Here is a 55,574-nt window from a genome sequence, read left to right as displayed (position 1 = left end):
CCCCGCTTTGCGTTCGACGGTCACCCCCGGATAATTGGCGATCTTCTGCCGTGCGCCGGTCAGGGCGTTGAACAGGCTCGATTTGCCGGCGTTCGGGTTGCCGACCAGTGCGATCGAGGGAATGGCGGCGGTCATGCGGCCGGCTCGATCTCGATCGCCGCCGCCTGCTTGCCGCGAATGATCACCTGCATGCGCCCGATGGTCAGTGCCAGCGGCTCGTGGGAGAAGAGGCTGCCGCGATGACGGGGCGTCACTTCGCACCCTTCCATCAGCCCGAATTCGCGCAGCCGCCGGCCTTCATCGTCCGACATCGCATCCCAGTCGATCCGCGCGATCCGCACCGTGACGCCGAGCGGCGCCCGATCCAACACATTCCCGAGCAAAGCAGTCATTTGCGAGCGATTATCAATATCGCTCGCGCGGCGCCAGTTCTTTATCGAATCCGGTCACCGTCCCGGATAGCGCAGCCGCCCGACAAAGCGCGCGAGGCTGGGGCGTTCGATGCTGCGCGCGGCGCGTCGGTGCTTCCAGCTTTCGAAGTGCATCACCTGTTCGATCCGCCGCGCCAGAAAGGCGCGCGTTTCGGTGAAATCTTCGCTTTCGTCGTTCAGGAACACCGCCATCGTCGATCCATAGACCGCGGCAAGAATCGTGCGCTTGCTATAGTGGTTGAAGTCGGTCGCGGTGTCGCCCGCAAGGCGCCACATCAGGTCGGCGGCGCGCCAGCCCAGTTTGGCGGCGTGGGGCGCGTTGGTCGGCAGCGCCAGCAGGGCGAGCGCGCGGCGAAGCGATTCGCGGTTCGGCGCAAGCAGGTCGATGCGTGCTTCGACCAGCGTGGTGATCCGTTCGCGAATCTTCAGCGTCGCAAGCGCTTCGGCGGGCCAGCGGTCGGCCATCGCCGCATCGATGGCCGCGAACCAGGCGTCGATCATGTCGCGCCCGCCGCCCGGAAAGGCGAGACGAGCGACGTCGGCGTCGACGCCGAGCCGCTGCGCGGCATCGGTAAGCGCCGCTTGGCTGAAGCCGTCGAAGGCGGCGGTGTCCGCGATCAGCGGCGCGAGCGCAGCGCGAATCTCGTCAAGGGTCGGGTCGGCGGGCAGGGGCTGAACCATGGCCATCAGATAGGCCGCGCCGCGCGGCTCGGCAACCGGATCAATACAAGCGCGGCCGCCACAAGCGAGCCGCCAAAGATTTCGGTTGCGCTCAGCGTCTCGCCGAAGATCAGCCAGCCAGCGATCGCGGCGACGACCGGCTGGACGAGCAAGGTCAATCCGATGACGAGGGGCGAGAAACGCGGCAGCGCCCAGATCAGCAGGCCCTGCCCGACGAGCTGGCTCATCAGCGCGAGGACGATAAGAGGGGTCCAGTCGTTCGGCAGGATCGTCTCGCCCAGCGCTACCGCCGCGCCGAGCAGGATCGGAATGCCCGCGGCCGACGAGATGGCAAGCGCCGACCATGGTCCGATCTCGCCGCGCACACGCTGCATCATCAGCACATAGCCGGTGTATAACGCGCCCGCGAGCAGGCTCAGCAGGTCGCCGACCAGATAGGCCGACGATGCCTCATAGCTTTGCCCCATCAGCAGCGCGGACCCCGCGAAAGAGAGAAGGATCGCGAGGGCCTGCCAGCCGCGCGGAAGGGTGCGCGACAGAAGGATGCCCCAGATCACGAGCAACAGGCTGGCACTGTTGCCGAACAGCGTCGCATTGGCGACCTTGGTCTGGAGGATGCCGATATGCCAGGCGGCGAGGTCGAGTCCGAAGAATATCCCCGCACCGGCGGCGATCGACAGCGCCCGTCCGGACGGCTGCCGGCCGCCGGTCTCGCGCCACATCAACAGCAACAGTATCGGCAATGCCAGCGTCAGCCGCCACACCCCCACGGCCATCGGCCCGGTGTCGGCAAAGCGCACGACCATGGCGGTGAGGGACAGCGCCAGATTGCCGCCGACAAGGGCGGAAAATGCCCAGCGGCCCGCGGGTGCGCCGGCTTCGGACGTTGGGTCGACGCTTTCGATCTTCGCTGTCATTTAGATTTTCTTTTGCTACGCACCATTGTCTTGGCAGCGCGACGTCCATAGCTTCGCGGGCCATAGCGGCGACCGATGGGGCCGTCGCCAGGAAAGTGAGACGTGGAGGAAACATGACCGTATCGCTATTCGATCCGATCAAGCTGGGCGCCATCGAGGCGCCGAACCGCATCGTCATGGCGCCGCTGACGCGCGGCCGGGCGGGACCGGGGTTTGTGCCGAACGAGCTCGCGCTCGAATATTATCGCCAGCGCGCCTCGGCGGGGCTGATCATTTCCGAAGCGACGGGAATTTCGCAGGAAGGGCTTGGCTGGCCCAGCGCGCCGGGGCTCTGGACCGACGCGCAGGTCGAAGGCTGGAAGCCGGTGACCGAGGCGGTCCATGCTGCGGGCGGACGCATCGTGGCGCAGCTCTGGCACATGGGGCGGCTTGTCCACTCGGTCTTCAACGACGGCAAGCAGCCGGTGTCGGCATCGGCGACGCAGGGTGCTGGACGTGCGCATACCCCCGTCGGCCGCCGCGACCTGGAAGTCGCGCGTCCGCTTCGCCTCGATGAAATTCCGCGCTTGATCGCCGATTATGTGGCCGCGGCCGAAAATGCGAAGAAGGCCGGCTTCGACGGCGTCCAGCTGCACGGCGCGAACGGCTATCTGATCGACCAGTTCCTGCGCGACAACAGCAACTTGCGCGACGACGATTATGGCGGGCCGGTTGAAAACCGCATTCGCCTGCTCCGCGAAGTGACCGACGCGCTGGTCGGAGTCTGGGGCGCGGGCCGCGTCTCGGTGCGCCTGTCGCCCAACGGCGATTCGCAGGGTGTCGATGACAGCAACCCCGAACCGCTGTTCACCGCGGCCGCCGCTGCGCTCGATACGCTCGGCATTGGCTTCCTCGAACTGCGTGAGCCCGGTCCCGACGGGACGTTCGGCAATACCGACGTGCCGAAACAGTCGCCCGCGATCCGGCGCGCCTTCAAGGGACCGCTGATCCTCAACAGCGATTACAACGTCGCGCTTGCCGAAGACGCACTGGCCAGCGGCCTTGCTGACGCGATCGCTTTCGGCCGGCCGTTCATCGGCAATCCCGACCTCGTCGAACGGATCCGCACCGGCGCTGAATGGGCGGCCGACAATCCGCAGACCTGGTACGCTCCGGGTCCCGAAGGCTATATCGACTATCCGGCGCTGGTTCCGGCCTGAGCGTCGAACCCGATTCGGCCCGGCGGCCGTCCTTGCCTGAGTGTGGGGGCGGCCGCCGGGCCTAATTTCGTTCGGCGAGCGCCTTGTCGACGATTCCGGCTCCGATCGGCCCCAATATGTGACTGCCAAAGCGGAACAGCAGGAAGCCGCCCACGAACAGCAGGATCGGCTCGACGAAGAGCGCGATGATCGCGGCGGCGAGAAGCGCGAAGACCAGCGTGACGAACCCGCCGCTCAGCGTCTGCTGGCCTTTCGGACCGAGTTCGATCGTGCGCGGTCCTTTTGAATCCCACCATTTTCCGGTGACGATCGTCTTGCGCTGTCCACCGGGTTGCGCGGCCGGCCGGCTTTCGGTGCGGGCGGGTTTCGACGTCGATTTCAGCGCGGGCCGATCGGACGGCTTTTGGGTCCACGGCCGCTTGTTGCGTTCGGCAATGGCGGCCGCGATGCGGGCTTTTCCATCCTTTCCGGCCGAAGCGGGCGGTGCATGATGTTGGTCAGGTGCGGGCTGCGCGTTCGGTGTCGGCAGCTTTTCGGTGAGGGTGGCCGTGGGGGCTTCGCGGGGAACAGTCGTCCTGGCCGGCCGGATCGGTTCGATACCCCGGTTTCGATCGTAAAGATCCATGCGTTCGGCGGCGCTCAGCGGCGTCTGGCCGGTTTCCTTGTCGATCACCACCAGCCGTCCGCCGCGTTCGACGACGGAAAAGCGGCTGGGAGGCGGACGATCAACCAATGCCGAATTGTTCCTTCAAAGCCAGCATCGCGAGGGCGGCCTTTGCCGCTTCGCCGCCCTTATCCTTGCGCGTCTTGTCGGCGCGTGCAAGCGCTTGCTCCTCGTTTTCGACCGTAAGGATGCCGTTGCCGATCGCCAGCCCGTCGAGCGTCAGCGCCATGATGCCACGCGCGCTCTCGTTCGAGACGACTTCGAAGTGATAGGTTTCGCCGCGAATGACGACACCCAGCGCGACATAGGCGTCGTAGCGCCCGCTATCCGCCGCCAGCGACACCGCCGCCGGCACTTCGAGCGCGCCGGGCACGGTCACCGTCTCGTGGCTGTGCCCGTCGGCATCAAGCGCGCTGCGCACGCCGTCGAGCAGCATGTCGTTGAGGTGTGAATAGAAGCGGGCTTCGACGATCAAAACATGGGCCATGACGGACTCCTTAGGGGGACGGGGAAAGATGTGAAAGCAGCAAAAGCAGTACACCGGCCGCAATCAGAACGGCGGCGGTCAGGCTGTGGCGTGTCACCCGTTCTTTCATCCACAGCCAGGCGATGAGGATACTGACGAGGATACAGGTTTCGCGCAGCGCGCTGACGACGGCGACCGGAGCGTAGCGCAGCGCGACGAGGGTCGATCCGAAACTGACGATGGCAAGCAGCCCCGCCGCGATGCCTGGGCGCAGGTCGCGGCGCATGCGGGCTGCGGCGGCAGGACCGGCTGCGATCCGGAACTGGACCAGCAGCGCGATTCCCGTGGCGAAGAAGAACCAGCATAAAAAGGGCAGAACCCCGTCGCTCGCCCGCATCCCTCCTGCATCGACGACGGTATAGGCAGCGGTGAGTACTCCGGCGGTCAGCGCTGCGAGCATCCCCGCCCGCCCGATACGGCCGCCGGCCGACAACGAAAGGATGCCGGCGCTGATCGCGACGACGCCGGCCAGCTCTCCGGTGCTCGGGATTTCGGCGAACAGCAGGGCGCTGCCGCCAACGGCAACCAGCGGCGCGGTGCCCCGTGCGATCGGGAAAGCGACCGAAAAATCGTTGAGGGTGTAGGAACGGGTCAGCGCCATCGAATAGATGCTGTGCAGGACGACCGCCGCGACGAGCCACGGCTGCGTCGCCGGCGTCGGCCAGCCCAGGACGATCAGCGGACCGGCCGCCGCAGCGGCCCAGGTAAAGCCGCACAGCGCCCGCACCGCTTCCTGATCCTCACCCGCCTTGAGCAACGCATGTGAGGAAGCGGTGGTCAGCGCGGCAATGATCGCGAATCCGATGCCCAGCGACTGACTCACCGGTGGATCAGGCTTCTCCGGGGATTGATCGTTCGCCGACGACCGACAGGCCATAGCCTTCGAGGCCGACGAGATTGTTGTGCGAGGGGGTGAGCAGTTCCATCGCGTGCACGCCAAGATCGGCAAGGATCTGGGCCCCGATGCCATAGGTGCGCAGGTCCATGCCCCCGGCAGGCGGGGTCGCATCGGCGTCGGCCGATCCGGGAAGCGGGCGCATCAGCATGACGATCACCCCCGCGCCGGCTTCGCCGACGGCGTCCATCGAACGCTGCAGACGGCGTTTCTTCGGGCCGGGGCGGCCCATGATGTCGTCGAAGATCGACACCGGATGCATGCGGACGAGCGTGACGCCGCCGGGATCGACGGCGCCTTTCTGCAGGACCAGATTGACCGTTCCATCGACCTTGTTGCGATAGGATTTGAGCCGCCAGTCGCCGCCATAATCCGATTCGAACGGCTCGTCGGCCACGCATTCGACCAGCCGGTCGGTGCGGTTGCGATAGGCGATCAGGTCGGCGATCGTCCCGATCTTGAGTCCGTGGCGCCGCGCGAAAGGGATCAGATCGTCGAGCCGCGCCATCGAACCGTCGTCGTTCATGATTTCGCAGATCACGCCCGACGGATTCAATCCCGCGAGGCGCGCGATATCGACCGACGCTTCGGTGTGGCCGGCACGCACGAGCACGCCGCCGTCGCGGGCGATCAGCGGAAAGACGTGACCAGGGGTGACGATGTCGTCGCGACCCTTCGAGGCGTCGATCGCGACCGAGACGGTCCGCGCGCGATCGGCGGCCGATATGCCGGTGGTCACCCCTTCGCGCGCCTCGACCGAGGTTGTGAAGGCCGTTTCGTGGCGCGTGCCGTTGTTGCGGCTCATCAGTTCGAGGCCAAGCTGGTCGACGCGCGCCTTGGTCAGCGTCAGGCAGATCAGCCCCCGGCCGTGCGTCGCCATGAAGTTGACGGCATCAGGGGTCGCCATCTGTGCCGGAATGACGAGGTCGCCCTCATTCTCGCGATCCTCGTCGTCGACAAGGATGAACATGCGACCGTTGCGTGCTTCGGCAATGATCTCCTCGGGTGTCGCCATCGGTGACAGGTCGCTGCCATGGGCAAGCCAGTTTTCGAGCTTGCGCAGCGTGTCGGCGGTGGGGTTCCAGCCGTCCGAATCAAGATCGCGGAGGCTGTTGGCGTGGAGACCCGCGGCGCGCGCCAGTCCCGACCGGGACATGGCTCCGTCTTCGACGATGGCGCGGATACGATCGATGAGTTGCGTGGACATGCCGCGCATTTTTCACATCACAATGTGATTGTCAATCCAAGTGTCACATCGAACGTCACTTGGGGCCGAAAGCTGCTCCCGGATCGCGCGCCGGGGTGTCGGCCTTGGCATCGAGCATCGCGAGAATCGTCCCGCTGCGGTCGTCGCGCTTCGCATAATCGCGCGCCGACATGCCCGCGATATGATCGGCCTTGTCGGGGTTGGCGCCGTTGCGCACGAGCAGGCGAATCATCGCGCTGTTCTTGGCCTGCACGGCCAGGATCAGCGCGGTTTCGCCGCGTCGGTTGGTCTGGTCGACAGGTGCCTTGTCGCCGAGCAGCGCTTCGCCCGCTTCGGCAAAATTGAGCAGCGCGGCGTGCATCAGTGGTGTGACGCCCTGACGATCGCCGATCGACGGATCGGCGTCCTTGCTCAGCAGGAAGCGTACCCACTGGATATCGCGCCTTTTGGTCGAGATGGTCAGCGCGGTTTCGCCGGTGTCGGGATGTTTGGTGTTGATCAGCGACGGGTCGTCTTTCAACGCGCTGGTCGCCTTGGCGCCGTCGCGGCTGTCGACCGCCTGCAGAAAGGCATATCCGCCGCGGAACTGCGCAAGGGCAGGGCTTGCGACAAGGGCGCCGAGCGTTGCGGCGGCGAGCAGGGCGAAGGAGGCGAGGCGGAATTCCGCGCGTCGAAACATGGCTGGGGGACCCCTGATACTATCGGACTGTGCGTCGCGCGGGCGACGACAAAGGTTGATTTTCATGGTCTAGCCGATCAAGGCTGGCCGCATGATGAACATCGATATTATGGGGCAAAAGCCTGTCCGTTCAAGCCTGCTCCTGATTATGGCGGCGATGCTCGCCGGGTGCAACGCGCCGGCGGGTGCGCCAAGTGCCGAACCGCCGCTCGCCGGCGCGAAGATCGGCGGGCCGTTCACGCTGACCGACCAGGATGGCAAGACCGTGACCGATGCCGCCTTCGCGGGCCGGTATCGCCTTGTCTATTTCGGCTACAGCTTTTGCCCCGACATCTGCCCTGTCGACGTCCAGAAGCTGATGCGCGGCCTGTCGCAGTTCGAAAAGACGGACGCCGCGCGCGGCGCAAAGGTCGTGCCGATGTTCATTACCGTCGACCCCGAACGCGACACGCCCGCCGCGCTCAAATCCTTCGTCGGCCGCTATCACCCGCGTCTGATCGGCCTTACCGGAACGCCCGAACAGATCGCGGCCGTCGCGAAAGCCTATGTCGTCACCTACAACAAGGTGCCCGGCTCCGCGCCCGATCGCTATCTGATGGCGCACAGCCAGCTCGCCTTCCTGATGGATCCGCAAGGCAAGCCGCTCGCGCTGTTGCCGCTCGACGATCCGTCGACCGACCCTGACGAAGGCGCGCCCGACAAGGTCGCGGCCGAGCTGGCGAAGTGGGTCAGGTAGCGATGGCCGGGGCGACATCCGAACGCCCCTTCTGGGAAGCGCCGCTTGCCAGCCTCGACGCGGGGCAGTGGGAGGCGTTGTGTGACGGTTGCGGCAAATGCTGCCTCCACAAGCTGGAGGATGAAGACAGCGGTCGGATCTATCCGACCAATGTTGCGTGCCGCCTGCTCGACCTCGCGACGGCGCGCTGCGGCGACTACAAGCATCGCCGCCGCCATGTCCCCGACTGCCTGACCCTGACCAAGGCAAAGGTTGCCGACATCGAATGGCTGCCGCAAACCTGTGCCTATCGACTGCGCGCCGAAGGCGAGGCCCTGCCCGACTGGCATTATCTGGTTTGCGGCGACCGCGGCGCCGTTCATCGTGCAGGCGAATCGATCGTCGGCTGGACGGTCGGCGAGGCTGTGGCTGGACCGCTGGAGAATCATCTTGTCGAACGTGTCGTTTAACCCCGACGCCGACGGGCCGCATATTCGGGTCGGGGAAACCGTCTGGCCGGTCCGGCTCGTCCATCATGCCCAGTCGCGCCGCTACAAGCTCGTCTTCGACGGTGCGCGCGGCGAGCTTCGTCTCACGCTGCCGCGCCGCGCGAGCCCGACGCGCGCGCTCAAATGGGCAAGCGAGCAGCAGGACTGGCTGAGCGAGCAGGTCGGCAAGGCGGCCGCGCCGGTCCATGTCGCACCGGGCGCCTCGGTGCCCGTCTTCGGGATCGAGCGGCAGGTCGACTGGTCGCCCGCCGCGCCGCGCGCCGTCCGGCTGGAGGTGGCGGCGCTGAGTGTCGGCGGCCCTGCCGACACCGTCGGGCGCCGCATCGAACGGTGGTTGAAGGCGACCGCGCTCGAGGTCATGACGCACGAGAGCCGCGAGATCGCAGGCCGTGCGGGGCTCGGCATCGGCCGTATCGGAGTCGGCGATCCGCGCAGCCGCTGGGGTAGCTGCACCCACGATGGCGACCTTCGTTACAGCTGGCGGTTGGTGATGGCGCCCGATCATGTTCGCCGCGCCACGGTCGCGCACGAGGTCGCGCACCTTCGCCATATGGACCATGGCCCGGCGTTCCACGCGCTGGTCGATGAACTGCACGATGGCGACGTCGGCGCCGCGCGGGCCTGGCTGCGCCGCGAAGGGCGCGGGCTGCACCGCTATCGTTTCGACTGACGCCCTCCTGCCGCCTGCCGGCATGAGGAATTCAGCGCCCTAATTCCCCTCGCCGGCCGGCGCGCGCTGCGGCTGGCCCTTGATCAGCGGGATCGGCGTCTGCTTCGGCGGCGGGGCGTTTTTCGGGGTGCCGTTGTCGGCCGGGCGGCGGCCCGTTTGTTCCTCGATCCATTGCTGGTTGAGCACCGGACCATCGCCTTCCTGTGACGGCGCGGCATCGCCGTCGGGCGGAGGTGCGGCCGAGGGCAGCTCGATGGGCATGCCATTCTCGTCCACCAGTCCTTCGGAACCCGGTTCGCCCATATAGGCGTCGCCTTCGTCTTCCAGTTGCCAGTCGGGCAGCTTCACCTCGGTGTCGAAGGCCTCGACCGGGCGCCGCGCGACCGCGACACGCATGTAATCGGCAAAGGCCTTGGCCGGCGCCCGGCCGCCTTGCAGACCGCCGACCGGCTTTGCATCGTCGCGGCCCATCCAGACGCCCGTGGTCAACCCGCTCGAAAAGCCGAGGAACCAGCCGTCCTTGTTGCTCGACGTCGTGCCGGTCTTGCCGGCCACGGGGCGGCCGATCTGCGCCGCCTTGCCGGTGCCGGTATTGACCGCGGTCTGGAGCAGGTCGGTAATGCCCGCCGCGACCCAATTGTCGACCAGCACCTGGCCGCGCTCGGCCGGGCGTTGATAGAGCAACCGGCCGTCGGCGGTCGTCACCTTGGTGATGCCATAGGGTTCCACCGACACGCCCTTGCGCGAGACCGCGGCGAAGGCGGCGGTCATGTCGATGACACGCACTTCCGCGCTGCCGAGGACCATCGAGGGATGGGTGTTGATCGGCGTCGTGATGCCGAACCGGCGCGCCATGTTGGCGACCGCCGAAAAGCCGACCTCGTCGCCCAGCTTCGCCGCGACGGTGTTGACCGAATAAGCGAAGGCGGTGCGCAGATCCATGGTGCCCGCGAAGCGTCCCGAAGAGTTGCGGGGCGACCAGCCGTTGATCGTCACCGGTTCGTCGACGACCTGATCGCTGACCTTATAGCCCGATTCGAGCGCGGCCATATAGACGAACAGCTTCCACGCCGATCCCGGCTGGCGCATCGCCTGCGTCGCGCGATTGTAGTTCGAGCTGACATAGTCGGTTCCCCCGACCATGGCGCGCACCGCGCCGTCGCGATCGAGCGAGACGAGCGCGCCCTGCACGCCCTTCGGGGTATCGGCCTGGATCGCGGCGGTTGCCGCGCGCTGCATGTCGAGGTCGATCGTCGTATAGACGTCGAGCGCCTCGGCGCCTTCGTCGATCAGCATGTCGAGCTGCGGCAGCGCCCAGTCGGAGAAATAGCGCGCGCTGTTCTGGCCCGTCTCCTGTGCCAGTTGGACGTTCGCAGGCTTGGCGCTGTCGGCCTGCGACTGCGTGATCACGCCGGCATCGACCATCACCGCCAGGACGACGTCGGCGCGGCCGAGCGCGGCCTGTGCATCGGCGGTCGGCGAGTAACGCGACGGCGCCTTGACCAGCCCCGCGACGACCGCGGCTTCGGACAGCGACATTTCGGTGGCGCTGTGCCCGAAGAAACGGCGCGACGCGGCGTCGATGCCATAGCTGCCGCCGCCGAAATAGACCTTGTTCAGATAGAGTTCGAGCAGTTCGTCCTTCGAGAATTTCCATTCGAGCGCCATCGCCAGCACCATCTCGCGCGCCTTGCGCGTCCAGGTATAGCTGTTCGACAGGAAGATGTTGCGCGCGAGCTGCTGGGTGATCGTCGAGGCGCCCTGCATCCGGCGGCCGGTGCCATAGTGGCGCGCGGCGAACACGGCGGCGCGCGACATGCCGACCGGGTCGATGCCCGGATGGTAACGGAAGCGCCGGTCCTCGACCGCGACCATCGCGTCCTGCATGACCTGTGGCGTTTCGCGCAACGTTAGCCAGCGCCCGTAATTGGGCCCGAGCGACAGGAAGACGGTGCCGTCGGCGGCATGGACGCGGATCGTCTGGCCGGCCGGCGACTTCTTGAGTTCCTCGAAACTCGGGATGCGCTGCACCGCGATGCCGACGGCGACCGCAATCGCGACCGCGCCGACAAAGGCAAGGCCAAGGCCCCACCGGAAAAGCCGCCGCAGCCAGATACGAAAGCGCGACCCGGAAGCGGGCGCGCCGCCCCCCTTGCCTGCCGATGATGATTTAGCCGGAGATGCCTGCTCTCGTTCGCGGCGCAAAGCTGAAAATTCCTTCCCTTGCGGAGCCCCGCTGCGTCACCCGGTAGATTGGTTAACCTTTGCCGGTGTCAGCCTCATCCTGCCCGCGCTCCGCGAAGTCAAGCGCCGCGCTGTTGATGCAGTACCGCAGGCCTGTCGGCCCGGGACCGTCGGGGAACACATGACCCAGATGCCCTTCGCATTTCGCGCAGCGCACTTCGGTGCGGACCATGCCGTGACCGACGTCGCGATGTTCGCTGACCGCACTGTCGGCCGCAGGCGCAGTATAGCTTGGCCAGCCCGACCCGCTGTCATATTTGGTGCGGCTGTCGAACAGCGGCTCGCCGCAGCCGGCGCAGCGATAGACGCCGTCGCCCTTGTGATTGGTATATTTGCCCGTGAAGGCGCGTTCGGTGCCGCCTTCGCGCAGCACATGATGCGCCATCGGGTCGAGCGCCTTGTCGGTTTGGGGATCGGTCATGGCAGGTCTCCTTTCGGATCGGACGGCCGCTCGGAACGGCTGCGGCGATGTTGCTGCCCATATCGGTCCGATACGGCGCCGCCGCAAGAGCGCTAGGCGCGGTCGGCGTCGATACGGGTCGCTTGCGAGATCATTCGAACCAGTCCCGGAATAAGTGAGGCGAGCGCCGTCATGGACGCGGCGACATGGGGGTTTTCGCCGACGCGCCAGACAAGATTGGCGAGTGCGAAGGGCCGCGTCATGCGGGCCGACAGCGCTTTCTGGAAGACCGGCGCCGCGCCGGTGCCGCCGTGACGCCACGCCGCGACCGCTCCTCCCGCGCTCGCGAGCGCGAGCCCCATGCCTTCGCCGGCCAGCGAAGGGATGACGCCGGCCTGATCGCCCAGCCGGAACAGGCCGGGCGCGGTTTCGGCGGTGCGCCACCCGTAAGGGACGTGGCCGATCGCATCGACCGTCCCGCGCTCGTCTGCCGACGCGAGGCGCTCGCCGAGATGGGGAAGGCTGTCGCCAAGCGTGCGGAGCAGAGCCGAAGGGTCGCCGGCCGCCTCGTCAAGCCGCGACTTGTGGACCGCAAGGCAAAGATTGCCGCTGCCGTCCTCCTGCCGGACGAGCCCGGCATAGCCGCGATCGAAGAGGTGCAGTTCGACCGCATCCGCCACCAGCCGGTCGAGCGTCGGATGTGCGGGCAGCCTCAGCCGTAGTCCCATGACGGGGTCGGCACGCTGCCAGGCGGCGGGTTCGCGGGGAAAACCGCGAAAGCCGTGCTTGCCCGCCGCAAGGAAGACCGACGGCGCGGCCAGCGCAGCGCCGTCGCGTGTCTGGACCACGCCGTCTGCCAGCGTTGTGGCATGAACGCCGGGTTCGAATCCTGCTCCGGCAGCGATCGCGGCGGCTTGCAGCGCGCTGTCGAGTCGACGGCGCGACACACCCATGGCGGCGCCCGGCAGCCCGGTTTCGCTCGATCGCTTGCCTGCAAACAGCCGCACGCGGCGTACGCTTTGCCCGCCGAGGGCGTCCGGGTCGATACCGAGCGCAGCCAGGCGTTCGAGCGTCTGCCAACTCAGGAACCCGCCGCACAGCGCATCGCCGGTTTCACGCGCGCGTTCCAGCAGCAATATTCGTGCGCCCGCGTGCGCCAGCCCGATCGCCGCCGCCGACCCGGCGGGTCCGGCGCCGACGACGATTGCGTCGGTCACCGGACGCGCTCGACGCAGAGTCGATAGGGAAAGCTGCGAAAGACGCGGCACGCGGCGGCGGTGTCCGGCAGGGCCTCGGCCAGCATCGTCTGCCATTCGGCGCGGCGAAAGCTGCGTCCGACCGACAATTGCCCGTCGCGCCGCACGATCGGGTCGGCAAGCGCCAGCAGCGCGAGCAACGGGAAACCCGCGAAGGGCAGGCGCTGGCGGTGCAGGTCGTTGACCAGCCAGCCCCGCGCGGCCTCGCGGTCCATGAAGCGCAGGAAAGCGACCCGCTGGTCGGGGGTCATATGGTGCGTGACGAGGCTGGAGAGAATGATGTCCCATTCCTCCCCCGCCAGGTCGCGGTAGTCGCCGGTGATCAGCGTGGCACGCCGATCGAGCCGCGCTTTCGCCACTGGCGCGCTCTTGGGGTTGAGGTCGACGCCGACGAGGTCCAGCGGCACGCCGCGCGCCTTGCCCCAACGCGCGATCGCCACCAGCATGTCGCCCGCGCCAAAGCCGACGTCGAGGATGCGCCACGGCTTTGTTCCGGTGCCGCGCGCGCGAACGCGATCGAGAAAGCCGACCGTGGGCCGCCGCGCGAGCGTCAGCGTGTTGACGCGCGACAGGTCGGCCAGGACCTTGGCATAGCGGGCAGGCGCCAACTCGGCGGCGTCCATTTCCTCCTCGCGCGCGATCGGCTCGGCGAGGCTGGCGAAGGGGTTCATGCCGCGAACCGGATCGCCTCGGCCGCGAGGCCGGGGCCAAAAGCGATCGCAATCCCCTGCCCTTTCTCGCCGCGCGCCATCATCTCGGCTATCACGAACAGGATCGTCGCCGAAGACATATTGCCAAAGCGGGCGAGGATCGAGCGGCTGTCGGCAAGCGCGTCCGGCGGAACCGCGAGCGCGTGTTCGACCGCGTCGAGCACGGACCGCCCGCCGGCATGAACCGCAAGCAGCGCCGGCGGATGGCCGCCGTCGAACAACTGCTCGCGCACGACGGGCGCGGCCAGCGCTTCGCGCAATCGCCCGGGAACTTCGCCCGACAGATGCATGGCAAACCCGGTATCGCCGATGTCCCAGCGAATGAGATCGGCGCTGTCGTCGAGCGCGAGGCTGATCCCGTCGCCGAGCTGGAACCCGCCGGGTCGGGCCGACACGATCCCGGCGGCGGCCCCGTCACTGAACTGGAGCATCGCGAGCATGGGTTCGGGCTGATCTTCGATCTGCAGGTGCAGCGTCGACAATTCGACGCTGACGACCAGTACCACCGCATCGCTCTGCGACCGGACGATATGGCGCGCGGTCCGCAGCGCGGTAATCCCGGCATAGCAGCCCATGAACCCGATCAGGACGCGCTCGACCGACGGCGACAGGCCCAGCTGCCGCGCGAGGATCTGGTCGATCCCCGGCGCAACGAAGCCCGTGCAGCTCGCGACGACGATATGCGTCACGAGCGATGCATCGAAGGCATCGACCAGGTTTGTGATCGCCTGCATCGCCAGCGCGGGGGCGTGCGCCGCGTAAGCGGCCATGCGTGCCGACGTCGGCGGCAGGCCGGGAACATCGTAGAATCCACCCGGGGCGACGGGCGATCCTCCGTCGCGGGTCGGCGGCAGCACCGACCAGCGGTGCGCGATTCCCGAACGGGCCGCCATTCGGCCGAAGAGAGCGCGGACACGATCGCCGGTCAGGCGCGGGGTCGCCCAGTCGATGAAGGCCTGGTGGATGTCATGATCCGGAACGGCGGTGGCAAGGGCATTGAGCCAGGGGAGCGGGGGGGTGCTCATTGGGCGCTGGTTAGACCTAAACAGGGACTGCCGCCAGCGGATAAGCGCCCGTTTCGCTTTACTGTGGATTAACCATGATGGCGCTATGGCGACAGATGTGAAACTGCGCCCGACCCTCGGCCTCTTCCTGGCCCTTGCCGCGCCCCTTGGGGCCTCGGCGCCGGCTTTGGCCCAGTGCTTGCTCTGCGGCAAGGATGATGCGGGTCCGGCAACGGCCGGCCGCAAGGCCGAAACCCCCTTGCGCGTCGAGGTGGAAACCCAGCTCGACATGGGCCGTATTGCGGTCGGCGCGGCGGGCGGAGAAGTCGAAATCGACCCGCTGACCGGTGCACGGCGCCTGCGCGGAAGCGTCGTCGACCTGGGCGGCTTCGCGCTCTCCGGGGTCGTGACCGTCAGTGGCGAGCCCGGCGCCGAAGTGCGCGTCTTTATGCCCGCGACGGTCGATCTTGAAAGCGGCGATGGCCGCACCGCGCGCGTCGTCGGTCTTGCCACCGACCTCAGCCCCGCGCCACGCCTTGGCTCCGACGGCAGGCTGCAGTTCCGTTTCGGCGGACGGTTGCAGGTCGCGGGCGCGTCGGGCGGGGACTATCGCGGCCGGATTCCGGTGACGGTGGAATATCAGTGACGGTGTAGTCGGGCGTTCGAACATGGGGCTGGAAACTCGATGGCGCCCGTGACAAGCAGGCGCAATGAGCGAAATTCCGCTATGGCCCGACAAGCTGACGCGCGAGCAGCAACGCGCGTCGAGGCAGCGCGGCAAGGATTTCACGGCCGCGCTCAGGCGTCAGGCGCGCGCCGCGAATTGGCGCTATGCGGGTGGCTGGATATTTCGCCAGGCAGGCGACTGGTTCGTCGATGGGTTTCCGTGCCTCTTGTGGGGGCGCGGGGCGGCGCTTCGGCTTCTGGTCAAGCCGATGGCGCTCGACCCGCTCTTTTGGGATATTGTCGGGGTCGGCGAGAATCGATCGCTCCCGCTTTCGTTTCGGGCAAACGGCGCGTGGGTACTGCGGCCCGCCACGATCGACAGCCATGTCGGGCTCGACCTGACCGATGTGGAGTCGCTCGCCGCCGAGGTTTTGCGCTCGGCGGGCCGGCAAGCCGCGGAGCTTCTCGAAAGCATTTCCATCGAATCGATGCTTGCGGCGTTGCCAGCGAAAGCCGATCTTTTCGGTCAACAGCGCGTGCTGGCGATCTGCCTCCACATCCTTGCCGGGCAAACCGAAACGGCCTTAAACCTCTGCCGGATTAGCAAGAGCGAGGAGCACCCCATAGCCAGGGGCAGTGGCTTCCTGACCCGCAACCTCGATGGGTCGGTATCGACCTTTCTGGATCAGGCGCGCGACTGGATCGTCCGCGAACGGCGCGGGGCGTTGAGGATCGTTTGATCGCGCCGGCCGGAGTGCGCCGTGGGTTTTTTCAGGAGCGCGTCCCGAACAGCGCCGTGCCGACCCGAACGTGCGTTGCGCCCAGCATGACCGCGGTTTCATAGTCGCCGCTCATCCCCATCGAACGCAGCGGCAGACCGTGGCGCTCGGCGAGCTCGTCGAGAAGCGCGAAATAGGGCGCGGGTTCGACGTCGGCCGGCGGAATAGCCATCAGACCCTCGATCTTGAGGTGCGCGGCATCCGCGGCGGCGAGCAGCGCGGGAAGGTCGGCGACCGCGCAGCCGCCCTTCTGTTCCTCGTCGCCGACATTGACCTGTACGAACAGGAGCGGTTGTTTGCCCGCCTTTTCGCAGGCTTTCGCCAGCGCTTGCACCAGCGACGGACGATCGACCGAATGGATCGCATCGAACAGCGCAACCGCCTCGTCGGCCTTGTTCGACTGAAGCTGCCCGATCAGGTGGAGCGTGATGCCATCGGCTTCCGTACGAAGGTCAGGCCATTTGGCGGCGGCTTCCTGCACGCGATTTTCACCGAAATGGCGCTGGCCCGCGGCGATCAGCGGGCGGATCGCGTCGGCGCCGTGGGTTTTCGATACGGCGATCAGGTCGATGTCTCCCGCGTGCCGGTGCGCGCGCTTCGCCGCTTGCGCGATCGTCGCCGCCACTCCAGCCAGCCTGTCTGCCGCATCTACCATATGCTTGTCCCCAGAAGAGCGCGCGTTGCGTGCGCCCGCGACGCGCCTATAGAAAGGGCGATGGTCCGACGCCACCCCCTGCCCCGAAAACCGACGAGGAACCTGCCGCGCATTTGGCTGTTCAGCGACGAGCGGCTGGCGGCGAGCATGACCGAACTAGCGGCGATCCTGCCGCCGGGCAGCGGGATCGTCGTGCGGCACGATCGCCTGAAGCGCGGGGCGCGTTGGCGGTTGCTACGCCGCCTCGCCCGCATCGCGCGCACGCGCAAACTGCTCTTGCTGCTCGCAGGGTCGCCGGCACTGGCAAGCCGGTGGGGCGCTGGCGGCGTCCACCTGCGCCAATCGGCTGCGCGACAGGCGGCGCAGGCACATCGTCTCGGCCTCGCGGTCGGCATGCCGGTTCACGACGCGCGCGAAGCGCGGGCGGCGCGGCGGGCTGGGGCGCAGACCGCCTTCGTTTCGCCGCTTCACGCGACGCGCTCGCATCGTGGCGCCCCGACGCTCGGCCGCGCCTCCTGGCTGCGGGTTGCGCGGCTGGCCGGGGGTCAGGCGGTCGCGCTCGGCGGGATGACACAGGCCCGGGCGCGTCAGCTGGCACGTGCGAGCGGAATCGGACCCGGCTGGGCGGCGATCGATGCGTGGGATGAAAAAGCGGCGAAACGCCGGATGCGTCAGAAGCGGAACGCTGTCCCGACATAGACGGCCTGGCTGTCGCGACGCGAATCGGTCAGCGGCTGGACACGGTCGTCGGTGCGATAGCGTACGCCGGCGGTGACATCGAGATTCTTGGTCAGGCGATAGCTGCTGACCACGTCGACATTCTGGTCGTCGCCGGGTGCGGTAACGCGGTCGGTCGCGCCGGCGGGATCGCTCGGGCGGTTGATCACGCGGGTCGCGAAGCGCGACTTGCGTTCGGCCTGTTCGGGTGCCTTGGCGACCGGCAGGTTGCGGATGTCAACGCTACGCGGGAGCGCCGGAGTCACGAACCGCTGGAAACCAAGCGAGGCGCCAAGATCATAAGCGACCGGCGCGATGGCGACCGGCGCGTTGCCACGTCCGGCGGCGAGTCCGGCGGTGCGTGCCGCGCTCGACGCTTCGTCGCGGGCGCGGATCACGACGGTGATCGCGCGATTCTTGCGGTTGCTGTCGAGCGTGGCCGGTGTGAAGCTGAAGTTGCCGCGCGCCTCCGCCGACATCTTGTTATAGCGGGCGATGAGCCGCTCGTCGCCCGAGGCGGGCGTGAACTGGCCAAGCAGCGTTTCCGAAAGCTGGGTGTCGCGGATACGGTCGTCGCGGTTGATCGCTGCGAGCGCAGGCGGCAAGGCAACCGTAATCGCCGCGGCGGCGAACAGCCCTGCTTTCCAAAGATGTCGCGGCATCCGCGCCATAACCCTGCGACTCCAACCCCAACCGAATCATCAGATAGGACCTCGGGCCGGATAATTCCAGTGATTCCCGACCCTGTGATCGCGCCCTTCCGGCTTTTCGCGAAAGTTGTTGCGCGAAGACAACAGTGCCCGGCCAAGCTGACCCCGCGATGAACGGCGGAGACGAGCGAATTGCCGCGCTTGCCGGACGGCGGCAAGGGCGATAGAGACGCTCACAAATTCCAGCATGCGCCGCGGTCGCGGTGCCCAAAGATAAGGTGTTTCGGCATGTCCAAGCTTTCCGTTCCTGCCTCGCTCGGTCGCCGTCCGGCCGCGCTGGCGCTGCTGGGGTTCGCGGCGCTCGGCCTGTCGGCGTGCGCGGGCAAGGACCGGCCGAAAGCCGACCTCGCCGCCAGCCAGGTGACGACGATCGGCGTGAACAGCTATTTGTGGCGCGCCTCGCTCGACGCGCTGTCGTTCATGCCGTTGCTTCAGGCCGACAGTTCGGGCGGCGTCATCATCACCGACTGGTACGCCAATCCGGCGAATCCGGGCGAGCGGATGAAGGTCACCGTATCGATCCTCGACCGCGATCTGCGCGCCGACGCGCTGCGTGTGGCGGCGTCGCGGCAGGTGGCGCAGGGCGGCACCTGGGTCGATGCGCCGGTGCAGGCGGCGACGGTGCAGAAACTTGAGGAAATCATCCTTACCCGCGCCCGCGACCTGCGCCGCAGCGCGATCGAGGGCTGATCCATTCATTCCGTCATCCCGGCGAAGCCGGGATCTCGCCGGTGCGTCTTGATACCGAAGTTGAGATCCCGGCCTTCGCCGGGATGACGGCTTACGTACGACAGACTAACGGGGTAGCAGATCAATGACCCGCGAAACGCGCTTTGGCGCCTTGGCTGCCGACGCTCGCTGGCAAGCGGCGTGGGACGCCGCGAACAGCTTTGTCACGACCGAAACCGACGGTCGGCCGAAAGCCTATATCCTCGAAATGTTCCCCTATCCCTCGGGGCGCATCCACATGGGCCATGTCCGCAACTACGCGATGGGCGACGTGCTGGCGCGCTTCAAGCGGATGACCGGACACGACGTCCTTCACCCGATGGGGTGGGACGCCTTCGGCATGCCGGCGGAAAATGCCGCGATGGAAAAAGGTGTCCATCCCGGCGGCTGGACGCGCGACAATATCGCCGCGATGCGTGCGCAACTGAAACGCCTCGGTCTCGCGATCGACTGGAGCCGCGAACTCGCGACGTGCGAGCCCGATTATTATGGTCAGGAACAGGCGCTGTTCCTTGACCTGTTCGCCGCGGGGCTCGTCACGCGCAAGGAAAGCTACGTCAACTGGGACCCGGTCGACATGACCGTGCTCGCCAACGAACAGGTGATCGACGGCCGCGGCTGGCGATCGGGCGCGCTGGTTGAGAAGAAGAAATTGTCGCAGTGGTTCCTGAAGATCACTGACTTCGCCGAAGAACTGCTGGAAGGGCTGGGCAGCCTCGATAGCTGGCCCGACAAGGTCCGGCTGATGCAGGAAAACTGGATCGGCAAGTCGCAGGGGCTGGAGTTCAGTTTCAGGCTGGCGGGCGGCGCTCCCGGTTTCGATGTCTTCACCACCCGCCCCGACACGCTGTTCGGCGCGAGTTTCGCGGCCATCTCTCCCGATCATCCGCTTGCCGAGCGGCTGGCCAAGGATTCGCCCGAACTGACCGCCTTCATCGCCGAATGCCGGCGTCAGGGAACGTCGGCCGAACAGCTCGAAACCGGCGAGAAGCTGGGTTTCGACACCGGAATTTCGGTCGAGCATCCGCTCGACCCAAGCTGGCATCTGCCGGTCTGGGTCGTGAATTATGTGCTGATGGACTATGGCACAGGCGCCATCTTCGGCTGTCCGGCGCACGATCAGCGCGACCTCGATTTTTCGCGCAAATATGGCCTGCCTGTATACCGCGTCATTGCCGATGGCGACGAGACCGCCCAGCATTTTGCGGGCGATGAGGCCTATGTCGGCCCCGGCAAGCTGGTGAACAGCCACTTCCTCGACGGCATGGGTATCGACGAAGCGAAAGCCGCGGTCATCGCGCGGTCGGAGCATGAGGGGTGGGGCAAGGGCACGACCGTGTGGCGTCTGCGCGACTGGGGCGTTTCGCGCCAGCGTTACTGGGGTACGCCGATCCCGTTCATCCACTGCGACGCGTGCGGCCTGCTGCCGGTGCCGAAGGGCCAGCTTCCCGTCGTGCTGCCCGAGGACGCCGATTTCTCGGTCCCCGGCAATCCGCTCGACCGCCATCCGACGTGGAAGCACGTCGCCTGCCCGAGCTGCGGCGGCGAAGCCGTGCGCGAGACCGATACGCTCGATACCTTCGTCGATTCGTCATGGTATTTCCTGCGCTTCGCCTCCGCTCCGTCGGACAAACCGTTCGATCCCGACGTCATTCGCCACTGGCTGCCCGTCGACCAGTATATCGGCGGTATCGAGCATGCGATCCTCCACCTGCTCTACGCACGCTTCTGGACGCGCGCGCTCAAGCATATGGGCATGATCGACATTGCCGAGCCGTTCGCGAGCCTGTTCACGCAGGGCATGGTGACGCACGAGACATACAGCCGCGATCAGGGCGAAGGCCACGCGCCGCTCTTTTTCACGCCGACCGAAATCGTCCGCACCGCGGACGGGGCGACGCTCGAAGCCGATGGCGCGCCGATTGATGTCGGCCGCGTGATCAAGATGTCGAAGTCGAAGAAGAATGTCGTCGATCCCGACGCCATCCTCGACCAGTACGGGGCCGACGCGGTCCGCTGGTTCATGCTCTCCGACAGCCCGCCAGAGCGCGACCTGCCGTGGAGTGAGGCCGGCATCGAAGGCGCCTGGCGCTTCGTCCAGCGCTTGTGGCGTCTGTTCGGCGACACCGAAAATGTCGGCGACGGGGGCGAGGACAAGGGCCTCGCGCGCAGGCTGCATCAGGCGATCGCCGGGGTCGCCGCCGATGTCGAGGCCCTTGGCTTCAACAAGGCGGTCGCCAAGATCCACGCGCTGGCGAATGAGATCGAGAAAGCGAAGCCGTCGGCCACTCGTGCCGAGGCGTGCCGGACGCTGATCCTGCTGGTCGCACCGATGATGCCGCACCTTGCCGAAGAGGCTTGGGCGGCACTGCCGGCGGCGCAGCGGACCACGACGATGGTCGCCGATGCGGCATGGCCCGCCGCCGATCCGGCGCTGCTCGTCGAAGACGAGGTGACGATCGCGATCCAGATGGCGGGCAAACTGCGCGATACGATGACGCTCGCCAAGGGCCTCGACAAGGACGCGGTGGAAGCCGCCGCGCTGGCGCGCCCGCGTATCGTCGAGTTGCTGGCCGGTGCGGCGCCGAAGAAGGTGATTGTGGTGCCCGACCGTTTGGTGAATATCGTTCCGTAAAGAATGGCATCCCCATTTCTGTTCGCATCGAGCGAAGTCGGGATGTCCATCGTCCGTGCTTGCCGTCAGGGTGTCTCGACTTCGCTCGACACGAACGGAATAAGGGTTACTGGTGCTTAAGATGCGCAGCCTTCTCGTTTCCGCCCTTGTTGCAGCCTCGCTCACCGTTGGCGGCTGCGGCCTGCGTCCGCTCTACGCGAACGGCAGCAAGGGCGCAGTGGCGCAAGTGCTGGCCGACGTCGATGTTGCGCCGATCGAGGGCCATTCGGGTTTTCTCGTCCGCAACGCGCTGCGCGACCGCTTGCAGGCGACGCAGGGCGGAGAGGGCGCGGGCAAGCGCCTTCGTCTCGATGTCCGGCTGGAGGATGCGATCACCGGCTTTGGCGTCCGCGCCGACGATGCGGTGACGCGCGAACGCCGTACGCTCCGCGCGCGTTACCAGCTCGTCGATGCGGCGAGCGGCGAGGTGATCCTCGATGCCACGGCCTTCTCCGACGCGGGAATCGATGTCGTGGGCAGCGAATATGCGACGATCGCCGCCGAATCGTCGGCGCTCGAACGCCTCGCCTCGGCGGTCGCCGACCAGATCGTCGCGCGCCTTGCCGTCTTTGCCGACCGCGGCGGTGGGCAAGCCGCCGACGTGCCCGCGGCGCCCGGCGGGCAATGAAAGCGGTAAAACCGGGCGAACTTGAACGCCAGACGCGCCTGAACCCCGCGGTTCGCTTCACCCTCCTCACCGGCCCCGACGAAGCGACGATGGAAGCCGTCGCGACCCATTTGATCGGCCTCGCCGGCAAGGATGCCGAACGGCTCGATCTCACCGGGTCGCAATTGTCGCAGGATCCGTCGCTGCTTGCCGCCGAAGCGGCGTCGATGTCGCTCTTTTCGCCAAGCCGTGTGATCCGGCTCGAACTTTCGGGCAGCGGTGACGACAGCCTCGCTGCGGTCGAGGCGCTCCTCGCGGCCGACACCGTCATCAATCCGGTGGTCGCGACCGGCGCGTCGATCACCGCCAAGTCGAAGCTCGTCAAGCTTGTCGAAGGATCGAACCACGCGGTCGCCGCGATCTGTTACCAGCCCGACCGCCGCGCGCTTGTCGGCATCGCGATGGCTGCGGCGCAGGAGCAGGGTCTGCGGCTGGGCAATGCGGAGGCGCAGTTGCTCGTCGATCTCGTCTCGGGCGATCAGGCGCTGATGCGCCGCGAGATCGAAAAGATCGCGCTCTATCTCGACGCCGGGTTGGATCGGCAACGGCAGGTGACCGCCGCCGACATCGCCGCGCTCGGCGCTGCGACCCACGAGGAAGATGTCAGCGAATGCATCAATGTCGCGCTGGGCGGCAAGGTGCGCGAGCTGCCGGAGATGCTGTCGCAGGCGGCTGCGGTCGGGGTGGCGGAGATCCGCATCATCCGTGCGCTGGGCATCCGCGCGATGCAACTCGCAAGGTTGCGTGCCGAGGTCGATGCCGGCGCACACCCGGCAACGGTGGTCGCGGCAAAAAGCAGCGGCGTGTTCTGGAAAGAGCGCGATGCGGTGACGGCGCAGCTTCATATCTGGGATTCGGTACGGGTCGCGCGCCTGATGACCCGGCTGCTCGACTGCGAACGGGCGCTCAAATCGTCGGGCACCGCAGGCGCCGTGCTGTTCCGCAAGCTGATGACCGACATCACGCATCAGGCGGCCCGGGCACGCTGACATTTCCGCGCGAGGCAAAAAGAAACCGCCCGCTCACCGAAGCGAGCAGGCGGTTCCCATAACCTGATTTACGCGATCAGAATTTGCCGCGCAGGGTCACGCCATAGGTCCTGGGTTCGGCCAGGAACTGCGAGAAGATCTGGCGGCCGCCCGGATATTGCGGGTCGGAGAAGGCCGCGCTCGTACCACCTTCCTGGAACGGCGAGTTGAAGGCGACCTGGGCATATTGCTTGTTGAAGATATTCTGCCCCCAGAATTCGATCCCCCACTTCTCATCCGGTCCGCGGACGCCGATACGCGCGTTGAAGATCGCGTAGCCATTCTGTTCCTTCTGCGGGAACAGGTCCGACCCGGTGTTGTAATCGCTGGTCATGCGACCATCGATATAGACGAGGCCGGACAGACCGCTGCTGCCGATGTCGGGCGTCCAGGCGACGCTGCCGGTCGCGACCAGTTCGGGCGCGTTCGACAGGTTGTTGCCGGGCAGCTTGCGCAGCGCGGGGTCGAGCGGGATGCCCGACGAGTTGCCGACCAGATTCTGGCGATACTTGGTCCGCGCATAGGTCAGGCCGGCCGACATGCGGAAGTTGCGCGCCGGAACCAGCGAGGCTTCGAGTTCGAAGCCCTGTGTCCGGACGCCCCAGCTCACATTGTCGGCGGCGCAGGCACCGGTGGTCGATGCCGACGACGTCGGGGTCACCGGCGTCGTGTTGGCCGGCGCGCCGGGCAGCGGCAGGCCGGTGGCGGTGTCGGTGAACTTGCTCTGATCGCGATCGGCACCGGCCAGATCGGTGGTGCAGCCATTGACGTTCTGCACCAGGAACACCGTTCCGTTGAACGTGTTGAGCTGGAAGTTCTTGAAGTCCGACCGGAACAGGGTCAGCCCCGCGCTGAACGGCCCCGTCGCATATTTCGCACCCGTTTCGTAGCTTGTGACAAGCTCCGGGTCGAACTGGAGGTTGCCGACCAGCGCCTGCGCGCCGCCAACCGAAGCGAACGACCGCGTCGGCGACTTCAGCGCCGAACGGTCGAGGTTGAAGCCGCCCGCCTTGTACCCGCGGGCATAGCTGGCATAGATCATCAGATCGTCAACCGGCTTGTACGACAGGATCGCGGTGCCGGTCCAACGATGTTCGCTCCGCTGATCGTTGATCGACACGCCGTTCAGTTCGGCGGTCGAATTGCCCTGGCACGCCAGGCCGATCAGGCCGCCCGAAACCGCCGCCAGCGCCGGCGTGGTCAGGAAGCCGCTGACCAGGTTCTGGACATTGACGCACGCCTGGTTGTCGTTGGTGAAATCCGCTTCGAACTTCTTCTTGTCGTGCGTGTAGCGAACGCCCAGCGTCAGATCGAGCCGGTCGGTAATGTGAAAGATGTTGTGCGTGAACAGCGCCCAGTTGGTGCCGTTCTGGTAATAGCGATCGTCGATGCTGCCCTTGTCCTTGATGCTCTCAAGCTGATCGAGCGCGGCATAGATCGCCGGCGATGCGGCGCCGAAGGCGGCCGGACGCGCCGCGACGCAGCCGGGCGACGTCGGCGAATACAGGGCCGCAAGACCCCCGCCCGACACCAGGCGGCAAGAGGCGAAGCGGCCATAGTCGTTCCCGAAGCGCAGGTTGTCCCGCACCGTCAGCTTTTCGTTGGCGAAGAAGCCGCCGACCAGCCAGTCCAGCTTGCCGTCGAAAGCTTCGCCCTGCAGGCGCAGTTCCTGGGTAAAGGTGTGGAACTGGCGATAGGCGTCGTCGCTCGGCGCGCGATAGAGGATATCGACCGAGCCATAGTCGAGGTCGCCCGCCTGACCCGAACGATATTCGCGATATCCGGTGATCGAGGTCAGCTTCGCGCCGCCGAAATCATAATCGATCTGGCCCGAGAAGCCGTAATCCTTGGTCTGGCCGGCAAAGCTGCGACCCGGGGTGACCGAGATGTTGCGGTCATACCCCTGGTTGAACGCGGCCAGCGGCTGACCGAGGTCGCGCAGGACGTTGATGATGTTGTTGCCGTTCGGCTGCGGAACATTGGGTTGCGGCGTTCCGGCGGCCCCCACCGACAGCGGCGTCGAGAGGTTGTTGAGGTTGCCGATATAAGGATTGACCGCCTGGCTGACATAGGTCGCGCCGCAGCATTCCTCGTCACGGTAGGTATAATCGGCGATCAGGCGAATCGACAGCGCGTCGGTCGGCTCGAACAGCAACTGACCGCGCAGGAAATAGCGGTCGCGATTGTTGACGTCGCGGTTGTTGGCCGTGTCGCGCAGGAAGCCGTCGCGCTTCACCCATACGCCATCGAGGCGCGCGGCAAGCGTGTCGGTGATCGGCCCGGTGACACTGCCGCCGAGGCGCCAATAGTCATAATTGCCATAGGTGATCTCGCCCGTGGCGCCGAAGTTGAAATCGGGCTTTTTCGAATAGATGCTGATGAGACCCGCCGACGAGTTGCGTCCGCCGAGCGTGCCCTGCGGGCCGCGCTGGACTTCGATGCGGTCGAGTTCGCCGAGTTCGTTGAGGCCGATGCCCGAACGCGAACGATAGACGCCGTCGATGAACACGGGGACGGAGCTTTCGAGGCCGGGGTTGTCACCGACGGTGCCGATGCCGCGGATACGCGCCGAGCCGTTCGCTTCCGAGCCGGTCGAGGAGACGAGCAGCGACGGGGCGACCTGGTTGAGCTGGCGAATATCGTTCGCGCCGCTGTTCTGGAGCGTTTCGGCGCTGACGGCGGAGATCGCGACGGGGACGTCGGCGAGCCGCTGCGCACGGCCCTGCGCGGTCACGACGATCTCGCTGCTGTTGCCGTCGTCGGTGGCGGTGTCGGTCGCATCCTGTGCGAACGCCGGGATCGCGCTCGTCGCAATGGCGAGCGATACGCCAAGTGCGCTGGTGCGCAGAAGGCGCGCAGCCAGAAGGGAAGATGGTTTCATGATGGGCACTCCTCTCAACATTTCATTATTTTTGTTGCCGCCCGAACATATCGAAATTACCCCGTCAATCCAGCCGAGGCCCCACTTTTGCGTCGTTTTTCAAGCGGTGAGGCTTTTTGGTCACAGATGGGATCGGGGCCGGAACGATGGGGCGGAGGTCAGCGTCCGGCGACGATCCGGCTTGCCGTAGCGTCATCGCGAGGCACATCGTTGCCGCAAGGGACCGCGAGCAGACGCCCACGCGCGACAAGCATGGCGCGATACGGTCCCGCGAAATTTTCCCTGATCGCAGGGTCTTCGGCGGCCAGTCCCCCGGTCAGGCTACCAAAGGCAGGCAGGATCAGGCGCCGCGCGTCGCCTGCGAAACAGGGGCGCGCGACCGGCCGGCCACGCAGATTGAGCCGCAGCTTCGGGTGGAAATGCCCCGAAATCTCCGGGCGCGCTTCGTGCGCGACGCTCCGGTGGCGAAAGACGATGCCATCGACGACCAGTTCGTCGGCAACTTCGCCGCCCCAGGCACCGCCTGTCAGGCCGTCGTGGTTGCCTGCGATCCAGAGGAATTTCGCGGTCGCCGCCTGACCGTGCAGCCGTTCGGCGACGGCGGGGGCGATCCGGGCCGCGGCGTCGCGGTCGTGGAAGCTGTCGCCAAGGCACCAGATGGCGCGCGCGCCGGTCGCGGCGGCGAGCGTTGCCAGCCGGTCGAGCGTGTCGTGGCTGTCGTAAGGTGGCAGCGGCTGTCCGTGTGCGGCGTACCAGCTTGCCTTTTCGAGATGCAGGTCGGCAACGATCAGGGCGCCGTGTCGCGGCCAGAACAGCGCGCGATCGGCCAACATCCGGAATTGCTGGCCCGCGAAATCGAAAGGCGCGGCGGTGGTCACCGATCCGCTATGGCGGTGCGGCTCTCGCGCCGCAAGGGCATGGGGATACGACTCCCGGGTCCGATCCTAGCCGCCGGGCGTGGCGGAATTTGCGGCGAGGCGCTGTCCCGTCTCGCGATTGGCGCCATCGGGCAGGTCGAAAACGACGCGCTTGTTGGGGAAATCGATCTCGACCCGGTCGAACAGCGCAAGGCTGTCCATGCCGAGGAGCAGCGCCGGCCGTTCGTTAAGCCCCAGCGCGCGAAACGCCTGGCTGTCGGTAAAGCTGACGCTCAGATCGTTGACGTCCATTCCGTTGATCACGATGCGCTTGATCGCGGTTCGCATTGCCGGCACCGACTCGCCGGTCACCGCCGCCAGTTCGGTCGCGACGAAGGGAAAGCGGTTTGCGCGCCGGTCGGCGACCAGCTTTTGCAGCGCGAGGTTGCCGACGCTCGTCTGCGCGCCGGTGTCCACGATCACGTCGATGCGTTTGCCGTTGAGACGCGCGTCGGACAGGATCAGCCGCCCCGCCGAATTGCGGGCGGTGACCACGATCGCGTCGTCATCGCGGATGATCGGCGCGGCGCGGCGCCGCGTTTCGAGAACCTGCATGCTCTGTTTGCGGAAATCGATCAGCACGCGCCGCTGTTCAAGCATGTCGACCCCGATCAGTCCGGCGGCGCCGATATGGCGCCCGAACAGCGCGGGCGCCTCAAAACCGGACAGGCGAAGGTCGGACATCTGCAAGGCCGCGACGCGATAGCTCGGCACGGTGGTCGAGCTGCCGATCGTCGCCATGCGCAACTTGTTGCCCTCGACCAGATCCAGTCGCTCGGCCAACTCGCGTGCGATCACCGTTCGCTCGGCGCCGGTATCGACGAGAAAGGAATAGGGGCCCTTGTCGCCGATCATGACCTTCACCGACATGCGCCGGGTCGCGTCGAGATCGAAGGGCTGGATGAAGGGCGTCACGAGCACCGGCGGCGTCAGCGTCTCGGGCGCGGGGGCCGACGCGGGGACGACGACGGACGGGCTGGGATCCGGGGCGGGGGAGGCGCCGACGAGCAGCGGCGCGGCGAACAGCAGGGCCCAGGGGACCGGCCGCTTCAAGGCATGGGTCATCGCAGGCATCCCTCCATCATGTTTTGCGGCAATCTACGCCTCATCGCGATCGGCAGCAAGCGGCGACGGGCGGATCGCGCTACTCGGCCCGCATTGCCGCCTCGGCCAGCGTATCGGCCAGTTCGCCGAGCAGCGCGTCGTCGAGATCGGAGGCCGCGACATTTTCCCGCCCGATCAGGACGAGCACGGGAATCGCAAGCGGGCTGATCCGGTCGAGCCTTCGGTGCAGCATCGTCCCTGCCGCGCGGTCGAGCAGGTCGCCAAGCCGCGCGACATCGGTCAGCCGCTCGCGCGCGTCGGCCCAGGCGGCTTCGAGCAAAAGATGGTCGGGCTCATATTTGCGCAGGACGTCGAAGATGAGGTCGGTCGAAAAGGTGACCTGCTTGCCGGTCTTGCGCTTGCCCGGATGCTGACGCTCGATCAGACCGCCGATCACCGCGACTTCGCGGAACGCGCGCTTGAGCAGATGCGAGGTTTCGACCCATTCGACGAATTCGTCCGACAGGATCTCCGCGTCGAACAGGGCTTCGGGGCGGCTCACCGGTTGCAGCGACCAGATTGCCAGCGCATAGTCCGACGCGACAAAGCCCAGCGGCTGCATCCCCGCGCGCTCCATCCGCTTGGTGATCAGCATGCCCAGCGACTGGTGTGCGTTCCACCCCTCGAACGGATAACAGACGAGATAGTGATTTCCCTCGTGCGGGAAGGTTTCGACGAGCAATTCGCCGGGTCGGGGCAGCACCGAACGCAGCGCCTGCATCTCCAGCCAGAAACGGACATCCTCGGGAAACCGCTGCCAGCTCGCGGGATCGGCCAGAAAGCTCCGCACCCGGTCGGCCAGCCGCGTCGTCAACGCCATCCGCGCGCCGGCGTAGGAGGGAATGCGCGCCGGGCGCGTCGTCGCGCGGACCAGCAGGTCCATATCGCGGATCGCCTCAACCTCCAGGCTAAGCCCGGCAAAGGCAAATGTGTCGCCCGGCGTCAGCGTGCTGGCGAAATATTCCTCGACACTGCCCAGCCGCCGCCCGTTCCTGAATCGCACGTCGAGCGTCGGCGCATCGACGATGATTCCGGCATTCAGCCGGTGCTGTGCGGCCAGCTTCGGATGCGCGATCCGCCAGCCGCCCTGCCCGTCGGGCGCGAGGCGGCGGAAGCGATCATAGCTTTTGAGCGCATAGCCCCCATCGCGCACGAAGCCGAGCAGCCGCGCGAAGGTCGCCGCGTCGATCCACCGATAGGGGGCGGCGCTCCGGATTTCGGCAAGCAGGTCCGCTTCCTTGAACGCTGCGGCGCAGGCGAGCGCCATCACATGCTGTGCGAGCACGTCGAGCGCTCCGGGGCGGAAGCGGTCGGCATCGCGCTCGCCTGCATCCACCGCGTCCAATGCAGCCTGCGCCTCCAGATATTCGAAGCGGTTGCCCGGCACGATCAGCGCGCGGCTCGGCTCGTCGAGCCGATGGTTGGCGCGGCCGATGCGCTGCAGCAGGCGGGAGGATCCTTTCGGCGCCCCCATCTGGATCACGCAATCGACATCGCCCCAGTCGAGTCCGAGGTCGAGGCTCGACGTCGCGACGAGCGCGCGCAGCCGACCTTCGGCCATTGCTGTTTCGGCGCGCTGCCGGGCTTCACGGTCGAGGCTGCCATGATGGATCGCGATCGGCAGTGACAGGTCGTTGACCTTCCAAAGCTCCTGGAAAATCAGTTCGGCCAGCCCGCGCGTGTTGCAGAAGATGATCGTCGTGCGGTTCTTCGCAACCTCCGCCATCACCTGATGCACGGCATAGCGCCCCGAATGCCCTGCCCAGGGCACCGCGCCCTCGGGCAGCAGAATCCGGATATCGGGGTCCGCTCCGGGCTCGCCTTCGACCAGCGTCACAGTGTCGCCATCGGCGTCGGGGGCCAGCCAGGCGCGATACTGGCCGGGGTCGGCAATCGTGGCCGACAGTCCGACGCGGCGAAGGCCCGGCGCGATCCGCTGGAGCCGCGCGAGCGCAAGGCCCAGCAGGTCGCCGCGCTTGCCCGGTGCAAAGGCGTGGATCTCGTCGATCACGACCGTCTTCAAATCGGCGAACATCGTGAAGCTGTCGGGATAGGACAGCAGCAGCGACAGCGATTCCGGCGTCGTCAGCAGGATGTTAGGTGGCCGGCTGCGCTGGCGCGCCTTCTTGTCCGAACTCGTGTCGCCGCTGCGGCTCTCGACACTGATATCGAGCTCCATGTCGGCGATCGGGCCCAGCAGGTTGCGTTCGACGTCGGCCGCCAGCGCCTTCAGCGGCGATACGTACAATGTGTGCAGCCGGTCGGTCGGCCGCTCCGCGAGGTCGACGAGGCTCGGCAGGAACCCCGACAGCGTCTTGCCCGCCCCCGTCGCCGCGACGAGCAACGCATGCTCGCCGTTTTGCCCCGCTGCGAGCATGTCGGCCTGATGCCGCCTGAGCCGCCACCCGCGCGCGGCAAACCAGTCGGCAAAGGGGGCGGGGGGACGCATGGAGCAGATGTGGCGCTGTGCTGTCCGGCAGGCAAGGTTTTCTCCACCCATCGACAAATGCAACTGCAGCCGCGATACGAGCCCCAGGGGCCGCATTCGTGGTGGGGGTATGGTATGAAATGGATGGGGGCAGGGGCTGCCTTGTTGCTTGCACTACCAGCTGCGGTGGTCGGGCAGGACAACGAGGCGGTAAGCATCGATGATCTTTCGGGCTGCGCGGCGCTCTACAGCGTAATGGGCGATTACGTCGACGAAGGCAGCGAAGCGTCCGCGCTGATGTCGTATCGCTTCCTGCAATTCTATGTCCTGATGCACTATTCCGCAGAAGCCGACGCTACCGACAGCTTGACGGCGGACAGTCTGAAGCCGCTGATGAAGGCCGAGACCGACAGGGTGAGAGGCCTTGTCGAATCCGCCCTCGCGAAAGGGAATGACATCAGGATGTTTTCGTCGAACATGGCCGATTGCGACCTGATCCGCGACCAGAATCCCGACGTCTTCGCGCTGGTCGACAAGAAGATCGAAGAGATGCAGCGGACGCCGAACTAGAGGGTTTCGGATATCCTTCCGAGCAGGCACCGCCAATGTTCGCCCAGCCGTCGCTGGAATAGCATCAGGTCGAATCCGTGGCGCGCGGCATGCTGCCGCGGAATGCCATCCCAGCCGCGATGTTCCACGGTGACGCGCGTTTCCGCGCCGACCCGTTCGAACCGCACCTCGACTTCGGTTGCCTGATCCGGGGCAAAGCTCGGAACGCGCCAGCCGAAGGCGAGCCGCTCGCCGGGCTGCCAGTCGCGCACGGGCCCGATTTCCCATTCTTCGCCATCGTCGAAGCGCGTGACGAGGCGGCCGCCCGGCCCGGCGGGATCAAAGCGCAGCGCGCCATCGCCCTTGGGTGAGAGCGGAAAGAGCGGATGGCTCTTCCACCACCGCCCGATGCCCTCGGTGAAGGCCGCGAATGCGACCTCGGGCGAGGCGGCGACGCGCAGGGCGACGATGACCGCCGCGCTCATTCGTCGCCTTCGACATGATGCTTGAAGCTTGAAAGCTGATGCGCCCACAGCGCCTCGGTTTCGGCGAGCCAGCGCCTGAGCTCGTCGGTCGCACCGTCCTTCAGGCTGTAAATGCGGACGCGCGCATCGAAAGAGGGATGGCCATCCTCGACCAGGCCGCCGTCCTTCAGCGCGCGCAGGTGCCGGCTCATGGCCGGGGGAGCGAGATCCAGTGCGGCGGCGAGCTCGCCGGCGCTGTGTGGCCGCGCACGCAGCAGGTCGATCGCGCGCCGTCGCACCGGGTCGGCGAGCGCGCCGAGAATGCGGTCGACGGCCGCGCTCAATCGTCGAGCCGGGTCTTGGTCGTGAAACCGCCCTCGGCGTCCCATTCTTCGGCCGTCTTCACCGCGACGGTCACGCCAAAGGTCCAGATATGGCCCTCAGGGTCCCGGGCGCGATAGGTGCGGTCGCCATAAAATTGCGTTTCGGGTTCGGCGATGATCTCGGCCCCGGCGGCACGAGCCCTTTCGCAATGAGCGTCGATATCCTCGCCGGAGTCGAGCTGGACATGCACCGTCTGGCTGTTCTTGCCACCAAGGTTCGCGGGGCTACGATGATCGTCCGACCATTCGTTTCCGACCATCAGCGTCGAAGCGCCATAGCCCATCTCGCTATGCGCAAGATTGCCCTGCTCGTCGAGCAGCACGAAGATCGGTTCGAACCCGAACGCTTCTTCCAGCCAGCGGAACGCCGCCTTGCTGTCCTTGTAACAAAGAGCGCTCGACAGTCCCTTTGCGCGATGATCCGCCATGTTCCGTCTCCCGAGTCGACAAGTTGATTTCTCCAGCCTATAATATTTTCCGAAAAATGAAAATAGTTCGCGGCGCGTCGGCCCGGTGAAAGCCCTGATCCCGGCCTGTCGACAAACCTCGCCGATGAAATCGGGCCTCTGCCGGAATGACGAGGGAGGGGCTTCATTGGCGAGCGATCCTGCGATACGTCCATCGCATGACCGATCTCGCCCGCTGCGTCGCCGAAGCCTATGAAGTCGCGTTGCCGAACCGCGGAAAGGGCAAGGTCGCCGACTATATCCCGGCACTCGCCAAGGTGGACCCCAACCATTTCGGCTTTGCGCTGGCCCTGCCCGATGGGACCGTCCATACGGCCGGCGATAGCGACATGGCCTTTTCGATCCAGTCGGTCTCGAAAGTCTTCACACTGGCCCTCGCGCTCCGCCGCCTTGGCAGTTCGCTCTGGGACAGCGTCGGGCGCGAACCGTCGGGCAGCGCGTTCAACTCGATCGTCCAGCTTGAAAGCGAAGGGGGCATCCCGCGCAATCCGCTGATCAACGCAGGTGCGATCGCGACGACCGACCGGCTGATCGACGGGCGCGACGGCGACGCGACGGTCGATGAAATCCTGACCTTTCTGCGCGCGCGCCGGGGACGACAGCGTGGCTATCGATCCGGACGTTGCCTCGTCCGAATCGCAAACGGGCGCGCGCAACCGCAGTCTCGGCTATTTCATGAAAGCGTTCGACAATCTTCGGCACCCCGTCGAAACGACGCTGGGTGTCTATTTCCGCCAGTGCGCGATCGCCATGAACTGCCGCCAGCTTGCGCGGGCCGGGCTGTTCCTCGCGATGGAAGGCCGCGATCCGCTGACCGGCGAACAACTGATCAAGCCGCATCGCGCGCGCCGGATCAACGCGATCATGATGCTGTGCGGCCATTACGACAATTCGGGCGAATTCGCCTTTCGCGTCGGTCTGCCGGGCAAGAGCGGCGTCGGTGGCGGTATATTGTGCATCGCGCCGGGGCAGGGATCGCTCGCGGTCTGGTCGCCCGGCCTTACCGAGGCTGGAACCTCGCTCGTAGGCTCGATCGCGCTGGAACATTTCGCCTATGCGGCGGGCTGGTCGGTATTCGATTCGAAGGCCGGCTGAAGCGCGGGCGGGGCCGCGTCGATCAGTCTTCCAAAAGCGCCACGCTGACCTTTGCGGTGCCGCTGCGGTGCATGCCGATTTCCTTGGCCGCAGCCTGCGAAATATCGATGACGCGGCCGCGACCCCATGGCCCGCGATCGTTGACCCGCACCACGACGCTCTGCCCGTTCGCGAGATTGGTGACGCGAAGCTTGGTACCGAACGGCAGCGTTCGGTGCGCGCAGGTGAAATCATCGGGATCGAAAGCTTCGCCGCTGGCGGTCCGGTTTCCGGCGAGTTCGCGGCCATAATAGCTCGCCATCCCGCTCGCGATCTCGGTGTCGTCGCTGCCCTGCTCTTGCGCAACTGCCGGCATCGCCAGCAGCAGCGGCAGGGCCATCGCCATCAAGCGCCGCATGTTTTCGCCTCCCCCTGTGGGTGCGCGTCCCTAGGCGGCGCGGACGAGCTTGTTCAAGCCGTCCGCGTCGTGCCGGTTCGATTCCGCGATCAGACGTCGAGGTTGGCGACGCTCAGCGCATTGGTCTGAATGAAGTCGCGCCGCGGCTCGACCTCGTCGCCCATCAGCTGCTCGAAGATGCTGTCGGCCACGTCGGCCTGCTCGGTCCTGACGCGCAGCAGAGAGCGATTCGACGGGTCGAGCGTCGTTTCCCAAAGCTGTTCGGCGTTCATTTCGCCCAGCCCCTTGTAACGGCTGATCGAAAGCCCCTTGCGACTATGCGCGAAAATCGCGTCGAGCAGTTCCGACGGGCGCGTGACGGGGTTCGCCTTGACGCTCGCCGCCACGGGAACGTCTTCATCCTCGCCCTGCGGCGTCTCGACCTCGACAGGCAGGTTGCTCGCTTTGACGAGGCGGCCGGGCCTCCCATAGGTGTCGACCTGCTCGCTCGCCAGCTTGTGGAGGCGGCGTGCTTCCTGGCTGGCGAGGAAAGCGGCATCGATGGCGTGATGGTCGCTGACGCCGCGCCAGCGGCGCTCGAGCGTATAGCCGCCGCCTTCGACCGCTTCGACGGTCCACACGGCCTCGGCGGCACCCGTCAGGGCCTGCTCCGCGGCGTTGAGCCAGGCGGCGGAGGTCGCCGCCGCGCTGTGGCGACCGGCGGTATCCAGCTCGGGATCGAGCGCCCCTGCAAAGGCGAGCGCTTCGATCAGGCCGTGATCGAGGCTGCGCGGCACATAGCGCATCAGGGCGCGAAGGCGCCGGCCATGCTCGATGAGGTCGCGCAGATCGTTGCCCGAGCGGGCGCCTCCCGGCGTCTCCAGCACCAGCGCGTCGATGCCCGCATCGACGAGGTAATTTTCAAGCGCCGCGTCGTCCTTGAGATAGACTTCGCTTCGTCCTTTCGCGACCTTGTAGAGCGGCGGCTGCGCGATGTAGAGATGGCCGCCCTCGATGATCTCGGGCATCTGGCGATAGAAGAAGGTGAGCAGCAGCGTGCGGATGTGCGCGCCGTCGACGTCGGCGTCGGTCATGATCACGATCTTGTGATAGCGCAGCTTTTCGAGGTTGAATTCGTCGCGGATCCCGGTGCCGAGCGCCTGGATCAGCGTCCCGACCTCCTTCGACGAGATGATGCGGTCGAAGCGGGCCCGCTCGACGTTCAGGATCTTGCCCTTCAGCGGCAGGATCGCCTGCACATGCCGGTCGCGGCCCTGTTTCGCCGATCCGCCTGCCGAATCACCCTCGACCAGGAAAAGTTCGCACTTGGCGGGGTCGCGCTCCTGGCAATCGGCAAGCTTGCCGGGCAGCGACGCAATGTCCATCGCACCCTTGCGGCGGGTGAGTTCGCGGGCCTTCTTCGCGGCTTCGCGCGCCGCTGCGGCGTCGATCACCTTCTGGATCACGATTTTGGCGTGGGCCGGATTTTCCTCCAGCCATTCGGTCATCCGATCGGCCATCAGGCTTTCGAGCGGCTGGCGGACTTCGGACGAAACAAGCTTGTCCTTGGTCTGGCTGCTGAACTTCGGATCGGGCAGCTTGACCGAGACGATTGCGGTCAGCCCCTCGCGCATGTCCTCCCCGGTCAGGGAGACCTTTTCCTTCTTCAGCATCCCCGACTTTTCGCCATAGCCGTTGAGCGTGCGCGTCAACGCGGCGCGAAACGCCGCCAGGTGAGTGCCGCCGTCGCGCTGCGGGATGTTGTTGGTGAAGCAGAGGACGTTTTCGTAATAGCTGTCGTTCCACTCCAGCGCGACATCGATGCCGATCCCGTCGCGTTCGCTGCTGATCGCGATCGGATCGGGCAACAGCGCGTTCTTGTTGCGATCCAGATATTTGACGAACGCCGCGATCCCGCCCTCATAGAACAGGTCATGGACGACATGCTCCGCATGGCGCGCATCGACCAGCTTGATCCGGACGCCGGAGTTCAGGAATGCCAACTCGCGATAGCGATGCTCCAGCTTCTCGAAATCGAACTCGAGGACATTCTTGAACGTGTCGGTCGAGGCAGAGAAGGTGACGCGCGTGCCCTTCTTGCCGGCAGGCGCGGGGCCGGTGATCTTGAGCGGGGCGACCGAATCGCCATGTTCGAAGCGCATCCAATGTTCCTGGCCATCGCGCCAGATCGTGAGCTCGAGCCACTCGGACAGCGCGTTGACGACACTGACGCCGACGCCGTGGAGGCCGCCCGACACCTTGTAGGCATTGTCGTCGCTCGTATTCTCGAACTTGCCCCCGGCGTGGAGCTGGGTCATGATGACCTCGGCCGCCGAAATGCCTTCCTCGGCGTGAATACCGGTCGGGATGCCGCGCCCATTGTCCTCGACGCTCACCGACCCGTCGCTGTTGAGCGTGATCAGCACCAGGTCGCAATGTCCCGCGAGCGCCTCGTCGATCGCATTGTCCGAAACTTCGAACACCATGTGATGCAGGCCCGACCCGTCGTCGGTGTCGCCGATGTACATGCCCGGCCGCTTGCGCACCGCGTCGAGGCCCTTCAGGACCTTGATCGAATCGGCGCCATAGGCGTTGGTGTTGGGCTGTTTGGAGGCGCTTTCGGGCGCGCTGTTCTCGGGGGTGTCTGTCATATCGATTATATAGGGTCGGAGGCCGTAAAACCCAAGCGAAAATGCGCTTTGCACGGCTTTTGGAAGGCCCGTTGCGCCCGGACGGCGCGGCGGCTAGTTTCGGGGCATGAAACATCGTCTCCCGACCCCCGTCGCTGCCCTCCTGATCGCTTCGCTCGCCGCGTGCAGCCAGCCCGCGCCGCCCGCCGACAATGCCCCTGCCCTCGCGGGTGAACCGCTCGCGACGCGCGCGGTGATGATCGGCACCGAGGGCGCGAGCCTGCCCGCCTGTTCGAGCATCAGCCGCGTCAGGGCCGGCGGCACCGACGTCTATTGGGCGCCCGGCGAGACGCGCGCGATAAAGGCGAAAATCGCCGGCGGGGCGAAAGTCTCGGTGTGCGAGGCGACCGACGACGATGCCTGGTTCGGGATCGTCTTTTCGGCGCCCGGTACGGACGAAGACATGTGCGGCGTCGGCAAGGCGGTGCAGAATGCCCGCGAGTATCAGGGTCCGTGCCGCTGGGGCTGGATCAAGGGCGGGTCGGTCCAGCTCGGCGGCTGAAGTCGCAAATACGCCGCCGGCGGCAGGGGGATGTCAGCCCCGGCAATCCTCGATCACGCGGCCGATTTCCGATTGCACCGGTAGCGTCAATCCGCTGCCACCCGGCGCTTCAAGCGCGAAACGTCCGCGGCTGAAGGCGATGCGGTCGAGGCGGATGTCGCGGCTCGGCACGCTTGCCGCGCCGCCGTCGAACCGGATCTGGTCGGTGCCGGCGCTGGTGCGCAGCGCGACCGGGCCTTCGAGGACGGATGTCAGGCGAATGGTTCCGCCGCTGCACGCCATGGTCAGCAGCGGGCCGGGATTGCCGGTCTGGACGAAGCTGGCAGTGCGGCTGCCCGCGTCATAGCGCCACGCGCCATGGTCGACGGGACGGTCTTCCCACGATCCGGCGGGCGTCGGGGCCGGCGCGGGGGTGGGCGTGGGTGTCGGAGTCTGTCGAGGCGCCGGCGGCGGCGTGGGGGTCGGCACCGCGGTGCAGCTCGCCAGCGCCAGCGCCATCGGCAACGCGAGGCCATATCGGGACGACTGTCGCCTCTCTGTCATGCTCAAAAGCCCTGCCAATCGATCACCTCTTCGAGCCCGACACGCGCGACGGGCCATTGATTCACCGCGGCGTCTTCGTCGGGATGACCGATCGCCAGCCCGGCGAAGAGAATCTGGTCCTCGCCGAGTGCCAGCGTTTCGCGCACCGTCTGCCCGTACATCGCCCAGCATTCCTGCGGGCAACTGGCCAGTCCATGTTCGACGAGCAGCAGCATCACCGATTGCAGCCACATTCCCATGTCCGACCATTGCGGCGGGCCCATGATGCGCGAACAATGCAGAAAAAGCATTACCGGTGCGCCGAACCCTTTGTAATTGTCCATGAATTGAGTGAGACGTCCGGCCTTGTTCTCGCGCGGAATCCCCAGCGAGGCGTACAGCGCCTCGCCGACGCCGAAACGACGACTCTCCCACGGGTCGGTCAACCCCTTGGGATAGATGTCATATTCTGCCTGCCGTCCCTCGCGCCCCATCGCGATCCGCGCGGCGACCGCATCCTTCATGCGCTGCCACGGCGCGCCGGCCAGTACGGTCGCCTGCCATGGCTGGAGATTGCCGCCCGACGGCGCGCGCTGCGCGTTGGCAAAGACCGTCTTCAGGATGGCCGGATCGACCGCTTCGCCGGTAAAGGCGCGTACCGAACGGCGCCGGTGCAGTGCATCGGTGACCGACAGGCCGACCGGAGAAGCCGAAGGTGCGTCATTCGCTGGCATATTTGTCCTCTCGTCTTTTCCCGAACAGCAGGCCACGTTCCAGCCGGGCCTTGAGCTGCCGGTAATAGGAAAGCAGAAAGACGTCATCCTCTTCGGCAACGGGGCGGCCGATCTTGGCGCGGATCGTGTCGGCAACCTCGCGCATCGCCCGCGCATCGCGGCCGCGCAGGACACGTTCGAGTTCCTGCAGTTCGAAAATGCCATAGACCGACAGTTCGGCGTCGCTGAACAGTATAGCCTGCGCATCCTGCGTGGCGGCGATGTCGCTGTCGAGCTTGGCGCGCTGCGCCATCACGACCCAGGTTCCGGCGATCAGGTCGCCCATCCGCATCCGGTCGCGGTTGAACAGCAGGAACAGGCTGAGCGTCAGCGACCAGATGACGCCCGCAAGGACCGTCCAGCCCGATACCATATCCTCCGATGCACCGTTGCCGATCATCATCAGGGGCAGGAACAGTTCAAGTTCGCGGATCAGGTTGCGCGCGACCACCGCATCGGCGGTCAGCCGGCCACCGTCGCGCGCGACGACGCGGATGCCCATCAACCGTTTGCCCGGCGTTGCGGCGCGCGAACCGAGTTCGAAGCCGATGAACCAGAAGGTCCGCAGCATGAAGAAGCCGAGCATCCAGACGGTGAAGGCAACGTCCCCGCTTCCAGCCGCGCCGATCCAGAGCATGAAGAGCGAAAAGGCAAAGAGGGCGGCGGCGATCAGAATCAGGTCGACGATCAGCGCGCCCAGCCGCAATCCCGAACTCGCGATCCGAAGCTGCAGGTCGACGCCCTCCGGCGTGATGAACTGGCGGATCTTCTTCGATTGCGCGTTGCGGGCCTTGGCGTTGGTCGCGGCGCTCATGCGACGTCCTCGCGTCGGGGAACATAATAATAGGCGAGCCAGAACAACAGCATCAGCGTACCGATGCCATAGCGAAAGAGCGTGTCGGTGATGAGCTGGCGCCCGAATCCTTCGAGGAGTCCGGCGACAAGCAGCATCAGGATGACCCCGACCATGACCTTGCCGGCGGTCCGTCCCGCATCCGACGCCGCTTCCAGCCTTCCGCGCGCGCCGGGAAACACCACCGCGGTGCCGATGCGCAGTCCCGCCGCGCCCGACAGGGCGGCGGCAAACAGCTCCGTGGTGCCGTGAATGAACAGCCAGCCGCCGAAATCGACCCCCAACCCCTTGCCGGTGAAAACCGCGAGCATCGCGCCAAGGCTGATACCCTGATAATATTCGAGCATCATCGTCGGTACCCCGAACGCAAAGCCGAGCGCGAAGGACATGATCGACACGCCGCTGTTGTGCGTGAACAGGAAAGCCGCGAACATGTGGAGCGCGCTCTCTTCCTCGCCGCCTGCCGCCGCCTTGCCATGACCGATCGTCGACTGCAGGAATTCCACGCTCGCGCGCGGATCGCGGCCGCCCGACAGTCCTTCGGGGACGAAATTGAAATACCATTCGGGGTTATGGGCGACGAGCGACCAGCTCGTCAGCGCGCCCAGCGCGATGATCAGCGCGATGATCGCCGTTTCCTTCCATACCGCCCGTACGGCGGCGGGCCAGTCATAGAGGAAGAAACGGCGGGTGCGGCTCCAGCGCGTCTCGCGAACGCCGTAGACGAGGAAATAGCCGCGAATCGAGAGCGCTTCGAGATGGTCGAGCAGCGCCTTGTCGAGGCTGGTCGCGCGCGCGATCGACAGCGAGGACAGTGTCGCGCGATAAAGGATCGGCAGTTCGAGCAATTCCTCGCTCGTCAAAGCCTTCGCCCCTCGTTTTTCAAGCTTGGTCAACAGCAGGTCGAACGCGATCCAGTCGGCCTCGCGTTCATCGCGAAAGCGGCTGGTCGAAAAGGAGGGAAGCTCGGCGGCGCTCACAGGCTGCCGGCCCGCTTGATACCGAGATAGGCCTCGACGACGCCCGCGCCCATCGCGTCGGGCGGTACTTCGAGGACATCCGCCCCCAGCCGCTGCAGCCGCGCGATCACGAGCTGGCGGTCGCGCAGCAAGGCGGCGGCGACGTTCGACCGCGTGATATCGGCGGCGCTATCGGGGCGGCGCCGCTCCTCCTCCTCGGCTTCCTCGTCGCGGATCACGACGAAAAGCAGACGGTGCTTCTTCACCAGTCGTCCGGCGGCGCGGATCATCAGGTCGGCGCTCGTCGCGTCGGTGAATTCGGTGAACAGGATGATCAGCGACCGTCGGTTGAGTTCGGCCGACAGGGTCATCAGCGCGAGAGTGAAATTGCTTTCGACCGGCGCATAGTCGATCTTGCTCGCCGCGCGCTGCAACGCCGGGAAATCCTGGATATTCATATAGGCCGGAGTCAGGGCCTGCGGTTTCGCGGCGAACGAAAAGAAGCTGATCCGGTCGCCGAGCTTCAACCCTGCATAGGCCAGCAGCAGCGCCGCCGACACGGCGCGGTCGACGCGCGGCATCCCGCCCACCGGTTCGGCCATCGTGCGCCCGGCATCGATCGCCAGCACGACGCGATTGTCGCGTTCGACGCGATATTCCTTCGCGAGCAGCTTGACGTGTCGCGCCGACGCATTCCAGTCGATCGAGCGGCGATCCATCCCCGCCTGATATTCGGCCAGCGCTTCATATTCGCTCCCCTCGCCGCGCAATTGCTGCTGGCGCAGGCCGAACCAGCTATTGCGCTGGAACAGGCGGCTGCCTTCTTCGGTGACGGCGCGCAGGCTGGGGACTACTGCGATCGCCCGGTCAAGCGCGAATCGGCGCTGTTTCCACACGAGACCGAGCGGCCCTGCCCACCGCATCCACAACGCATCGATCGTCGCCTGTCCCCGGCGCGATGCTGCGAGAGGGAGCGTGCGGACCAGTGCATCGGCGTCGGACGCCTTCACCATATCGTGCGCCAACCGCCCGCCCGGCGCGAACCGCTCGTCGAGCGACAGCGCAATTTCCGCGCGGCGCGGTACCGATCGGCCGGTTGCCGCCAGCCGGAGGTCGAAGGGATCGCCGACCCCGACCTGGTGCGGGACCTGTGCGTCGAGCGCGAGGCGGCGCGGACTGGCGCCCAGCATCGCATCGAACAGCAGGCCGAAAAGCAGCAGCGCGATCCACGCCGGCGCGACCACCCACAGTTCGGGTCGCAGCAGCCCAAGCGCCAGCGCCACGGGGGCACCCAGCAACAGCAAATAGATCGCGCGGCGGGTGGGATAGATCAACGCGGCACGTCCTCGCGCTCGACCAGGTCGGCGATCACCTGTTCGACGTTGCGCCCCTCGATCTCGGCCGCGGGCGACAGGATGACGCGATGCCGCAGCACCCCGGCGGCAAGGCGCTGGACGTCATCGGGAATCACATAATCGCGGCCTTCGAGCGCGGCGGCGGCGCAGGCGGCGCGGGCGAGCATCGTCGCGGCGCGCGGGCTGGCGCCGCATTCAAGGTCGGCGCTGGCGCGCGTCGATCGGATCAGGCGGACGATATAATCGACCACCTCTTCGGCAAGCCGCACCGATGCGATGATGTCGATCGCCGCACCGATCGCCTTGGCGTCGGTGATCTGCGCGACGCCGAAATCGGCGACCACGGGGCTTTTGAAGCGCCCGCCATGGTCGGCGACGATGCGCCGTTCCTCGGCGGCGTCGGGATAGTCGACCACCAGCTTGAAGAGGAAGCGGTCGAGCTGCGCCTCGGGCAGCGGATAGACGCCCTGCTGCTCGATCGGATTCTGCGTTGCCAGCACGGTAAAGCGCGGGCTCATGACATGCGACTCGCCGCCCACCGTCACGCGCCGTTCCTGCATCGCCTCGAGCAGCGCGGCCTGCGTCTTGGGCGGGGTGCGGTTGATTTCGTCGGCCAGCAGCAGCTCGGTGAAGATCGGCCCCTTGGTGAGGGTAAAGCTCGACGTCTGGAAGTTGAAGAGGTTCGATCCCAATATGTCGCCGGGCATCAGGTCGGGGGTAAACTGGATGCGCCCGAAATCCAGGGCGACGGCGCGGGCGAAGGCCTGGGCGAGCAGGGTCTTTGCGGTTCCCGGCGGGCCTTCGAGCAGCACATGGCCGCCCGCAAGCAGCGCGATCGTCACCATGCGGGTCAGCGGCCCCTGGCCGAACACGACCTTGGCGACTTCGCCCTCGATCGCGGCGCCCAGCGCCTTCACGCTATCGATGTCAGCCGTCACGCAATAATTCCTTTCTGATGTCGTGCAGCGCCTGCGCGTCGCTCAAGAACTCGTGTCTGTTGCGCGCCAGCGGCAGCCGCCGCGCGATTGTCGAGAAAAGATTGCCGCCCGGTTTGACGCGTCTGTCGATCCAGGCGTCGGTCGCCGCGGCGTCGAGGCCGCCGGGCGCGTGCAACCGTCGCGCGATGGCGAGGCGCTGGCTGTGGACATAGGCTTCGGCGCCGTCGAGTTCGCGGCGCGCTTGCCGGATCAGGTCGGCGCTGTTTGCGATCAGCGCCGCTTTCGAGATCGGGATTGCGCGCTGCGGCTTCAGCGGCGGACCGAACCGCATCCATGCCTGCCACAGCGCGAGCAGCCCTGCCGCGATCAGACAGAGGGTGATGCCGATGAAGGGCGGGACGAAAGCAAAGCGCAGCAGCGAACGCTGGCTGCCGAAACCGTTGAGCGTCAGGTCGAACGCCAACGCATCGGCGTCGGCGTCCTCCGCCACCGCGTCGATCAGCAGCGCCGCCGCCTCGGCCCGGTCGCGCGAGGAAAAGGCGAGGTTGCTGACAAGGTCGGGGTCGGCGAGCACATAGATATCATGCTCCTTCGCGATCGCCAGTACCGCCCCGCCGTTTGCGCCCGCGATCAGGGGAACGAGCGCGTCGCTTTCGATTGTGTGCGCATCGCCGGGAAGATAGGCCGAAAACGGCCGTCCCGCGACCTCTGCGGCCACGGACTGCGCCTTCGCGCGCGGCGCGCGAAAGCGCACCTTGCCGAAATATCGTTCGGGCATCAGCTCGGCGGACGGCGGTACGGGGACGCCGATTCCGGCCCAGCCCGGTTTGACCGACTGCCCGGGGAGACGCATCGTTTCCCACTTCGGAAGCACGACGAGCACGGGTCTGCCCGCCGCACCTTCGAGCAGCCGGGTCAACTCTTCCGGCTTGGTACGGTGCGTCGGCGTCAGGATCAGCAGCACTTTCTCGTCCGGATAGGCATCCTTGCCCTCGCGGCGGCGAAGATCGACGCTGGCGCCGGACCGTTCGAGCAGGTCGACAATCCCGGCATAGCCGGGTGCGGCCTTCGACAGCGCATGGCCGCCGCCATCGTTGCCGCTCGAAAGCTGAGGGCCGAGCGCGATCAGCGCCCAGAGTGCGATGAAGGCAATGATGCCGACCACGACGACCCCCGCGATGAGCAGCGGGTTGAAGCTGCCGGTGTCGGACGGCCGGTCGGTCACGCGCGCGCCCAGTTCTGCGGCACGGTCAGCGCGGCATAGGCGCTGCGGCATTCGGTCCATGCATGTTCGTCGATCATGCGCCCTCCGAACAGGCTGATCTCGACCGCGCCGGCGATTCGGCTGAACGCGGTACGCGCGACCGCGGGCAGGTCGTGCGCTTCCGCCAGTTCGCGCGATGTCATCGCCGGGCGGACGAGTCCGGGGCGGCGGGTCTCGATATCGTCGACGCTGCGATAGAGAAGGAGATGGATCGCTTCGGCAAAGCGGCCCGCGGCGGCGAGCGCGTCGGCATCGGCAAGCCGCGCGCGCGCGCGGCCGGCCTCGGCTTCGCCGAAGATTTCCGGCTCGCCCTCGCCCCGCTTGCGGCCGAAACGGATGGTATCGATCCAGTCGGCGAAGGCCGGCACGAAATGATAGAGGATGATGAGCAGCAGGACGGCCGCCCCGATCCATGCGAGCGGCTTCAGCGCCGGTGCGCTCCATTCGACGAAGTCGCGCAGCCAGCCGAAATCCCAGTCCGGCGTCTTGGGCGGCGGTGGCGGCGGCGGGAAGCTCGTCTGGATTTCGCCGCCCGCGATCGTCTGGCTATAGCCCGGTCCCGCGAGTTCGGGGTCGATGAGCCAGCCGCTGCTCTCGTCCGGTGTCGATACGCCGGCCGCAACCGACGCCTGGGCGATCCACAGCGACATCATGTCGAAAAGAGTGCCCGGCCCCGCGTCGTCATCGGGAAAGGTGGTAGCGCGAGGCGGCGCGAGAAGGCAAGAGAAGAGGGCAAGAGAGGCTTGCGCGCCGAACGGCCCCGTTCTAGCGCGCGCATCACCTGGGTGGATGGTTGCGCATGTAACCGGATGCCCGAACGGACGGAGGATGGCGGTGGACGCGGCGCAGGCAGTACATGAAAAATTCCTCGCTGCGCTGGCGAGCGGATCGCTGGACCGCAACCCCGACGCTCCCGACCCCGCGGCCGTCGGCCTGTCGCGCGGCGAGGCCACCGATATTTTCCTCTCGCAACTGACCAGCCGCCAGATGGATCGGTTGTCGCGCCACCTGCAAGCCCGCGGCGAGGGCTTTTACACGATCGGTTCGTCGGGGCATGAAGGCAATGCCGCGGTCGCCGCGGCGCTGCGCGTCACCGACATGGCATTTCTCCATTATCGTTCGAACGCCTTTCAACTGCACCGCGCCCGTCAGTTGCCCGGCGAGACCGCGACCTGGGACATGCTGCTGAGCTTTGCCGCGTCGAGCGAAGACCCGATCTCCGGCGGGCGGCACAAGGTGATCGGCTCCCTGCCCCTCAATATTCCGCCGCAAACCTCGACGATCGCCTCGCATCTGCCCAAGGCCGTCGGCGCGGCCTTCTCGATCGGCATCGCGCGCCGTCTGGGGCGCAGGGATTTGCCGCTGCCCGACGATGCCGTGGTGCTGACAAGCTTCGGTGATGCGTCGGCCAACCATTCGACCGCGCAGGGTGCGTTCAACACGGCGGGCTGGGCGGCGTTCCAGGGCTCGCCGATGCCGCTGATCTTCCTCTGCGAGGATAATGGCATCGGCATCTCGACCCGCACGCCCACGGGCTGGATCGAGGCGCAGTTCCGCCACCGCGCGGGGCTGCATTACATCAAGTGCGACGGCACCGACCTCGCGGCGGCCTATGCCGGTGCAAAGGAAGCCGCCGACTATGCGCGGCGTACGCGCAAGCCGGTTTTCCTGCATATGGCCACCGTCCGCCTCTATGGTCACGCGGGATCCGACGTACAGGGGGCCTATCTTCCGAAGGCGCTTATCGAGGCCGATGAAAAGCGCGATCCGCTGCTTGCCGGTGCCGCCCTGATGGCGGAGCAGGGCTGGATGTCGCCCGCCGAGATCGCCGAAGCCTATGAAGAGATCGGCGCGACGCTGGCGCGGCAGGCCGAGGCCGCGATCCTGCGCCCGAAGATCACCACGGCAGCGCATGTGATGGACAGCCTCGTCCCGCCGAAACGCGAAATGACGCGCGCCAATACCCCGGCTGCCGAAGAGCGCACGGCAATGTTCGGGAGCGACGTCGGGCAGATGGACAAGCCGATGCATATGGCGCGGCTGCTAAGCTGGGCGCTGGCCGACCTGCTCCTCGCGCACGAGGAAATCATCGTCGCGGGCGAGGATGTCGGGCCGAAGGGCGGCGTCTACAATGTTACCGCGAAACTCCACCAGCGGTTCGGGTCGGCGCGCGTCGTCAATACGCTGCTCGACGAACAGGCGATCCTCGGGCTGGCGATCGGTATGGCGCACAATGGCTTTGTCCCGATGCCCGAGATCCAGTTCCTCGCCTATGTCCACAATGCCGAGGATCAGATCCGCGGTGAGGCGGCGACGCTCAGCTTCTTCTCGAACGGCCAATATACCAACCCGATGGTGATTCGCATCGCGGGGCTCGGTTATCAGAAGGGCTTTGGCGGCCATTTTCACAACGACAACAGCCTGGCGGTGTTCCGCGACATTCCGGGGGTGATCCTCGCGGTGCCGTCGAACGGGCGTGACGCGGTGCATATGCTCCGCGAATGCGTGCGGCTTGCGCGCGAGGAACAGCGGGTGGTCGTCTTCGTCGAACCGATCGCGCTCTACATGACCCGCGACCTCCACGCGGAAGGCGATGGGCTGTGGACCAGCGTCTATGAGGCGCCGGGCGAAGGCGCCCCGATCCGCCTCGGCGACGTCGGGGTCCATGGCGACGGCAGCGACCTTGCGATCGTCAGCTATGGCAACGGCTACTATCTCTCGCGCCAGGCCGAAAAGCTGCTGGCCGCCGATGGCGTGAAGGCGCGCGTGATCGACCTGCGCTGGCTTGGGCCGGTCGATGACGACGCACTGGTGGCAGCGGTCGGCGACGCGAAACGCATCCTGATCGTCGACGAATGCCGGATCACGGGGTCGCAGAGCGAAGCGCTGATGGCGACGTTCGTCGAACGCACCCCGGACAAGAAGCTCGCGCGCATCGCCGCCGACGACAGCTTCATCCCGCTGGGCAAGGCGGCGACGCTGACGCTGCCGAGCCGCGACAGCATCGTCGCGGCGGCGAAGGAGCTTCTGGCATGAGCGACCGCAAGACCGCGCTCGTCGTCGCGCCGGGGCGCGGAACCTATGGCAAGGGCGAACTCGGCAGCATCGCGCGGTTGCATGGTGCCCGCTTCGCCGACGTCATTGCGAACTTCGACGCGCAGCGCGCCGAACGCGGCCAGCCGACGGTCACCGAACTCGACGGCGCCGAACGGTTCAGCGTCGCCACGCATATGCGCGGCGATGTCGCGGCGCCGCTGATCTATGCGGCCACGGCACTCGATTATCTGAGCATCGACCGCGAACGGTTCGACGTGGTCGCGGTCGCCGGCAATTCGATGGGCTGGTACAGCGCGCTTGCACTCGGCGGTGCGGTATCGGTCGCGGACGGTTTCCGGATCAGCAACGCGATGGGACTCAACAGCCAGACGCATGGCCCGGGCGGGCAGATATTGCTGCAGGTGGTCGATGAGGAGTGGCGTCCTGTCCCCGGTCTGCGCGAGGCGCTGTTCGGTCTTGTCGCCGACATCGGGTCGCGCCCGGGGCACGCGCTGGCGCTCTCGATCGACCTCGCCGGCATGCTCGTCCTTGCCGGCAACGAGGAAGGTCTTGCGGCGATGCTTGCCGAAACGCCGCCGACGCCCGGCCGCGATCCGCTGCGCCTCGCGGGCCATGGACCCTTTCACACCCCGCTGATGTTCGGAAGCTCGGACAAGGCGATGGCCGAACTGCCTGTCTCGCTGTTCGGCCGGCCGACGATCCCGATGGTTGACGGGCGCGGCCATATCTGGCGCCGTTTCGCGTCCGATCCCGACGCCATCCGGGACTATACGTTCGGTCACCAGATTCTCGCGGCCTATGACTTCGCGCGCTCGGTGCAGGTCGCGGTCAGGGAATTTGCGCCTGACGTCCTCATTCTGCCCGGCCCCGGCGATACGCTTGGCGGGGCGATCGCCCAGTCGCTGATCGGGATCGAGTGGCAGGGGATCGCAAGCAAGGCCGACTTCGCGGCGCGGCAGGTGTCCGACCCGATCCTGTTGTCCATGGCCCGTGCCGAGCAACGCGCCCTCGTCACCGGATAGGGTGGGGCCGACGGAAGTGGAACATCCTCCGCCGGCCCGGTTGGGAATCGCGGCCAGGTGGGGATGGCCGCGAATGCGAACGGGTGCGCCGATGGGGACCAACTCAAAGGCACGGGTCCGTTCGCTTCCCTTATAGCATCGTTGCGCGATCCCCGGCGGTCGGAGCCGGCCTTCCTGCACCGAAATGGACAGGGTTGTCGTCGGCGAGTTCGACAGTGAAGCGCAGGCGCAGCAGCTCGGCCACGCTCGTGGCGCCGGCGCGGCGCATGATGTTCGCACGGTGAACCTCGACCGTGCGGGGGCTGAGGTCCAGTCGCCGTGCGATGGCCTTGTTGCCGAGTCCGGCGGCGATGGCATCCAGTATGTCGCGTTCGCGAGGGGTCAGCGTCGCGAGGCGCAGCTCGGCCTCGCGGTGTTGCGCCCGCGCGATCTGTCGCACCTGCCAACTCGTCATCGCGGCGTCGATCGTCCGACGGACAAGGCGCGGGTCGAGCGGCGCGGGCAGCAGATCGTGCGCTCCGCCGCGCAGGATCAGGCGGGTTTCCGCGATCGAAAGATGGTCCGCGGCGACAAAGGCGGTGACGTCGGCTCGCCCGCCGATGCGATCGAGCAATGCCGCGCCGTCCTGCTTTCCCGGCTGGCGCCAATGGAACAGCAGGATCGCACAATCAGCATCGGCGCGCGCTTCGAACCAGGCGTCGGCGCTGGCAAAGCTTCGCACGATCCGCCCCCCGCCCTCGGCGAGGACACGAAAACAGGCCGCACGCTCGGTGGCGTCCGGCAGGATCAGATGGATATGGCCCCCGTTTTCGATCACGGGCCAAGCGTGGCGGGGACGGCCCGGGATTCCCAGCGAGACCCTGTCGGCTTCGGCGTCAATCCGAAGCTATCGGCAGGCGCAGCGTCACCACCATGCCGTGCGGGTCGGCGCGGCCGATGGCCATCGTGCCACCATGCAAGTGGGCGATCGTCTCGACAAGCGACAGGCCGAGCCCGGCGCCGGGGCCGGCCCGCGCGGGGTCGAGCCGGACGAAACGCTTGGCGGCCTCGCCGATCCGCTCTTCGGCGATGCCAGGGCCGTCGTCGGCGACGGCAAGGGCTATCGTGCTGCCCTCCCAGGCCGCCGCCAGCTTGATCGTCGACCCGCCTTCCGCATATTTCAGCGCGTTGTCGATCAGGTTCGACAGGGCGCGGAGCAGCATTTCGCGATGGGCGAGAACGTCGAGGTCGGGGGGCGCATCGACCGATATCGTAAAGCCTTCGTCTTCCGCGAGCGGGCCATAGACTTCGGCAAGATCCTCCAGCAGCGGAGCCAGCGCGAAGCGTGCGAACTGGTCGCGCCCGATCCCCGCCTCGGCGCGGCTGATCTCGAGAGCGGTGTCGAGCAGGCGGTGGAGCCCATCGGCCTCGTCGATCGCGCCGGCGAGCGCGGCGACGGCCTGTGGTTCGCGCGCGCGGCCGAGCGCCTGCTCGAGTGTCGCCTTCATCCGCGAGACCGGCGATCGAAGGTCGTGCGCCATCGAATCGGTCACCATGCGCAGCTCGCCGACGAGGGCTTCGATGCGATCGAGCATGGCGTTGATCGAGGTGCCCAGCCGGTCGAAGGCATCGCCGGTTTCGTCGCGTTCGACCCGCGCGTCGAGCTGGCCGCCCGCGATGGCGGAGGCGGCGCGGGCGAAGGCATCGACGCGCCGGGCAAGGATCCATGCCGCGACCCCGGCGACGATCGCGGCGAGGAGAATCCCGGCGGCCAGCGCATAGAGAAAGGCCGCCTGACTCGCGCGCGTGAGCTGCGCCTGCGCTTCGAGTACTTCGCCGGTCAGCAGGACCCGGCCCGCATCGAGGCGGGTTGTCACGATCCCCATCTCCTCGGCCGCCAGGCCGCCTTTGCGGTACAGGCTTATTCGGCGCCAGCGTTCGGCATCGCCGACTGTCGCCGGCCATTGCGCCAGATTGCCCGCGATCGCCTGGCTGTTCGGGCCTTTGAGAAGGACGACGAAATTCCGGTCGTCGCGGACCGTCAGCCGGTCGCGGATCGCGCGCACCAGCCCGGCCTCACCCTCCTGCCGATATTCCTCGGCGAAGTCGTCGCGCGCGACCTCGGCGGCGGTGCGCGCATCGGACAGGATCGTCGCCTCGGTGAAGCGGTGGATTACCGCCAGCCCAAGCGCGAGCGCCGCGACCTGGACGAGCAGCAGCGCCAGCGCGAGGCGAACCGTCGTCGACTGAAAGAACCCCCGCTTCACGATCTCAATCCGTCTTGCCGAGCATATAGCCTGCGCCGCGGATCGTGTGGACCAGCGGTTTGTCGAAGCCGTCGTCGACCTTGCGCCGCAGCCGGCTGACATGGACATCGACGACGTTGGTGCCCGGATCGAAATGATATTCCCACACCCCCTCGAGCATCATTGTGCGCGTGACCACCTGTTCCTTGTGGCGGAGGAGATATTCGAGGAGGCGAAATTCGCGCGGCTGCAGGTCGATCCGCTTGCCCGCGCGCGTCACGCGCCGGCTGAGCAGGTTCATTTCCAGGTCTTCGCAGGCCAGCATGGTTTCGACCTGCGTGCCGCCCGAGGGCTTCGCGAGCAGCAGCTTCAGCCGCGCGAGCAGCTCGGAAAAGGCGAAGGGCTTGACCAGATAATCGTTCGCGCCCGATGTCAGCCCCTCGACGCGGGCATCGACGGCCCCGAGGTTCGAGAGGATGATGACCGGGGTCGCGACCTTCGCCGCGCGGAGCGCTGCGAGCACGGCCATTCCGTCCATGCCGGGCAGCATCCGGTCGAGGATGATCGCGTCATAGCTGCCGTCGGTTGCGTGGAACAGTCCGTCACGCCCGTCGGGCGCGTGATCCACGACGAATCCTTCGCCGGTCAGGCTCTTGACGATGAAGTCCGCGGTGGTCGGATCATCCTCGACGACGAGTATTTTCTGCGACATGCGGCTCCTGGGTGTGATGGGCGGGAAGATGCTTATAGCGGCTCTCGCCCGCATGGCGAATATGCAGGAGCACCCCCTTGTGTGCATCCCCCCGCACCGCGCGTGCAACCGACGAAACCGAAGCGATCGGCCGGCCGTCGATACCGTCGATGACATCTCCCGCCGCGATGTCGGCTTTCGCCGCCGCGCTGCCGTCCTGCACGCTGGTCACGACCAGCGCGAGCGGCGCGTGCGGTGTCGCACGTTCGGCTTCGTAGGTCAGCCCCGGGATCTGCTCGCCCGAGGGTGCATGCGGGGCCGCCGCCAGATGCGCCGCAAGCGCGACCACCGCCGCCATCAACAGCAGCATCGCACCGGCGGGAGGCATCGGACGGAGGCGCACGACGGTCATCAGGCGAGCGTGAGAGCGGGCGCGAGAGGGAGCGTGAGGGCAGGCGCCGCGGCTTTTCGCCTTGCGGGCGGACGGCTGACGATATGGTGAACTGCGGCCATGCCCTGCGCGAACGCCATCCCGCGCGGACCCGCGATGTAACGCGGTTCCCAATGGGTCGCGAATTTCGCCTTGTAGCTTCGCAAACCCTCGAACCCGTACAGCATCTCGCCGTGGCGGAAGACGAAGGCGGCGCCGCGCGCCCATGCGGGGGCAAGTTTGTGGCCGTCGATGCCCGAGAGGGGGGCGATGCCCAGCGTGAAGCGGCGATAGCCTTCGGTGCGGGCATGTTCCATCAACCGGATGAACAGAAAATCCATCACGCCATAGGGTATCGTGTCGTGGCGCATCAGATCGACGGACATTTCGGTCCGGTTCGGCGTCGCGAGGATGTTCGCGAATGCGACGATCCGCCCCGCTATCCGTACGACGGCGCAGGGGAAATGCGCCATGTAGGCGGGGTCGAAACTGCCGAGGCTGAAGGCCTTTTCGCGCTGCTTCTTGGCTGCCAGCCAGGCGTCCGAAACGGCTTGCAGTTCCTCGATATGCGTGGGTACCTCGGCGGCGGGGAGGATCGCGAACGTGGCTCCCTCCTGCAGCGCGCGCCGTTCGGCATGGCGCAGCGACTTGGCTTGCGGCCCCGCCAGCGTGAAATCGGCGAGTTCGACGCGCGCTTCTTCGCCATATTTGACGATCCCCAGGCCAAGGTCGATCGCGTAAGGCAAGCAGCGCGATCCGATCTGGTAGAGCAGGATGCGCCCCTGCGCCGCATCGGCCTTTTCGCGCAGCTTCCACAACAGGTCGGACCAGCGCGCCTCGTTGCCGACCGGATCGCCCATCACGATCCAGTTCGCACCCTGCGTCCGATACATCAGAAAGGCATCGCCTTCGTCGGCGAGCAGAAAGCGCTTGTCGCCAGTGAATGCCAGAAAGGCGTCGGTCTGATCGGCCAGCGCGAGCGCGGGCTCGAGCTGGTCGAACCCGACGTCGGCGGGGCCGTCGGGCCGCGCCGACGGCGCGAACAGCCGCCACAGCGCCAGCCCCGCGAGCAACACCGCGATCCCGAACAACCCGCGAAGAAAGCGCGGCGCGTCGCCGCGCAGGCTGAACTGCCACCAGAGACTGCTGTCGTAGGCGACATGCTTGTATGCGAAGAAGCCAGCGAATGTCGCGGCTAGGATGGCGGTCAGCGCCGCCGCTACCCAGCCGGTCGACAGCGGCGCGTCGATCAGCGCGGTCTTGCGATAAAAGGCGGGGCGACTCCACTGCAACGCGGCGGCGATTCCGCTCAGGATCAGCGCTTCCTCATAATCGAACCCCTTGGCCAGCGAAAAGAGGATCGCCGCGCCGATCAGCGTGCGGGTGGCCAGGAACGCGCCGTCGAGGCGGCGAAGCAGCCCCGGTGCCAGAAACAGCAGCAAGGTGCCGGCGAGGCTCGCCGCAAGGTGCGATGCCTCGACGAACGGCAACGGAAGGAAATGCTTGAGGTCGTGCATCCGCGCCGCATCGGCCGGCGTCGACCCCGACAGCAGCAGGATCAACCCGCCGGCGAAGACCAGTGCGGCCAGCAGCGACGGTGCGAGTTCGCGAAGCAGCGACTGACTCGCCACCGCCAGTTCGCGGGCCGGCGCATGCCAGGCGCGACTTTCGTGCCAGGCCAGCATCAGCGCCGCAACGAGCAGGGGCAGCAGATAATAGATGACGCGATAGGCCAGCAACGCCGCGAGCAGTTCCGCCTTGTCGCCGGGAACGGTCGCGATGACCACCGCCTCGAACACGCCAAGCCCGCCCGGCACATGGCTGATCAGCGCGGCGATGATCGCCAGCGCATAGCCGAGGAAGAAGAGCGGATAGGCCGCCGGGTCCGGCGCCGGCAGCAGGATGTACAGAGCGGCGCTCGCTGCGGCGAGGTCGAGCGCGGCCACCAGCGTCATCGATGCGCTCATGGCGGGGCCGGGAAGCGGGGTCCGCCAGCCGCCGATCTCCACCGCGTCGAGGCCGAAATGGCGCAGCAGCAGGGGGATGAGGCAGACGGTGATCGTCGCCAGCCCCGCGACATGCAGCCAGTGAAGCGACAGTCCCCAGTCGAAGAAGGGCAGGATCTGCGTGCTTACGGCTGCCGCGATCCCGGCCAGCAGGATGACGCCGTTCCAGAAACTGAGGCTGGCGAGCGCGATCACGCTGCCGATCTCTCCCCCGCCCAGACCGGCGCCGCGGTAGACGCGATAGCGTGCCGAGCCGCCGGTGAGGAGAGCGAGCCCCAGATTGTGACTGAGGGTGTAGCTGGTGAAGCTGGCGAGCGCGGCGGTGCGCCAGGGCAGCGAGCGCCCGATCACCCGCAGTGCGAAACTGTCGTAGAGGGTGAGCAGAAGATAACTTGTCGCCGTCAGGCCCAGCGCACCCGCGACCTGCGCAACCGACAGCGCGTCGAAGGCCTTGCGGATCGCGTGCGGGCGGACCGAATGGAGCAACCCGAACAGCGCCGAAAAACCAAGCGCCGCGACGATCAGCGCCGCGAGGATCGACAGCAGCCGCCCGTTCGCGCGGCCCCAGGCGAACAGGCGTGTCATTGCCGCGTCCAGTCCTGTCGCTTGCAGAGCAGTCCGCCGAGGATACAGCCCGAAATACGGATGTCGTTCGGCCCCTTCTGCTCGATCGTCGAATAGAAACGACGACCCTGGTCGGGAACATAGACCTGCCCGGTCCACCGGCCGGTCCCGCTATGCTGATAGTCGCTGAGCAATTCCGTGCCGATCAGCGACGATACGCCGGCATCGCGCGCATCGGCCATCGCCTTGGGACTGGCCCAGATGATGTTGCCGCACAGCAAGGCACCGCACAGCCGCGTCCGAACGCGCAGCGTTCCCTTGGGATTCTGCCATACCCCGATCGGTGACAGGGCGGGCTGGGGGATTGCGCTGGTCGATGCGGCGAGCATCAGCGCGAGGGCTATCATCTTCATCTCATTTGCTCCCTGTTGCCGCGACCGCGGTCAGGATCGCCTCGGCGACCGCCTTGTCGTCGAAATCCAGCCGATGCCCGCCGGGCAGCGGTACCTTGCGGACGTTCGGCAGGTTCAGTTCGGGACAAAGGCTGTTCGTCTCGGCGGTTCCCCAGATGCAGGTGACCGGCGCCCATGTGAGTCGCGACGCGGTCGGCAGCGCCAGGGCGTCGGGGGTTTCGAACCCGGCCAGTTCGACCGGCGATGCGCGAAAGATGATGTCGTGTCCGGGCACCACCAGCACCACGGCCCGGACCTTCGCGCGCGCGGCCGGCGGCAATTCGGCAAGGCCGGCGTGCAGCATGTCGGCGCCGAACGACTGGCCGACAAGGACGACATGGTCGGTCTTTCCCAGCGCCTCGGCGCGGTGGATGGCTCCCGCGATCAGGGCCGCCGCTTCGGTGGCGGTGCGGCGCGGCGAAAAATAGGACAGGCTGTTGACCGTCACGACCGCATGGCCGCGCGCGTTGAGCCGGGCCGCGACCTTGGGCGTCATGCCGACGCGGTCGCCCATATCGCCCGACAGCATGACGATCGCCGTCCGGGTCGGCCCGGCGCCGGCGGCCGGAATCTCGTGGTAGATGTCATGGCCATAATAGCCGGCGTGCACATAATAGGCCGCACAGCCGAACAGGATCAGCAACAGGAGCAAAATCCCGGTCGTGCCGCGCGATAGTCTGGTGCCGGTCGTGCGCTTCGTCATGGCTTCGTCATAGCCGCTGCCGCGTCACCGCAAGCTGACGCGCGGATTACGAGTTTGTCATGTGACGGTCATGCCCCGGACGGGCAGGCTTCTCTAGAAAGGACGGGTCGAAAGCGCAGGCTCTTCGACGACCCGACCAGGGCTGTGAGGACTGAAACCCGGCACCCGCCAGTCCGACCCAGTCCGCATCCGGCCAGCTCTCCCCTCCCCCGTTGCGAGAGCTGGCCGGTTTGTCGGGCAACCCCTACCGGATATGGCAAGACGATCGACGGCCTCCGCCGACGATCACCGCAGCGCGCCGAACCAGCCGTATCAAAGGGAAAAAGCTGGTGACCCCTACGGGAGGGGTCGGAGGGGCTAGAAGCCCACGGTTTTCTGCCATTTTATGCGGGTTGAAACCACACATGTGTACTCAGTGGGTGTACTCACGATTGAGGATCAGCGTGCAATAGGCACCCCCTTCGTGGGGTGATCGGCGTGCAAAAAGGACCCCTTCATCCCGGGGATTTAGTCGGCCGACTGGTTTTGATCAGTTGGCGAGAACGGGATGTTGATCGTGGAGACAGTGGTTC

The 55,574-nt window shown here is 66.6% G+C and carries 55 protein-coding genes and 1 pseudogene (1 of these 56 running past the window's edge); 16 read left to right on the top strand and 40 right to left on the bottom strand.

What is annotated here, in order from left to right; translation table 11 throughout:
- The 4 genes in view from JNM03_RS12500 to JNM03_RS12485 are tightly spaced (at most 54 nt apart) and all read right to left on the bottom strand, a layout consistent with a single transcriptional unit that may run on beyond the window.
- Positions 1–135, bottom strand: partial view of a ferrous iron transporter B gene (locus JNM03_RS12500; protein ID WP_294037022.1) — the 5' end (the start) only. The gene continues 1,725 nt to the left of window position 1, outside the view; the window shows 135 of its 1,860 coding nt (coding positions 1–135); the start codon lies at positions 133–135; its stop codon lies beyond the left edge, outside the window.
- Complete coding sequence (locus JNM03_RS12495; RefSeq protein ID WP_294037020.1) at positions 132–392, bottom strand: FeoA family protein; 261 nt, start codon at positions 390–392, stop codon at positions 132–134. Before JNM03_RS12495 ends, JNM03_RS12500 begins: the two co-directional genes overlap by 4 nt.
- A 54-nt stretch (positions 393–446) precedes the next feature.
- A complete protein-coding gene (locus JNM03_RS12490; protein ID WP_294037018.1) occupies positions 447–1,112 on the bottom strand; it encodes a COQ9 family protein in 666 nt (221 codons plus the stop codon).
- Positions 1,113–1,117: 5 nt separating this feature from the next.
- Positions 1,118–2,029, bottom strand: a complete 912-nt coding sequence (locus JNM03_RS12485) for a DMT family transporter (RefSeq protein ID WP_294037016.1) — start codon at positions 2,027–2,029, stop codon at positions 1,118–1,120.
- Positions 2,030–2,142: 113 nt separating this feature from the next.
- Between JNM03_RS12485 and JNM03_RS12480 the strand changes: the two genes are divergently transcribed.
- A complete protein-coding gene (locus JNM03_RS12480) occupies positions 2,143–3,228 on the top strand; it encodes an alkene reductase (RefSeq protein ID WP_294037014.1) in 1,086 nt (361 codons plus the stop codon).
- Between the two features lie 61 nt (positions 3,229–3,289).
- Here JNM03_RS12480 and JNM03_RS12475 read toward each other — a convergent pair whose 3' ends face one another.
- From JNM03_RS12475 to JNM03_RS12455, 5 genes are read right to left on the bottom strand one after another with little or no spacing between them, the layout of a single operon-like run.
- Positions 3,290–3,961, bottom strand: coding sequence for a hypothetical protein (locus JNM03_RS12475; RefSeq protein ID WP_294037012.1), 672 nt, complete (start codon positions 3,959–3,961; stop codon positions 3,290–3,292).
- Positions 3,954–4,379, bottom strand: coding sequence for a 6,7-dimethyl-8-ribityllumazine synthase (ribH, locus tag JNM03_RS12470; RefSeq protein WP_294037011.1), 426 nt, complete (start codon positions 4,377–4,379; stop codon positions 3,954–3,956). The genes JNM03_RS12475 and ribH overlap by 8 nt, the downstream gene beginning before the upstream one ends.
- Before the next feature lie 10 nt (positions 4,380–4,389).
- Complete coding sequence (locus tag JNM03_RS12465) at positions 4,390–5,241, bottom strand: DMT family transporter (protein ID WP_294037010.1); 852 nt, start codon at positions 5,239–5,241, stop codon at positions 4,390–4,392.
- A gap of 7 nt (positions 5,242–5,248) precedes the next feature.
- The gene (ribB, locus tag JNM03_RS12460; RefSeq protein ID WP_294037009.1) at positions 5,249–6,520 is read right to left on the bottom strand and encodes a 3,4-dihydroxy-2-butanone-4-phosphate synthase; all 1,272 of its coding nucleotides are present in this window, start codon (positions 6,518–6,520) and stop codon (positions 5,249–5,251) included.
- Positions 6,521–6,575: 55 nt separating this feature from the next.
- Complete coding sequence (locus JNM03_RS12455) at positions 6,576–7,199, bottom strand: ankyrin repeat domain-containing protein (protein WP_294037007.1); 624 nt, start codon at positions 7,197–7,199, stop codon at positions 6,576–6,578.
- Between the two features lie 91 nt (positions 7,200–7,290).
- Here JNM03_RS12455 and JNM03_RS12450 point away from each other — a divergent pair, with 91 nt between their 5' ends.
- The 3 genes from JNM03_RS12450 to JNM03_RS12440 are packed head-to-tail and all read left to right on the top strand — an operon-like array spanning position 7,291 to position 9,093.
- On the top strand, positions 7,291–7,935 hold the full coding sequence (locus JNM03_RS12450; protein ID WP_294037006.1) for an SCO family protein: 645 nt from the start codon (positions 7,291–7,293) through the stop codon (positions 7,933–7,935).
- 2 nt (positions 7,936–7,937) lie between these two features.
- Positions 7,938–8,384, top strand: coding sequence for a YcgN family cysteine cluster protein (locus JNM03_RS12445; RefSeq protein ID WP_294037130.1), 447 nt, complete (start codon positions 7,938–7,940; stop codon positions 8,382–8,384).
- Positions 8,374–9,093, top strand: coding sequence for a YgjP-like metallopeptidase domain-containing protein (locus JNM03_RS12440; protein WP_294037004.1), 720 nt, complete (start codon positions 8,374–8,376; stop codon positions 9,091–9,093). Before JNM03_RS12445 ends, JNM03_RS12440 begins: the two co-directional genes overlap by 11 nt.
- A 39-nt stretch (positions 9,094–9,132) precedes the next feature.
- Here JNM03_RS12440 and JNM03_RS12435 read toward each other — a convergent pair whose 3' ends face one another.
- From JNM03_RS12435 to JNM03_RS12415, 5 genes are all read right to left on the bottom strand, one after another.
- Positions 9,133–11,208 carry a transglycosylase domain-containing protein gene (locus JNM03_RS12435; protein ID WP_294037128.1) on the bottom strand — a complete coding sequence of 692 codons (2,076 nt, stop codon included), beginning with the start codon at positions 11,206–11,208 and terminating at the stop codon, positions 9,133–9,135.
- Positions 11,209–11,350: 142 nt separating this feature from the next.
- A complete protein-coding gene (msrB, locus tag JNM03_RS12430) occupies positions 11,351–11,758 on the bottom strand; it encodes a peptide-methionine (R)-S-oxide reductase MsrB (RefSeq protein ID WP_294037003.1) in 408 nt (135 codons plus the stop codon).
- A 92-nt stretch (positions 11,759–11,850) separates the two neighbouring features.
- The gene (locus JNM03_RS12425; protein ID WP_294037001.1) at positions 11,851–12,954 is read right to left on the bottom strand and encodes an FAD-dependent monooxygenase; all 1,104 of its coding nucleotides are present in this window, start codon (positions 12,952–12,954) and stop codon (positions 11,851–11,853) included.
- Positions 12,951–13,664, bottom strand: coding sequence for a methyltransferase domain-containing protein (locus JNM03_RS12420; RefSeq protein ID WP_294037000.1), 714 nt, complete (start codon positions 13,662–13,664; stop codon positions 12,951–12,953). The genes JNM03_RS12425 and JNM03_RS12420 overlap by 4 nt, the downstream gene beginning before the upstream one ends.
- Positions 13,661–14,728 (bottom strand): type III polyketide synthase, encoded by a 1,068-nt coding sequence (locus JNM03_RS12415; protein WP_294036999.1) that lies wholly within the window; start codon positions 14,726–14,728, stop codon positions 13,661–13,663. The genes JNM03_RS12420 and JNM03_RS12415 overlap by 4 nt, the downstream gene beginning before the upstream one ends.
- Before the next feature lie 97 nt (positions 14,729–14,825).
- Here JNM03_RS12415 and JNM03_RS12410 point away from each other — a divergent pair, with 97 nt between their 5' ends.
- Both JNM03_RS12410 and JNM03_RS12405 read left to right on the top strand, forming a co-directional pair.
- A complete protein-coding gene (locus tag JNM03_RS12410; protein ID WP_294036997.1) occupies positions 14,826–15,353 on the top strand; it encodes a DUF4402 domain-containing protein in 528 nt (175 codons plus the stop codon).
- Positions 15,354–15,417: 64 nt separating this feature from the next.
- On the top strand, positions 15,418–16,113 hold the full coding sequence (locus tag JNM03_RS12405; protein ID WP_294036995.1) for a hypothetical protein: 696 nt from the start codon (positions 15,418–15,420) through the stop codon (positions 16,111–16,113).
- A gap of 31 nt (positions 16,114–16,144) precedes the next feature.
- Here the strand turns inward: JNM03_RS12405 and JNM03_RS12400 are convergent, their stop codons facing one another.
- Positions 16,145–16,807, bottom strand: a complete 663-nt coding sequence (locus tag JNM03_RS12400) for a YggS family pyridoxal phosphate-dependent enzyme (protein ID WP_294036993.1) — start codon at positions 16,805–16,807, stop codon at positions 16,145–16,147.
- A gap of 60 nt (positions 16,808–16,867) precedes the next feature.
- Here JNM03_RS12400 and JNM03_RS12395 point away from each other — a divergent pair, with 60 nt between their 5' ends.
- Complete coding sequence (locus JNM03_RS12395; RefSeq protein ID WP_294036992.1) at positions 16,868–17,506, top strand: thiamine phosphate synthase; 639 nt, start codon at positions 16,868–16,870, stop codon at positions 17,504–17,506.
- Here JNM03_RS12395 and JNM03_RS12390 read toward each other — a convergent pair.
- Complete coding sequence (locus JNM03_RS12390) at positions 17,479–18,186, bottom strand: hypothetical protein (RefSeq protein WP_294036990.1); 708 nt, start codon at positions 18,184–18,186, stop codon at positions 17,479–17,481. The genes JNM03_RS12395 and JNM03_RS12390 overlap by 28 nt on opposite strands.
- Before the next feature lie 276 nt (positions 18,187–18,462).
- Between JNM03_RS12390 and JNM03_RS12385 the strand changes: the two genes are divergently transcribed.
- The 4 genes from JNM03_RS12385 to holA all read left to right on the top strand — a co-directional run bounded on the left by JNM03_RS12385 (position 18,463) and on the right by holA (position 23,293).
- Entirely contained in the window at positions 18,463–18,924 is a 462-nt protein-coding gene (locus tag JNM03_RS12385) for a DUF3576 domain-containing protein (RefSeq protein WP_294036989.1), read from the top strand.
- A 124-nt stretch (positions 18,925–19,048) separates the two neighbouring features.
- Positions 19,049–21,598: a leucine--tRNA ligase gene (gene leuS, locus JNM03_RS12380; RefSeq protein WP_294036988.1), complete on the top strand. Its 2,550-nt coding sequence runs from the start codon at positions 19,049–19,051 to the stop codon at positions 21,596–21,598.
- A gap of 121 nt (positions 21,599–21,719) precedes the next feature.
- Positions 21,720–22,265, top strand: coding sequence for an LPS assembly lipoprotein LptE (gene lptE / locus JNM03_RS12375; protein WP_294036987.1), 546 nt, complete (start codon positions 21,720–21,722; stop codon positions 22,263–22,265).
- A complete protein-coding gene (holA, locus tag JNM03_RS12370; protein WP_294036985.1) occupies positions 22,262–23,293 on the top strand; it encodes a DNA polymerase III subunit delta in 1,032 nt (343 codons plus the stop codon). Before lptE ends, holA begins: the two co-directional genes overlap by 4 nt.
- Before the next feature lie 76 nt (positions 23,294–23,369).
- On the opposite strand, the gene JNM03_RS12365 is transcribed toward holA, so the two are convergent.
- The 4 genes from JNM03_RS12365 to JNM03_RS12350 form a co-directional block, all read right to left on the bottom strand.
- A complete protein-coding gene (locus JNM03_RS12365; protein ID WP_294036983.1) occupies positions 23,370–26,213 on the bottom strand; it encodes a TonB-dependent receptor in 2,844 nt (947 codons plus the stop codon).
- Positions 26,214–26,371: 158 nt separating this feature from the next.
- Positions 26,372–27,091: a ligase-associated DNA damage response endonuclease PdeM gene (gene pdeM, locus JNM03_RS12360; protein WP_294036981.1), complete on the bottom strand. Its 720-nt coding sequence runs from the start codon at positions 27,089–27,091 to the stop codon at positions 26,372–26,374.
- A gap of 66 nt (positions 27,092–27,157) precedes the next feature.
- Positions 27,158–28,195 carry an aspartyl protease family protein gene (locus JNM03_RS12355; RefSeq protein WP_294036980.1) on the bottom strand — a complete coding sequence of 346 codons (1,038 nt, stop codon included), beginning with the start codon at positions 28,193–28,195 and terminating at the stop codon, positions 27,158–27,160.
- A gap of 79 nt (positions 28,196–28,274) precedes the next feature.
- Positions 28,275–30,683 carry a ligase-associated DNA damage response DEXH box helicase gene (locus tag JNM03_RS12350; RefSeq protein ID WP_294036978.1) on the bottom strand — a complete coding sequence of 803 codons (2,409 nt, stop codon included), beginning with the start codon at positions 30,681–30,683 and terminating at the stop codon, positions 28,275–28,277.
- Between the two features lie 144 nt (positions 30,684–30,827).
- Between JNM03_RS12350 and JNM03_RS12345 the strand changes: the two genes are divergently transcribed.
- Positions 30,828–31,232 carry a hypothetical protein gene (locus tag JNM03_RS12345; protein ID WP_294036975.1) on the top strand — a complete coding sequence of 135 codons (405 nt, stop codon included), beginning with the start codon at positions 30,828–30,830 and terminating at the stop codon, positions 31,230–31,232.
- On the opposite strand, the gene JNM03_RS12340 is transcribed toward JNM03_RS12345, so the two are convergent.
- From JNM03_RS12340 to JNM03_RS12330, 3 genes are read right to left on the bottom strand one after another with little or no spacing between them, the layout of a single operon-like run.
- Positions 31,229–31,696, bottom strand: coding sequence for an SRPBCC domain-containing protein (locus tag JNM03_RS12340; protein ID WP_294036974.1), 468 nt, complete (start codon positions 31,694–31,696; stop codon positions 31,229–31,231). The two genes, JNM03_RS12345 and JNM03_RS12340, sit on opposite strands and share 4 nt — an antisense overlap.
- A complete protein-coding gene (locus JNM03_RS12335; RefSeq protein ID WP_294036972.1) occupies positions 31,693–32,019 on the bottom strand; it encodes a helix-turn-helix transcriptional regulator in 327 nt (108 codons plus the stop codon). Before JNM03_RS12335 ends, JNM03_RS12340 begins: the two co-directional genes overlap by 4 nt.
- Positions 32,016–32,486 carry a VOC family protein gene (locus tag JNM03_RS12330; protein ID WP_294036971.1) on the bottom strand — a complete coding sequence of 157 codons (471 nt, stop codon included), beginning with the start codon at positions 32,484–32,486 and terminating at the stop codon, positions 32,016–32,018. Before JNM03_RS12330 ends, JNM03_RS12335 begins: the two co-directional genes overlap by 4 nt.
- Positions 32,487–32,683: 197 nt before the next feature.
- On the opposite strand from JNM03_RS12330, the pseudogene JNM03_RS12325 reads away from it, so the two are divergent.
- Positions 32,684–33,620, top strand: a pseudogene (locus tag JNM03_RS12325) (glutaminase).
- Positions 33,621–33,642: 22 nt separating this feature from the next.
- Here JNM03_RS12325 and JNM03_RS12320 read toward each other — a convergent pair.
- Positions 33,643–34,017 carry a septal ring lytic transglycosylase RlpA family protein gene (locus tag JNM03_RS12320; protein ID WP_294036970.1) on the bottom strand — a complete coding sequence of 125 codons (375 nt, stop codon included), beginning with the start codon at positions 34,015–34,017 and terminating at the stop codon, positions 33,643–33,645.
- Between the two features lie 89 nt (positions 34,018–34,106).
- Complete coding sequence (gyrB, locus tag JNM03_RS12315; RefSeq protein WP_294036968.1) at positions 34,107–36,647, bottom strand: DNA topoisomerase (ATP-hydrolyzing) subunit B; 2,541 nt, start codon at positions 36,645–36,647, stop codon at positions 34,107–34,109.
- A gap of 106 nt (positions 36,648–36,753) precedes the next feature.
- On the opposite strand from gyrB, the gene JNM03_RS12310 reads away from it, so the two are divergent.
- Complete coding sequence (locus tag JNM03_RS12310; RefSeq protein WP_294036967.1) at positions 36,754–37,188, top strand: hypothetical protein; 435 nt, start codon at positions 36,754–36,756, stop codon at positions 37,186–37,188.
- 33 nt (positions 37,189–37,221) lie between these two features.
- Here the strand turns inward: JNM03_RS12310 and JNM03_RS12305 are convergent, their stop codons facing one another.
- Genes JNM03_RS12305 through JNM03_RS12270 form a run of 8 tightly spaced genes read right to left on the bottom strand, consistent with a single transcriptional unit; the run spans position 37,222 to position 44,505 of the window.
- On the bottom strand, positions 37,222–37,731 hold the full coding sequence (locus JNM03_RS12305; protein ID WP_294036965.1) for a hypothetical protein: 510 nt from the start codon (positions 37,729–37,731) through the stop codon (positions 37,222–37,224).
- Positions 37,732–37,733: 2 nt separating this feature from the next.
- Positions 37,734–38,444 (bottom strand): nitroreductase, encoded by a 711-nt coding sequence (locus tag JNM03_RS12300; protein WP_294036964.1) that lies wholly within the window; start codon positions 38,442–38,444, stop codon positions 37,734–37,736.
- Positions 38,431–39,297: an RDD family protein gene (locus JNM03_RS12295; protein ID WP_294036963.1), complete on the bottom strand. Its 867-nt coding sequence runs from the start codon at positions 39,295–39,297 to the stop codon at positions 38,431–38,433. Before JNM03_RS12295 ends, JNM03_RS12300 begins: the two co-directional genes overlap by 14 nt.
- Complete coding sequence (locus JNM03_RS12290; RefSeq protein ID WP_294036961.1) at positions 39,294–40,316, bottom strand: stage II sporulation protein M; 1,023 nt, start codon at positions 40,314–40,316, stop codon at positions 39,294–39,296. The genes JNM03_RS12295 and JNM03_RS12290 overlap by 4 nt, the downstream gene beginning before the upstream one ends.
- Entirely contained in the window at positions 40,313–41,629 is a 1,317-nt protein-coding gene (locus tag JNM03_RS12285; protein ID WP_294036959.1) for a DUF58 domain-containing protein, read from the bottom strand. The genes JNM03_RS12290 and JNM03_RS12285 overlap by 4 nt, the downstream gene beginning before the upstream one ends.
- Positions 41,626–42,588 (bottom strand): MoxR family ATPase, encoded by a 963-nt coding sequence (locus tag JNM03_RS12280; protein WP_294036958.1) that lies wholly within the window; start codon positions 42,586–42,588, stop codon positions 41,626–41,628. Before JNM03_RS12280 ends, JNM03_RS12285 begins: the two co-directional genes overlap by 4 nt.
- Complete coding sequence (locus JNM03_RS12275) at positions 42,578–43,873, bottom strand: DUF4350 domain-containing protein (protein ID WP_294036957.1); 1,296 nt, start codon at positions 43,871–43,873, stop codon at positions 42,578–42,580. Before JNM03_RS12275 ends, JNM03_RS12280 begins: the two co-directional genes overlap by 11 nt.
- On the bottom strand, positions 43,810–44,505 hold the full coding sequence (locus tag JNM03_RS12270) for a DUF4129 domain-containing protein (protein WP_294036956.1): 696 nt from the start codon (positions 44,503–44,505) through the stop codon (positions 43,810–43,812). The genes JNM03_RS12275 and JNM03_RS12270 overlap by 64 nt, the downstream gene beginning before the upstream one ends.
- A gap of 175 nt (positions 44,506–44,680) precedes the next feature.
- Here JNM03_RS12270 and JNM03_RS12265 point away from each other — a divergent pair, with 175 nt between their 5' ends.
- Together JNM03_RS12265 and JNM03_RS12260 are read left to right on the top strand one after the other, a co-directional pair.
- On the top strand, positions 44,681–46,888 hold the full coding sequence (locus JNM03_RS12265) for a thiamine pyrophosphate-dependent enzyme (protein WP_294036955.1): 2,208 nt from the start codon (positions 44,681–44,683) through the stop codon (positions 46,886–46,888).
- Positions 46,885–47,931, top strand: coding sequence for an ACP S-malonyltransferase (locus JNM03_RS12260; protein WP_294036953.1), 1,047 nt, complete (start codon positions 46,885–46,887; stop codon positions 47,929–47,931). Before JNM03_RS12265 ends, JNM03_RS12260 begins: the two co-directional genes overlap by 4 nt.
- Before the next feature lie 130 nt (positions 47,932–48,061).
- Here the strand turns inward: JNM03_RS12260 and JNM03_RS12255 are convergent, their stop codons facing one another.
- The 7 genes from JNM03_RS12255 to JNM03_RS12225 are packed head-to-tail and all read right to left on the bottom strand — an operon-like array spanning position 48,062 to position 55,002.
- Positions 48,062–48,748 carry a LuxR C-terminal-related transcriptional regulator gene (locus JNM03_RS12255; protein WP_294036951.1) on the bottom strand — a complete coding sequence of 229 codons (687 nt, stop codon included), beginning with the start codon at positions 48,746–48,748 and terminating at the stop codon, positions 48,062–48,064.
- Between the two features lie 58 nt (positions 48,749–48,806).
- Complete coding sequence (locus JNM03_RS12250; protein ID WP_294036949.1) at positions 48,807–50,177, bottom strand: HAMP domain-containing sensor histidine kinase; 1,371 nt, start codon at positions 50,175–50,177, stop codon at positions 48,807–48,809.
- A gap of 4 nt (positions 50,178–50,181) precedes the next feature.
- A complete protein-coding gene (locus JNM03_RS12245) occupies positions 50,182–50,868 on the bottom strand; it encodes a response regulator transcription factor (RefSeq protein WP_294036947.1) in 687 nt (228 codons plus the stop codon).
- Positions 50,837–51,259: a PDZ domain-containing protein gene (locus JNM03_RS12240; RefSeq protein WP_294036945.1), complete on the bottom strand. Its 423-nt coding sequence runs from the start codon at positions 51,257–51,259 to the stop codon at positions 50,837–50,839. The genes JNM03_RS12245 and JNM03_RS12240 overlap by 32 nt, the downstream gene beginning before the upstream one ends.
- Positions 51,259–53,868 (bottom strand): bifunctional lysylphosphatidylglycerol flippase/synthetase MprF, encoded by a 2,610-nt coding sequence (mprF, locus tag JNM03_RS12235; protein ID WP_294036944.1) that lies wholly within the window; start codon positions 53,866–53,868, stop codon positions 51,259–51,261. The genes JNM03_RS12240 and mprF overlap by 1 nt, the downstream gene beginning before the upstream one ends.
- A complete protein-coding gene (locus tag JNM03_RS12230) occupies positions 53,865–54,260 on the bottom strand; it encodes a DUF2147 domain-containing protein (protein ID WP_294036943.1) in 396 nt (131 codons plus the stop codon). Before JNM03_RS12230 ends, mprF begins: the two co-directional genes overlap by 4 nt.
- Before the next feature lies 1 nt (position 54,261).
- Positions 54,262–55,002, bottom strand: coding sequence for an AcvB/VirJ family lysyl-phosphatidylglycerol hydrolase (locus JNM03_RS12225; RefSeq protein ID WP_294036941.1), 741 nt, complete (start codon positions 55,000–55,002; stop codon positions 54,262–54,264).
- Positions 55,003–55,574: the final 572 nt, after the last annotated feature.

This window comes from Sphingopyxis sp. (genome assembly GCF_016793825.1).
GTDB lineage: Bacteria > Pseudomonadota > Alphaproteobacteria > Sphingomonadales > Sphingomonadaceae > Sphingopyxis.
Note: the sequence above shows the minus strand (reverse complement) of the source record. Positions and strands in the feature narration are given on the sequence as shown.

Bases quoted from the DNA above. Each gene is read 5' to 3' on its own strand.
- JNM03_RS12300 (WP_294036964.1), bottom strand. From the start codon at position 38,444: ATGCCAGCGAATGACGCACCTTCGGCTTCTCCGGTCGGCCTGTCGGTC.
- JNM03_RS12265 (WP_294036955.1), top strand. From the start codon at position 44,681: ATGGCGGTGGACGCGGCGCAGGCAGTACATGAAAAATTCCTCGCTGCG.
- JNM03_RS12480 (WP_294037014.1), top strand. From the start codon at position 2,143: ATGACCGTATCGCTATTCGATCCGATCAAGCTGGGCGCCATCGAGGCG.
- JNM03_RS12320 (WP_294036970.1), bottom strand. From the start codon at position 34,017: ATGCGGCGCTTGATGGCGATGGCCCTGCCGCTGCTGCTGGCGATGCCG.
- JNM03_RS12275 (WP_294036957.1), bottom strand. From the start codon at position 43,873: ATGGACCGAATGCCGCAGCGCCTATGCCGCGCTGACCGTGCCGCAGAA.
- JNM03_RS12310 (WP_294036967.1), top strand. From the start codon at position 36,754: ATGAAACATCGTCTCCCGACCCCCGTCGCTGCCCTCCTGATCGCTTCG.
- mprF (WP_294036944.1), bottom strand. From the start codon at position 53,868: ATGACACGCCTGTTCGCCTGGGGCCGCGCGAACGGGCGGCTGCTGTCG.
- JNM03_RS12365 (WP_294036983.1), bottom strand. From the start codon at position 26,213: ATGAAACCATCTTCCCTTCTGGCTGCGCGCCTTCTGCGCACCAGCGCA.
- JNM03_RS12355 (WP_294036980.1), bottom strand. From the start codon at position 28,195: ATGACCCATGCCTTGAAGCGGCCGGTCCCCTGGGCCCTGCTGTTCGCC.
- JNM03_RS12245 (WP_294036947.1), bottom strand. From the start codon at position 50,868: ATGTCGCAGAAAATACTCGTCGTCGAGGATGATCCGACCACCGCGGAC.
- JNM03_RS12295 (WP_294036963.1), bottom strand. From the start codon at position 39,297: ATGAGCGCCGCGACCAACGCCAAGGCCCGCAACGCGCAATCGAAGAAG.
- ribH (WP_294037011.1), bottom strand. From the start codon at position 4,379: ATGGCCCATGTTTTGATCGTCGAAGCCCGCTTCTATTCACACCTCAAC.
- JNM03_RS12395 (WP_294036992.1), top strand. From the start codon at position 16,868: ATGGTCCGACGCCACCCCCTGCCCCGAAAACCGACGAGGAACCTGCCG.
- JNM03_RS12260 (WP_294036953.1), top strand. From the start codon at position 46,885: ATGAGCGACCGCAAGACCGCGCTCGTCGTCGCGCCGGGGCGCGGAACC.
- JNM03_RS12230 (WP_294036943.1), bottom strand. From the start codon at position 54,260: ATGAAGATGATAGCCCTCGCGCTGATGCTCGCCGCATCGACCAGCGCA.
- JNM03_RS12385 (WP_294036989.1), top strand. From the start codon at position 18,463: ATGTCCAAGCTTTCCGTTCCTGCCTCGCTCGGTCGCCGTCCGGCCGCG.
- JNM03_RS12485 (WP_294037016.1), bottom strand. From the start codon at position 2,029: ATGACAGCGAAGATCGAAAGCGTCGACCCAACGTCCGAAGCCGGCGCA.
- JNM03_RS12400 (WP_294036993.1), bottom strand. From the start codon at position 16,807: ATGGTAGATGCGGCAGACAGGCTGGCTGGAGTGGCGGCGACGATCGCG.
- JNM03_RS12240 (WP_294036945.1), bottom strand. From the start codon at position 51,259: ATGACCGTCGTGCGCCTCCGTCCGATGCCTCCCGCCGGTGCGATGCTG.
- JNM03_RS12340 (WP_294036974.1), bottom strand. From the start codon at position 31,696: ATGAGCGCGGCGGTCATCGTCGCCCTGCGCGTCGCCGCCTCGCCCGAG.
- msrB (WP_294037003.1), bottom strand. From the start codon at position 11,758: ATGACCGATCCCCAAACCGACAAGGCGCTCGACCCGATGGCGCATCAT.
- JNM03_RS12420 (WP_294037000.1), bottom strand. From the start codon at position 13,664: ATGAACCCCTTCGCCAGCCTCGCCGAGCCGATCGCGCGCGAGGAGGAA.
- JNM03_RS12490 (WP_294037018.1), bottom strand. From the start codon at position 1,112: ATGGTTCAGCCCCTGCCCGCCGACCCGACCCTTGACGAGATTCGCGCT.
- JNM03_RS12330 (WP_294036971.1), bottom strand. From the start codon at position 32,486: ATGGCGGATCATCGCGCAAAGGGACTGTCGAGCGCTCTTTGTTACAAG.
- JNM03_RS12450 (WP_294037006.1), top strand. From the start codon at position 7,291: ATGATGAACATCGATATTATGGGGCAAAAGCCTGTCCGTTCAAGCCTG.
- JNM03_RS12495 (WP_294037020.1), bottom strand. From the start codon at position 392: ATGACTGCTTTGCTCGGGAATGTGTTGGATCGGGCGCCGCTCGGCGTC.
- JNM03_RS12270 (WP_294036956.1), bottom strand. From the start codon at position 44,505: ATGATGTCGCTGTGGATCGCCCAGGCGTCGGTTGCGGCCGGCGTATCG.
- JNM03_RS12405 (WP_294036995.1), top strand. From the start codon at position 15,418: ATGAGCGAAATTCCGCTATGGCCCGACAAGCTGACGCGCGAGCAGCAA.
- gyrB (WP_294036968.1), bottom strand. From the start codon at position 36,647: ATGACAGACACCCCCGAGAACAGCGCGCCCGAAAGCGCCTCCAAACAG.
- JNM03_RS12305 (WP_294036965.1), bottom strand. From the start codon at position 37,731: ATGACAGAGAGGCGACAGTCGTCCCGATATGGCCTCGCGTTGCCGATG.
- JNM03_RS12415 (WP_294036999.1), bottom strand. From the start codon at position 14,728: ATGAGCACCCCCCCGCTCCCCTGGCTCAATGCCCTTGCCACCGCCGTT.
- ribB (WP_294037009.1), bottom strand. From the start codon at position 6,520: ATGTCCACGCAACTCATCGATCGTATCCGCGCCATCGTCGAAGACGGA.
- holA (WP_294036985.1), top strand. From the start codon at position 22,262: ATGAAAGCGGTAAAACCGGGCGAACTTGAACGCCAGACGCGCCTGAAC.
- JNM03_RS12390 (WP_294036990.1), bottom strand. From the start codon at position 18,186: ATGCCGCGACATCTTTGGAAAGCAGGGCTGTTCGCCGCCGCGGCGATT.
- JNM03_RS12225 (WP_294036941.1), bottom strand. From the start codon at position 55,002: ATGACGAAGCGCACGACCGGCACCAGACTATCGCGCGGCACGACCGGG.
- JNM03_RS12350 (WP_294036978.1), bottom strand. From the start codon at position 30,683: ATGCGTCCCCCCGCCCCCTTTGCCGACTGGTTTGCCGCGCGCGGGTGG.
- leuS (WP_294036988.1), top strand. From the start codon at position 19,049: ATGACCCGCGAAACGCGCTTTGGCGCCTTGGCTGCCGACGCTCGCTGG.
- JNM03_RS12455 (WP_294037007.1), bottom strand. From the start codon at position 7,199: ATGTTTCGACGCGCGGAATTCCGCCTCGCCTCCTTCGCCCTGCTCGCC.
- lptE (WP_294036987.1), top strand. From the start codon at position 21,720: ATGCGCAGCCTTCTCGTTTCCGCCCTTGTTGCAGCCTCGCTCACCGTT.
- JNM03_RS12445 (WP_294037130.1), top strand. From the start codon at position 7,938: ATGGCCGGGGCGACATCCGAACGCCCCTTCTGGGAAGCGCCGCTTGCC.